A 42634-nucleotide genomic window follows, 5' to 3' on the forward strand; every position below is an offset into this window, starting at 1 on the left:
GCACGACGAAGATGCCGCTGCCCAGCGTCGCCCCGATGCTGAGCATCGTGAGCTGCCCGAGGCCGAGCGACCGCTTCAACGTGCCATGATCACCTTCGGCGACGAGGTCGGCGACCGGTTTCCGCCGCACCGTCGCGGCTCGCAAAGTCATGCCGACGACCGTATCCGCCGTTTCCGGCGGGCAAAACAGGGAAACATTGCGCGTACAGATGAATCACAGGTGATTCATTGCACAGGATGCGCAGATCATGGCGATTCGTTCTGCTCGGCGGCGGGCAGGAGCAGGGTGAAGGTGGGCGGGGCGGGACGGCTCAGGCGGAGCCGGCCGCCTTCGGCCTCGGCGAGGCTGCGAGCCAGCGGCAGGCCGATCCCGTGGTCGCTCGGCGCGGTCGCGAACGGATCGGTCTCGCCCAGGTCCGGGCCTTCGTCGGCCACGTCGATGGCCAGCGCGTCGCCGGCGTCGCGGGCCACCACGGTGACCGTGCCGCGGCCGTGCGTCGCCGCGTTGTCCAGCAGGACGCCGAGCACCTGGCGGACCGCCGCGGCCGCCACCCGGGCCGGCGGCGGCTCCTCGCGGATGATCCGCAGCGCCCGGCCGTGCGGGGCGAGCAGGGCCTCGCCGGCCTGGCGGACTTCGTCGAGGAGCGCGTCGAGGTCGAGCTCGGCGCGCGGGGCCCGGCGTTCGCGGCCCAGGGCCAGGAGGTCCTCGATGGTGCGTTCCAGCCGGTCGGCGGACGCGATGCCGGCGCGGATCGCCTCGTGCGGGTCGGCGCCCGGGGTGTGCAGCGCGGCCTCGAGCTGCAGGCGCAGCCCGGTCAGCGGGGTTCGCAGCTGGTGCGACGCCTGCGCGGAGAAGGCGCGCTCGCGTTCGAGTGTTTCGCCGATCCGGGCGGCCGTGGTGTCGAGCGTCTCGCCGACCTGGTCGATCTCGGCGATGCCCGCGCGCGGTGACCGGGCGGTGAAGTCGCCGTCGCCGAGCCGTTCGGCCGCGGCGGCGAGCTCCTCCATGGGGCGCACCAGCCGCTTGGTGAACCGCCGGGCCATCAGCCAGCTCATCCCGGTCGTCGCGACCGCGAGCCCGGCCATGCCGAGCCAGGTCAGCACGATCTGCAGCCGCAGCTCGGACAGCGGGAGCGCGGCGCGGACCACGCCGGTCACCCGGGGGCCGCTGACGACCGGCACGGCCAGCGCCATTTCGTCGCCTTCGCGGCCGACGACGACGTCGACCGTCGCCTTGGCCGCCTGCCGCTCGACCGGGCCGGCGACGGCGGGCCCGCGCCCGGCGAGCAGCCGCCCGTCCGGGGCGTAGACCCCGACCTCGCCGCCGGCTTCGTCGTCCTCCGCGTCGAGCGGGGGCACGGTCGGCTGCCGTCCGGCGCTCAGGTCCACCGACACGGCGAGCGCGGTGGTGTCCGCGGCCCGCTCCAGGTCGCTCTTCGCGTCGTCGTGGTAGTACTGCCACACGGCGATGCCCAGCGGCAGCGCGAACAGCACGGTCGCCACGAGTGCGGCCAGCACCGTCAGCGCGGTGATCCGGCGGCGCACGGCTAGCCTTCGGCCGCGGACCGGGCCGGGTCCTCCAGGCGGTAGCCGTGGCCGCGCAGGGTGGCGATCCGGGGCACCTCCGCGTCCGGGCCGGCGACCGAGGCGAGCTTGCGGCGCACCGCCGCGATGTGCACGTCGAGGGTCTTCGTCGAGCCGTACCAGTGCGCGTCCCAGACCTCGGCCATCAGCGTGTCGCGGCTGACCGCGACGCCGGGCTGCTCGGCCAGCCGCGCCAGCAGGTCGAACTCCTTCGCGCGCAGCACGACTTCACGGCCGTGCAGGGTGGCGCGGCGGCCGGCGATGTCCACGGTCAGCCCGCCGACGGTCACCGGCGGCCGGGCCCCGGCGGGCGCGCCGCGGCGTAGGTGCGCGCGCACCCTGGCCAGCAGCTCGCCCAGCCGGATCGGCTTGGTGAGGTAGTCGTCGGCCCCGGCGTCGAGGCCGACGACGACGTCCATCTCCTCCTGCCGGGCGGTCAGGATGACCAGCACGGCGGCGGGCAGCGCGCTCCGCAGCCGGCGGCAGACCTCGACGCCGTCCAGGTCGGGCAGGCCGAGATCGAGCAGCACGAGGTCGAACTCGCCGGCCTCGGCGGCCTGCAGGGCGGTCCGCCCGTCACGGCGCCAGCACACCTGGTAGCCGTGCAGTCGCAGGGTCGATTCGAGCACGCTGCCGATCGCCGCGTCGTCTTCCACCACCAGCAGGTTCGGCATGCCGGGCAGCCTAACCAACGACTCACCGGATTTCGGACGACTGTGGCCTATTCCGTCCGGGTGCCGAGGCCGATCTGCGATATCCGCTGCGAACCGGCCGCCACGGCTTCGGTAAACGCAGCGACTTCGCCGGGCCCGAACCGGCTGGTGGGACCGGTGACGGCGAGCGCCGCCAGCACCCGCCCGTCCCCGTCGTGCACCGGCACGGCAACGCTGGAAGCGCCGGTTTCCGGCTCACCGTGGCTGACGGCGGCCCCCTCGGCCCCGTCGAGCACCTTCCCGGCGGCCCCGAACCCGAGCGGCAGCTCGTCCCCGACCCGCCCGACATGCCGGATCGCGAGCGGCCCCTCCTGCTGGGCCACGCAGACCACGACGGAGGTGCTGCGGACGTAGAGGTTGACAGTCTCCCGGCATTCGCGCGCGAGGTCCCGCAGTACCTGCCGGACCGGTTCGGGCAGCTGCCACGCGGTGTTCGCCAGCTGCGCCCACCGCAGCATCCCGGGCCCGACGGTGATCCGCCCGTCCGGCCGCGTCCAGAGCAGACCGCGCTGTTCGCAGGTGGCGACGAGCCGTAGGACGGTGGTTTTCGCGAGGCCGCTGGCGGCGGTGAGGTCCTTGACGGCCCAGGTGCGGCGGTGTTCGGTGAAGAGGGCGAGCAGGTCGAAAGCGCGAAGGACGCTGCGGACGGCGCCTTCTTCGGTGGTGTGGTGTTCCGTCGTCATCGCGCGACCTCCCCAAGTCCGCTGGACGGACCGATTGTACCGCGGTGTGGACCGGGTGGGTCGTTTGTCGCCCGAATGCCACAGGGGTCCGCGTCGTGCGCCCGCCCGCTCAAGCTATGTGGCGCTCGAGTGCCGCGGTGCTTCGTGTCTTGAATGAGTCATTCAGGACCTCGGAAGACCTGAATGAGTCATTCAGGACCCTGCGCGGCGGCCGCCGGGGCTGGTTCGGGTGTCGTGAACGACTCGTTCATGTCGCTGGGTGCGATGAAAGGGTCGTTCACGACGTTCGGGGCCGGGCTCAAGCTATGTGGCGCTCGAGGGCTGCGGTGCTTCGTGTCTTGAATGAGTCATTCAGGACCTCGGAAGACCTGAATGAGTCATTCAGGACCCTGCGCGGCGGCCGCCGGGGCTGGTTCGGGTGTCGTGAACGACTCGTTCATGTCGCTGGGTGCGATGAAAGGGTCGTTCACGACGTTCGGGGCCGCGGGCGGGGTCAGGCCACGTGGTGCTCGAAGGCCGCGATCGTCTCCGCCAGTACCTCCGCGCCCGGGCGGGACCACAGCTCCGCGTTGAACACCTCGACCTCGATCGGCCCGTCGTACCCCGCCGCCTCGACGCACGACCGCAAGTGGCGGTGGTCGATGGGCCCGTCGCCCGGCAGCGCGCGGCCCAGCAGCGGATCGGGCAGCGGCACCAGCACGTCGCACACGTGGAACCCGGCGATCCGTCCGGCCGCCGCGGCGATCGACTCCTCGATCCGCGGGTCCCACCAGACGTGGAACTCGTCCACGATCACCCCGACCTGCCCGGCCGGGTGCTCGGCCGCGATCGCCAGCGCCTGGTCCACAGTGGACAGCACCGACCGGTCCGCGCACTGCATCGGGTGCAGTGGCTCCAGGCCGAGCCGTACCCCGCGCTCGCCCGCGTACGGGGCCAGCTCACCGACGGCGTCCGCGACGCGCTGCCGGGACGCGGCCAGATCGTTGCCCGCGATCCCGCCGACCACCAGCACCAGTACGCCGGCGCCGAGCGCGGCCGCCTCGTCGATCGCCTCGCGGGTCCGCGCCACACCGTCCACAGGGGACCCTTCCGGGGTCACGCCGGTGAAGAAACCGCCGCGGCACAGCGACGAAACCCGGACGTCGTGCTCCTTGAGCAGCCGCGCGGCTTCGGCGACGCCGACTTCCGCCACCTTGTCCCGCCACAGCCCGATCCAGCCGACGCCCGCCGCCGCGCAGCCCGCGACCGCGTCGGGCAGGGACCAGGACTTGGTGGTGATCTGGTTGAGGCTGAGCCGCTCGTCCATCACGCCACCCCGGCGGCCAGCAGCAGCGGCCGCATCCGGGCGACGGCCAGGTCGGGGTCGGCCAGCGCGCCCGCGTCGTCGGCGAGCCGCAGCAGTGTCGCGAGGTGGGTGATCGTGCGCGCCGACTCCTGGCCCGCGATCATCCGGAAGTGCCGCTGGTGCCCGTTCAAGTACGCCAGGAAGACGACGCCGGTCTTGTAGTGCCGGGTCGGCGCGCGGAAGATCTCGCGCGACAGCGGCGCGGTGGGGTCGAGCCGGGCGTGGAACCCGGCGAGGTCGCCGTCGTCCAGCCGGCGCAGCCCTGCCGCGGCCACCGGGGCGATCGCGTCGAAGATGCCGAGCAGGGCTTCGCTGTGGCCGTGGTCGTCGCCCGCGATGAGGCCGGGGTAGTTGAAGTCGTCACCGGTGTAGCAGGCGACGCCCGCGGGCAGCGCGCGCCGGAACTCGGTCTCCACCGCGGCGTCCAGCACCGAGACCTTCACCCCGGCGATCGTTCCGGCGTGCTCGGTGCAGAGCGCCACCAGCTCGCGGGCGGCCGCGCGCACGTCGTCGTGGCCCCAGTAGCCGGCCAGCGCCGGGTCGAACTGCTCGCCCAGCCAGTGCAGCAGCACCGGCCCGCCCGCCTCGGACAGCAGCTTCCCGTACGCCGCGTGGTACTCGGCCGGTCCGGTGGCCGCTGCGGCGAGCGCCCGGCTGGCCATCACGACCGGGATCGCGCCCGCGCCGCCGACCAGGTCCAGCTGCTCGCGCCAGGCGTCCACAATGGACGCCATGGTCGCCGGCCCCGGCGGCAGCTGGTCGGTGCCGACGCCGGCGCACCACCGCCGGCCGGCCGCGGCCGCGCCGGTGCGCGTCACGAGTTCTTGGGTGGTCGGCCAATCGAGGCCCATGCCGCGCTGCGCGGTGTCCATCGCCTCCGCGACGCCGAGGCCGCACGACCAGAGGTGCTCGCGGAAGGCGAGCGTCGTGTCCCAGTCGACGGTGTCCGGTTCGCCGGCCAGCGCGTCCGCCACGACGTGCGCGGCGGCGTAGACGACCCGCGACTTCGGCGGCGCTCCGGCCGGCTCGGGGCACGGCGGTCCGGACGGTGTCCAGTCCAGCAACCCGCCACCGGGCACCGGGAGCACGAGCATCGGAGACCTCCGAGGACGTCAGAAAGCGCTTTCCCAAATCCACGGTAGGGCCTGTGCCGAAGCACGACAAGGCCCGACCGGGTCAGCGCTTGGGGCGTCCGGTGCTTTCGCGCAGGACGACTTCGCCGGAGAGCCGGACCGTCCGGGGCCGGGTGCCCGCGGACCCCTTGATCGCCAGGTCCATCGCGCGCTCGCCGAGCTCTTCCAGCGGCAGCCGCACGGTGGTCAGCGCCGGGGCGAGGTCGCGGACGACCGGGATGTCGTCGAAGCCGGCCACCGAGATGTCGCCCGGCACGGAAAGGCCTTCTTCCCGCAACGCCGTCAGCGCGCCGATCGCCATCACGTCCGTGACGGCGAAGACGCAGGTCGGCAGCTTGCGCTTGCGGCCGGCGAGCAGCTGCTTCGTCGCCTCGTAGCCGCCGTCGCGGGTGAAGGCGCCCTCGATGACGTCGTCCTCGCGCAGGGTGATGCCGTGCGCGGCCAGCGCGTCGGTGAACCCGGCCAACCGGTCGATGACGGTGCTCAGCCGCCGCGGGCCGGCGAGCACCGCGAACCGCTTGTGGCCGAGGCCGACCAGCGCGTCGGCCAGCGCCGCGGCGCCGCCCTTGTTGTCCGGCTGCACGGTGTCGATCTTGAGCCCGCGGTGGCGGCTGACCGCCGCGACCTGCCCGCCGCCGCGGCGGTAGGGCTCCAGCTCGGCGGCCATCGCGCGTTCCCACGTCCGGTCTTCGAACGCCGAGCCGATCAGCAGGATCGCCGCGGCCCGCTGCGCGCGCAGCGTCGAGACGTAGGCGACCTCGCGATCGGGGTCGCGGAACGTGCCGGCCAGCATGACGAGCAGCCCGTTGTCGGTCGCCACCCGCATCACGCCGCCGGCGATCGCGGCGAAGTACGGGTCGCTGACGTCGTGGCAGATCACGCCGACCGTGCGGTGCGTGCCGCCGGCGAGGGCCTGCGCGTGCGCATTCGGGGCGTAGGCCAGTTCGGCCGCGGCGGCGGACACCCGCTCCCGCAGGTCGGCGCGGACGGACGCGGTGCCGTTGAGCACCCGCGACGCCGTCGCGAGCGAGACGTTCGCGCTGCGTGCCACGTCTTCGAGTGTCACGTGCGGCCGGGCCTTCATGGCTGGCTCCTCCAAGATCGGTTTCGGGTGTCTCCGCGTGCTCGGTCGGTGCAATCTACTGGGAGGAGGGTGTCTCCGGAGAAGCCGCTGCTCGGGGGACCTGACCCGTTCGAGTGAAACCGGCGGGAAGATCGGCCGCGGTGCGTGTGTTGCAAACAAGGAGAACCTTCAAGCAGTGAGTACGCCACTGCTTGATCGACCGCGAAAGGAACCACGCATGCTGTTCGGTGACGAGCACGTCCGCCGCTACGAGGAGACCGACGGCGAGGTCGGGCACGAGTGGAAGGAAGGCGTCCCGACGCTCGTGCTGACCACCAAGGGCCGCAAGACCGGCCAGGAGCGCAAGTTCGCCCTGATCTACCAGGAAGTCGACGGCAACCCGGTGATCGTGGCCTCCAAGGGCGGCGCGCCGAACCACCCCGGCTGGTACTTCAACCTCCTCGAGACCCCCGAGGTCGGTGTGCAGGTCAAGGCGGACAAGTTCAAGGCCGTCGCCCGCACGGCCGAAGGCGAGGAGCGCGCGAAGCTGTGGGAGAAGCTGGCCGCCGTCTGGCCGGACTACAACGAGTACGCCAAGAAGACCGACCGTGAGATTCCCGTGGTGGTTCTCGAGCGGCAGTGAAATTCGCACTGTGATCTGCGCCGCGTTCGGCGCGCGCCGGGGCCGAACCGGCCGGTCGTCGGCTACGAATGACACTCATGACCGACCGCTGGACCGCCCTGGACCTCGAGGGTGAGCTGCTCACCCGACGCCAGATGATCGCCTACGGCCGGCGCTTCGCCCGCGCCGGCCGTGGCGCCTGGTACAGCTTCGCGATCGAAGTGGTCTGGCAGTTCCTCGCGCAGACCACCCGGTTCCGCGTCCGGGGCGCGCGCCACATCCCGAAGACCGGCGGGGTGCTGGTCGCGTCGAACCACCTCTCCTTCGCCGACCCGACGACGCTCACCGCGTTCTGCCTCGCCGCCGGCCGCGTGCCGCGCTACCTGGCCAAGGCCTCGCTGTGGAAGCTGCCGGTGGTCGGCCGCGTGATGCGCTCGGGCCGCCACATCCCGGTCTACCGCGGCGCGGCGACGGCCGCGGAGGCCTACCGCGACCTGGTGGCGTCGGTGCGGGCGGGCGAGTGCGTCGCGGTCTTCCCGGAAGGCACCTTCTCGAAGGACCCGGACGGCTGGCCGATGCGCGGCAAGACCGGCCTCGTCCGCGCTGCCCTGGAGACCGGCGCGCCGGTGATCCCGGTGGCCAACTGGGGCACCCATCACCTGCTGCCCTCGACCGCGAAGTTCCCCCGCGTGCTGCCGCGCAAGACCGTCGAGCTGGTCGCCGGGCCGCCGGTCGACCTGTCCGACCTGCGTGACCGCCCGCTCACCCGCGAGGTGCTGGAGGAGGCGACGGCCCGCATCATGGGCGAGGTGACGACGCTTTTGGAGTCGATCCGCGGCGAGCGCAGGCCCCTCGCGGCCTGAGTTCCGCGTCACCCCGCCCGCACCTGCCCGAAGGGGTAGTTTCTGGCGTATGAGTGCACAACACTTTGATGTCGTCGTCCTGGGGGCGGGAGTCGGCGGTTACGTCGCGGGGATCCGCGCGTCGCAGCTGGGGCTCAGTGTCGCGGTGGTGGAAGAGAAGTACTGGGGCGGTGTCTGCCTGAACGTCGGGTGCATCCCGTCGAAGGCGCTGCTGCGCAACGCCGAGCTGGCGCACGTCGTGACGCAGGAGGCGAAGGCGTTCGGCATCTCGTCCGACAGCCCGATCCGCGTCGACTACACGGCCGCGTACGAGCGCAGCCGGAAGGTCGCCGACGGGCGCGTCAAGGGCGTGCACTTCCTGATGAAGAAGAACAAGATCACCGAGTTCGACGGGCACGGCACGTTCCTCGACGACCACACGCTCGAGGTGAACGGCTCGCAGATCACGTTCGGCCACTGCATCATCGCGACCGGCGCGACCACCCGGCTGCTGCCGGGGACGTCCCGCAGTTCGCGCGTCGTCACCTACGAAGAGCAGATCCTGTCCAGCGAGCTGCCGTCGAGCATCGTGATCGCCGGCGCGGGCGCGATCGGCGTCGAGTTCGCCTACGTGCTGCACAACTACGGCGTCGACGTCACGATCGTCGAGTTCCTCGACCGGATGGTGCCGCTGGAGGACGCCGAGGTGTCGGCGGAGCTGGCCCGGCGCTACCGGAAGCTCGGGATCAAGGTGCTGACCTCGACCCGCGTGGAGTCGATCGACGACTCGGGCGACGCGGTCCGGGTGACGGTTTCGTCCAAGAAGGACGGCGAGCAGGTGCTCACCGCGGACAAGGTGCTGCAGGCGATCGGGTTCCAGCCGCGGGTCGAGGGCTACGGGCTGGAGAAGACCGGCGTCGCGCTCACCGAGCGGGGCGCGATCGCGATCGACGGCCGCGGGCGCACGAACGTCCCGCACCTCTTCGCGATCGGCGACGTGACGGCGAAGCTGATGCTGGCGCACGCGTCGGAGTCGATGGGCGTGGTCGCGGCGGAGACGATCGCCGGTGCGGAGACGATGGAACTCGACTTCCCGATGATCCCGCGGGCGACCTACTGCCAGCCGCAGATCGCCAGCTTCGGGTGGACCGAGGAGCAGGCGCGGGAGAAGGGGTTCGACGTCCGGGTCGCGAAGTTCCCCTTCACGGCCAACGGGAAGGCCCAGGGGCTGGGCGACGCGGGCGGGTTCGTGAAGCTGATCAGCGACGGCACGCACGGTGAGCTGATCGGCGGGCACCTGATCGGGCCGGACGTCACGGAGCTGCTGCCGGAGCTGACGTTGGCGCAGCAGTGGGATCTGACGGTGCACGAGGTGGCCCGGAACGTGCACGCGCACCCGACGCTGGGTGAAGCGGTGAAGGAAGCCGTGCACGGGCTGGCCGGGCACATGATCAACATGTAGGGACGTCGAAGCGGAGTTCCGGCCGTTCCCAGCGGACCTTGGGCGGGTTCGGCGGGACCGTGCCGGTGCGCCGCGCGCCCATGCGGAGGTAGAAGTCGAGTGCGGGCGGGTGCGCGACGACGCGGACGCCTTGCAGCCCCCGGGCTCGCGCTTCACTCCGCATGTGGTCGATCAACCGGCGGCCGACGCCGAGGCCCTGGGCGGCGTCGGCCACGAAGAGCAGGTCGAGTTCCGCTTCCACCAGCGCGTAGAAGCCGATGATGCGGCCGTCGTTCGTGGCGGTGAACGTGGGGTTGGTTTCGACGTAGGCGGGGGTGACTTCGTAGCCGTCGAGGATGGTGGCGTAGTCGCCTCGGTACGCCGAGGACGCGTGCACGAGGGCGGTCAGGGCGGGGGCTTGGTCCGGGGCGGCGCGGACGATCTCGACCATGGGCGCAGCCTACGATGGCGGTATGACGGACTCCGGTCGGCTCCGCGACGTCCTGGGGCGCAACGAAGTCCTCGCCGAAGTCTTCGACCGGGCGCGGGGGCTCGGCCTGCCGGAGTGGTACCTCGCCGCCGGGTGCATCTCTGGTACGAAGCCAAGTTCGGAGTCTTTTGCCCGCCCTTCGCGAGCACCGAGGCCGCGATCGATGCCTTCCCCGCCGTCTGCTCGTGTGTCGGGGTTCGGCTCGGAGCCGACGGGAGCTGGCACTCCTACACGCCCCACGGGCTCGATGATCTCTTCGCGATGATCGTCCGGCCGAATCCCGTGTCTTGACCTCCAGCTAGCTCGAAGTATCAGACTGGCGCCATGAAAGCTGTGGCGTTCACCGAATTCGGCGGTCCCGAAGTCCTCCGCGTCCTCGATCTCCCCGAACCGCACGCCGGGCCCGGCGAAGTGCGGGTGCGGGTCAAAGCCGCCGGGGTGCAGCCGTACGACGCGGCCGTTCGGGCCGGGTGGGAGCCGCCCGGGCTCGAACTCGGGTGGCCTCGCGTGCCCGGGAACGAGTTCGCCGGGGTCGTCGACGAAGGCGAACTCGAGGCGGGTACCGAAGTTCTCGGCTTCACCGCCGTCCGGGCCGCCGCCGAGTACATCGTCGTGCCCGCCTCCGATGTCACCCCGAAGCCGCCCGAAATGCCGTGGGAGGTGGCCGGAGGATTCACCGCCGGGACGCAGACCGCCTCGATCGCCTTGGAAGCGCTGAAATTGCAAGCGGGGGAGACGCTGCTCGTGCACGGCGCCGCCGGTTCGGTCGGGACCGCCGCCGTTCAGCTCGCGAAGCTCAAGGGTGCCGCCGTGATCGGTACCGCGAGTGCGTCCAATCAGGACTACGTCCGTTCGCTGGGCGCCACCGCCGTCGTGTACGGCGAAGGGCTCAAGGCACGGGTGGCGCCGCTGGGGGTCGACGTCGTGCTCGACGGTGCCGGCGGTGCAGCACTCGACCTCTCACTCGAACTGGTGAAGGACCGGACACGGATCCTCACGCTGGTCGACCACGGGCGAGCGGCGGAACTCGGCGTGCTCGTCTCGAAGTCCGGACGCTCCGCCGCGCGCCTCGCCGAGCTGGCTGCGCTGTACGCCAAGGGGGATCTGCGCTTCCACGTGCGCCGTGCTTACCCGTACACCGAGGCCGCCGCCGCGCATCGGGAAATCGAGACCGGGCACGGGCGGGGAAAAATAGTTCTCACGTTTCCCTGATCGTTCCAGGATGTGGACGGTCGCGCGATCCAGACTTTGGTCGGTGGTTCCCCGTCTCGTCACTCCTTAGATTCTCCCCATTACACCCGGTCGAGTGACCGAGGATCACAGGGAGACATCGATGGTGAGATTCAGCCGGGTTGCCGCGCACGCGGTTCCGCTGACGGTCGGCGCGCTGCTGCTGTCCACGGGCGTCTCCGCGGCGCAGCCGTCCACGGTGGACGCGGCGACCGCGCGCACCGAGGCCGGGATCAGCGCCCTGCAGAGCATCAAGAAGAGCCTGAGCCCCGCGGAACGCAAGCAATCGAGCCAGCTGGTCGTCGAGAAGCGGTTGCGGGCCGACCGGTCGCTCGCCGCGAAGCTGCCCGACTACCGCTCCGGGGTGGGCGTCAGCGGCGCCGGCACCGTCGCGGTCGACATCGCCGCGTCCGGCAAGGCCGTCGCGAACGCCGTGCGGGCCGCCGGCGGCACCGTCCGCTACACCGCGCCGGACGGGGCCGTCCGCGCCGACCTGCCGCTGTCCGCGGTGGACGCGATCGCCGGCCGCGCCGACGTCGCCGAAGTGAAGCCCGCGGCGCAGGCCACCACCTGGAGCGAGCCGGGCAACCGGGACCTGCGCCGGGACGTGGCCGCGCAGGCCGCCGCCGCGACGCAGGTGTCCGAAGGGGACAAGGCGCACGGCGCCGACACCGCCCGCACGACCTACGGCGTCAGCGGCTCCGGCGTCAAGGTGTGCGTGCTCTCCGACGGCGTCGACTCGCTCGCGAAGTCGCAGAGCGCCGGCGAACTGCCCGCGGTCGACGTGCTGTCCGGCCAGAAGGGCAGCGGCGACGAGGGCACCGCGATGCTCGAGATCATCCACGACCTCGCGCCGAACGCGACCCTCGGCTTCGCCACCGCGTTCACCAGTGAGGCCAGCTTCGCCGCGAACATCCGCGCGCTGCGCACCACCGGCAAGTGCCAGATCATCGTCGACGACGTCGCCTACTTCGACGAGTCGCCGTTCCAGGACACGCAGGTCGCGCAGGCGGTCAACGACGTGACCGCGGCCGGCGCCCTGTACTTCTCCTCGGCCGGCAACTCGGGCAACGCGACCGACGGCACCAGCGGGTACTACGAAGGCGACTTCCGCGCCTCCTCGACGAAGATCAGCGGCGTCACCGGTACCCCGCACGACTTCGACCCGAGCAGCACCACGCAGAACTTCGACGCGCTCTCGGCCGGCTCGCTCGGCAAGCCGGTGACGCTGTTCTGGTCCGACCCGTGGGGCAAGTCCGCCAACGACTACGACCTGTTCATCCTGAACTCCTCGGGCAGCGTCGTGGCCTCCAGCGAGAACGGCCAGTCCGGCTCGCAGAACCCGTACGAGATCGCGAGCGTGCCGACCACCGGCTCGGGCTACAAGGTCGCGGTCGTCAAGTACAGCGGTGCCGACCGGTTCATCGCGCTGAACGTCATCCGCGGCCGCTTCGTGGCTTCGGGTTCGCTGAAGGCGTTCAGCACCAACGGTGTCACGAACGGCCACTCGGCGGCGGCGAACGCGTTCAGCGTCGCGGCGGCCCCGGCGGCGGCCGCGTTCAGCCGTCCGCTGGAGACCGGTGACCCGGCCAACCCGACCGGCCCGTACCCGGGTCTCTACACCGCGTCGAGCAAATGGGAGCGCTTCTCCTCCGACGGCAAGCGCAAGCTGTTCTACAACGCCGACGGCACGGCGATCACCCCGGGCAACGTCTCCTCGACCGGCGGCACGACCCGCAACAAGCCGGACATCACGGCGGCGGACGGCGTGGCGACCTCGGTGACCGGCTTCCAGCCGTTCTTCGGGACGTCGGCGGCGGCCCCGCACGCGGGGGCGATCGCGGCCCTGCTGCTCTCGGGCAAGCCGACGGCGACCCCGGCCGAGATCCGCTCGGCACTGGTGTCCTCGGCCATCGACCTGGGCACGCCCGGCTTCGACACGGTGACCGGCACCGGCGTGATCATGGCCGGCCCGGCGCTGGCCGCGCTGGGTGTCCAGCCGAAGTAAGGTCCGTTTCGTGAAGAGGGCCCGGCACGCGCCGGGCCCTCTTTCGTCATTTCGCGGTGCTCAGCAGGTGGAAGCCGAGCCCGCCGTGGGTGAACCGCTCGTGCTTGCGCAAGCTCAGCCCCGCCGTGCCCAGCGCGGTTTCGAGGTCGGCGACCGGCCGGATGCGGAAGCCGTTTTCGGTCAGCATCGGCGACCGGGCCATCAGGTCCGGGTCGCCGACGCCGAGCACGAACCGCCCGCCGGGGGCGAGCACCCGCGCGACCTCGGCGAGCGCGGCGTCGAGGTCTGCCACGAAGTAGACGGTGTTCGTCGACACGATCGCGTCGACCGAACCGTCCGCGAGGGGCAGCGCCGTCATCGAGCCTTCATCGAGCACGAGCCGCCCGGCCGTGATCTCCTCGCGGAAGGTGCCCCGGGCCCGGTCGAGCATCGTCACCGAGATGTCCACCCCGTGCACGCGGGCGGCGGACCCCAGCAACAGCCGGAGGCCGAGGCCGCCGCCGAACCCGATGTCCAGTGCCGTTTCGCCGCCGGTCAGCTCGAGCGCGGCGACGGCTTTCACCACGGCCTCGCGGTTCCGGCGGTTGAGCATCGCGCCGACGACCCGGCCCCGCAGGCCGCTAGGGTGGCCGAGCTGCCGGGCGAGCCCGGCTCGGAAACTCTCGCGAAGTCCCATACGAGCAGTCTAGGAGGCGGGATGGCGAAAACGGCGGTGGTCACCGGGGCCGGATCGGGGATCGGGCGGGCGGTGGCGCGGGCCCTGCTCGAGGACGGCTGGTCCGTCGCGCTGGCCGGACGCCGAGCTGCCGCACTCGAAGAAACCGCCGAGGGCTTCGAGAGTGCCGTCGTCGTGCCCACCGACGTCGCCGACGAAGCTTCCGTCGCCGCGCTCTTCGAGGCTGTTCGCGACGCTTGGGGGCGGCTCGACCTGCTCGTCAACAACGCCGGCATCGGCGCGGCCGGGACGATCGCCGACCTGTCCGTCGAGGACTGGAAGCGGACCGTCGACGTCAACCTGACCGGGATGTTCCTCTGCGCCCGCGAAGCCGTGCGGCTGATGAAGGACCAGGCCCCCCGCGGCGGCCGGATCGTCAACAACGGCTCGATCTCCGCCCACGCGCCGCGGCCCGCGAGCGTCGCCTACACGGCCACCAAGCACGCGGTCACCGGCCTGACCCGGTCGATTTCGCTGGACGGCCGGGCCTGGAACGTCGCCTGCGGCCAGATCGACATCGGCAACGCGGCGACGGAGATGACCGAACGCATGGCGGCGGGAATTCCCCAGGCGGACGGCCGGATCCTCGCGGAGCCGACGTTCGACGTCCGGCACGTCGCCGACGCGGTGCGGTACATGGCGGGGCTGCCGCTGGACGCGAACGTCCAGTTCCTCACCGTCACGGCGACGACCATGCCGTTCATCGGCCGCGGCTAAGGGATCACGCGCGCCTTCCGGAACTCGTCGAACAGCCGGTAGAACATCTGCTCCGTCTCGACGTACTCGTGGAACCCCGCCCGCCGCGACTTCGACGTGTCCGCGAACATGTCGTAGTCCCAGCCGAACACGAAGTCGGCGAACGCCCACGACGAGGAAACGTCCGCGTAGGACGGGGAAAGCCCGTGGCGGGCCGCCATCGACGTCCACAGTGGAGCCTTGTCGGCCATGACGTCCGCCAGGGACATCCGCAGCGGCGGGGCGGCTTCCAGGCCGAAGTAGGCCGCCAGCTTCGGCCACAGTTCGCGCCAGCGGAACAGGTCGCCGTTGGCGATGTTGAACGGGCCCTGGCGGTCGCTCGCCCAGACCGTGGCCGAGGCCAGGAGGCCCGCGTCCGTCATCTCCAGGAGGCTGTCGTACGCGCCGGGCTTGCCCGGGAACCGCAGCGGCAGGCCCAGTTCCTTCGAGATCGACGCGTACACCGCGATCGCCAGCGCCAGGTTCATCGGGTTGCCCAGCGCGGTGCCGCCGACCACCGAGGGGCGGATCGCCGACCACGTCCACGAGCCCGCGCGGCGTTCGAGGAACTGCTGCTGGTCGACGTTGAACTCCGGCGGCATGTGCCCGGCGTCGGTCTCGCGCGCCGGGGTCTTGAACGGGCCGAGGTGGGCGCCGTAGACCTTGTAGCCCTGCATCAGGCTGACGTGCTCGAGGCCGGGCGCGGCGGCTTCCGCGGCGTCGACGAGGTTGGTCAGCATCGCCAGGTTCGGCGGGACCAGCTCCGCCCACGTCGGTTTGTCCTGGTAGGCGGCGTAGAAGAGGTGCGTCGTGTCCGTCAGCCCGCGGAGCTTCGCCCGGGTGTCGGCCGGGTCAAGAAGGTCGACGGCGATCGTGCCCGGGCCGCCGCGGCGGGAGAGGCCGGTGACGTCCCAGCCGCCGTCCGCTCGCAGGTGTTCGACGAGGGTGCGGCCGATGATCCCGTTGGCTCCGGCGACGAGTGCTGTCTTGCGCTTCATGACACCAGGCTCGCCGGACGCGGTGGATAAGTCCAAGGCATCCTTGTCACCATGTCGATAAGCTGAGTTCATGACAAGCCTGCGGCAGCTGGAGTACCTGGTCACGGTGGTCGACACCGGCTCGTTCACCCGCGCCGCCGAGCAGCTGCACGTGACGCAGCCGGCGTTGTCGCACCAGATGCGGGCGCTCGAACGCGGCCTCGGCGGGCCGCTGCTCGAACGGCTGCCCCGCGCCGTCCGGCTCACGCCGATGGGCCGGGCGATGCTCCCGCACGCGCGGGCGGCGCTGGCCGACGCCGAACGCGCGCGCTGCGCCGCCCGGCTCGCCTCCGGGACGACGGCGGGCGAGTTGCAGGTCGCGACGGTGTACTCGGTGAGCCTCGGCGTGCTGCCGCCCGCGTTGCGCGTGTGGCGGCGCGACCGGCCCGAGGTCGACGTCCGGCTGATCGAGTTCCGGCACGCCGACGAACTGCGCGAAGCGATGGCCGCGGGGGAGGCCGACGTCGCGCTCGGGCCGCGGCCGGGGGACTGGACCGGGCCGGTGCGGGAGCTGGGCGTCGAGGAGTTCGTCGTCGTGCTGCCCGCCGACGGCGCTTCGGAGGACGACGAGACGGGCGTGGTCGATCTGGCGACGCTCGCGGACTGCGCGTGGGTGCACTACGCGCCGGGCAACGGCCTGGCGGAGCTGGTCGACGCGACCTGCGCGGCGGCGGGCTTCCGCCCCCGCGCGGCGGTCCGCACCGAGCAGACGGCGGCGGCCCCGATCCTGGCGGCGGCCGGCCTCGGCCCGGCACTGGTCCCGGCGAACGTCCTGCCCGCGCGCTTCGACGGCCGGGTGCTGCGCCCGAGCGTGCCGGTCCGCCGGACGCTGGCCGCCTACACGCGCGCGGCGCCGGACCCGCTGACCAGCGCGTTCATCGAGACCCTCACGGACCACGCGACGGTCTAGAGGCGGTCACGCCACGGGTGGTCCGGCGGCAGGGCGTCCGCCAGCCAGCGCCGTTGAGCGGTGTCGAGCACCGGCAACGCCGCGGCGAAGTCCTGCTCGTCCTTCGGTCGGGTCCCCCGGGACTTCGCGAACAACTGCACTTCCGGGGCCAGGTACGGGATTCCGCCCGCGGTGACGGCGCCCAGCCCGGTGACGGCCCGCCGCACCGCGGGGTCGCGGCGGGAGACCCACTCGTCGCCCTCGGTCTCGTCGAGCATGATCTGGATCCGCCACGGCGCCGACGGGCCCGGGCGGCACCAGACGTCGTCGATCCCGCGCGGCAGGACCTCGCCGGGGTGCCACGGCCGGAGCGTGCCGGGCGGGTCGGCCGCCCACCACTCCCACGACGGCAGCGCCGCCTGCACCGCCGCCTGGTCGCGCCGGAGGAACAGGACGTCGACGTCGGCGTGCTCGCGAAAAGCCTGCCCCACGGCGAATTCGATCGCGTAGCCGCCCGCGATCCACCACGGTGCGGTGACCCGCGAGAACAGCGCCGCCACTTCGGCCGGGGTGGCCGGGTCCCAGGTCACGAGACCGTGATGCCGGTCAGGACTGGGCCGGTGAACGGCGTCGTCGCCACGTCGTGCACGCGCTCCGACCAGACCGCGTGGCCGTGGCCCGACCACAGCGGGGCCACCGGCAGGTCCCGCAGCAGCTGGTTTTCCGCCAGCCGGTACAGCTCGCCCGCCTCCTCCGGGGTCGCCGCGGCGTCGGCCAGCGCCAGGTTCTGGGTGAAGACCTGGTCGGTGTAACCCGACTCCGAAGCCAGCGCCGACAGCAGCTCGTACGGGCTCGCCGTCGCCAGCTTGACGTCCACTGTGGACGGTCCGTCGAGCGGGCTGGTGTTCGGGGAGGCCTGCGCCGTCACGGAAACGTCCAGTGCTTTGTGGAGCCCGACGACCAGCGTCCGGGTCCACGCCTCCGCGCCGGGTCCGAAGTAGACGGTTGCGCCGCCCGGGAAGGCCGCCTGCTTCAGGAGCGCCTTGCCCGCCGCCGCGTCGAAACTGCACGGGCGGCACGTGCCGGTGCGCTCGCCCGGGGCGTCCGCCGGGGGCAGCAGGGCCTTGGCCGGGTCGACCTGGTGGGCGAGCGGGCCCGCTTCCAGCGCCGCGCGGTCCACGCCCAGCGCGAAGCCGTGGCGGACCGTCGCGTCGGAGAACCGCGGGTTCGCCACCGGGAACGCCAGGTAGCCCGCCTGCGGCAGCGCCCACGACGCGTGGCGGTCGGCGGCGAAGTCGGTGTGCATGGCTTCGTGCTGCTCACCGGGCACCTCGGTCGCGAGGTCGAGGGTGCCCGCCTTGACCGCGTCGTACTGTGCGCCCGGTTCGCCGACGCGCAGCTCGATCTCCTCGGCCTTCCCGGCCCCGACGCGCTTGAGCGTGCCGCCTGAGCCCGGGTGCCAGCCGCCGTCCAGGCGGTACGGGCCGTTGCCGACCGGAGCCTTGGCGAAGCCGTTCCAGTCACGGGACGTGAGCACCGACGCCGGCAGCGGCACCAGTCCCGGCGCCGAAAGCAGGGCGGGGACCTGGCCGGACGGGCGGTCGAGCGTCAGCGCGATGGTGTCCGGGGCCGGCGCGGTGATCTCGCGGGCGCGCAGGAGCTTCGTCAGCACGGGGGAGGAAACCCAGTGCGACGCGGCGATCGCCGCCCAGGTGTCCACGTAGGACCGGGCGGTCACCGGGGTGCCGTCGTGGAAGGTCGCGGGCCGCAGCTTGACCGTCCAGTGCACCCGGTCGGTGCTCTCGATCGACTCGGCCGCGCGCGGCGTGACCTTGCCGGACGCGGCGTCGTAGTCGGCGAGCGGGGTCCACAGCGCGCCGGTCACCAGCCGGCCCGCCTGGTCGGCGAGGTCGGCGGGCAGCAGCGTCGCGGGCTCCCGGATGCCGACGGACAGCACGCCGGGCCGGGCCGGGTCCGAACCGGAACAGCCCGTGACGGCGAGGGTGAGGACGGCGAGCACGACGAGCAAGCGCATGCGCCAGTCCTACCAGTCAAGAGCCAACAAAAGACGGTTGTGTCCGGTTGATCTCTGTCGTACCGTTCCCGTGGTCACGCTCCGAGCGTTCTGGGAGGTTTCGCGTGCGCACCTGGTTGCGGTCGTGCTTCGCCGCCGTCACCGTCAGCGCCACGCTGGTCGCGACCGGGCTCCCGGCCGCCGCCTGCGGCGAGGACGACAAACCCGCCACCCCCGCCGCCCGCACGCTGGGCGACCCGGGCGCGATCAAGAACGTCAAGGCGGTCGGCAGCGTGCCCGACGCCGCCGGCGCCATCTCGATCAACTTCCTGGACTACGGCCGCCGCGACGTCATGGTCGTGTCCGGCGAGTTCGGGCTGAAGGTCTACGACCTGACGAAGAACCCGGCCGCGCCCAAGCTGGTCGGCCAGGTCAGCCTGCCGGGCCTGTGGGAGACCGAGGACACCGAGGTCGACCAGAACCGCAAGCTGGTGTTCCTCTCCCGCGACCCGCGCGCGTACGGCGGCACCACGCACACCGGCGAGTCCGGCATCTACGTCGTCGACGTCTCGAAGCCCGAGGCCCCGGCGATCCTCAGCTACGTCAAGGTGCCCGCCGGCCACACCACCAGCTGCGTCGACGGCTGCCGCTACCTCTGGACCGGCGGCCCGGCGAAGGCCGACGACCAGCCCGCCGACTGGGGCGGCCGCCCGATCTGGGTCACCGACATCCGCGACCCGCGGCACCCGAAGGTGAACCCGCAGCCCATCGAGCTGGCCCGCAACGACGGCAAGACCGACTACGTGCACGACGTCCAGGTGGACGACGCCGGCGTGGCCTGGGTGTCCGGCCGCGGCGGCGTGCGCGGCTACTGGACGAACGGCGTGCACCGCGACCCGCTGTCCGGGAAGATCCGCCGCGCCACCGCGCACGAGCCGATCCCGTACGCCGGCGGCGGCATCGCCGAGACGGCGGCGCCGTCCCGGTTCATGCACAACAGCTTCCACCCGGCCGGCCACCGCGTCGGCGACGGCGCCTGGCGCGGCCAGGACCTGATCTACGCGACGGAGGAGAACTTCGTCGACGGCTGCGCGGGCGACGGCGTCCTGACCATCTCGTCGCTGAAGGGCTCCTACAACGGCGAAGGCTGGCGCTCGACGCCGGCGCAACCGTTCCGCCTGGAGAGCGTCGGCACCTGGAGCGTCAACGGCCAGGAGGGCAGCGACCCGGCGTCGGACGACTGCTCCGCGCACTACTTCGACGTCCGCGGCAAGATCCTGGTGCAGTCGTTCTACGCGCAGGGCACCCGGTTCCTCGACGTCAGCGACCCGACGAACCCGCGGCAGATCGCGTACTACCGGCCGGGCGACGCGAGCGCGTGGGCCCCGTACTGGCACGGCAAGTACGTCTACGTCGCGGACAACACCCGCGGCGTAGACGTACTGCAGCTGACCAGGTAGCAATTCCGTGAAGGCCTCCTTACCGGTCATAAGAGCCGGTAAGGAGGCCTTCACGGCTTTTCAGGAGCGGAGCCAGACAGCGGTGTCGGTCGGCAGGTCGCTGTCGACAGGGTTGCTGGCCAGCAGGATTTCCCCGGCGGGGAGCGGGATCGGGGTGTCCGAGAAGTTCAGCGCGAACGTGAACCCCGTCCCGATCCGGAACGCCAGCACCCCTTCGCCGAGGTCGAGCCACTCCAGCGCACCGGTGGGCAGATCCCGTCGGAGCCGCAAGCCGTTGCGGTACAGCGAAAGCATCGACGCCGGATCCGCTGCCTCCGCCTCGGCCGTGTAGTCCTGCCACGCCTCCGGCTGAGGCAGCCACGCACCGCCCGGACCGAACCCGAACGGCGGCTCGTCGCCCGACCACGGGATCGGGACGCGGCAGCCGTCGCGGCCGGGGTCGGCGCCGTTCGTGCGGGCCCACACCGGGTCCTGGCGCAGCTCGTCGGGGATGTCCAGGACCTCCCAGAGGCCCAGCTCCTCGCCCTGGTAGACGTACAGCCCGCCGGGCAGGGCCAGCGTCAGCAGCGCTGCCGCCCGGGCCCGCCGGGTGCCCAGCTCGCGGTCCACCGGCAGCTCGTGCAGCCGGTTCGCGAACGAGAAACCCGTGTCGCCCTCGCGGCCGTAGCGCGTGACGTGCCGCGTGACGTCGTGGTTCGACAGCACCCACGCCGCCGGCGCGCCGACCTCGTCGTGCGCCTTCAGCGTCCGCTCGATGACGTCGCGGAAGCGCTTGCTGTCCCACGGGCAGACCAGGAAGTCGAAGTTGAACGCCGAGTGCAGCTCGTCGCGGCGCAGGTAGCGCGCGGCGCGGGACATGTCCGGCAGCCACATCTCGCCGACCAGCACCCGCTCGCCCGGGTAGCTGTCGACGATCTTGCGCCACGAGCGGTAGATCTCGTGCAGGCCCTCCTGGTCGGAGAACGGCGTCTCGTCGCCCTCTTCGACGTCGGGCAGGCGCGGGTCCTTGACCAGCCCGTCGGCGACGTCGATGCGGAAGCCGTCGACCCCGCGGTCGAACCAGAACCGCAGCACGTCCTCGAACTCCGCGCGGATTTCCGGGTTGTCCCAGTTGAAGTCGGGCTGGCGCGAGCTGTAGAGGTGCAGGTACCACTCGCCGTCCGGGACCCGCGTCCACGCGGACCCGCCGAAGCGCGACTTCCAGTTGTTCGGCGGTTCGGACCCGTCCGGGCCGCGGCCGGGCCGGAACCAGAACCGTTGCCGCTCCGGCGATCCCGGGCCCGCCGCCAGCGCGGCCTGGAACCACCGGTGCTCGTCGGAAGCGTGATTGGGCACGATGTCGATGATCACCCGGATGCCGCGGGCGTGCGCCTCGGCGATCAGCTCTTCGGCCTCGCCGAGCGTGCCGAACAACGGCTCGATGTCGCGGAAGTCGGCGACGTCGTAGCCGCCGTCGTCCATCGGCGACGGGTACCAGGGGGTGAACCAGATCGCGTCGATCCCCAGGTCGGCCAGGTGGTCCAGCCGGGCGCGGACGCCGGCGAGGTCGCCGATGCCGTCGCCGTTGCCGTCCGCGAAGCTGCGGATGTAGATCTGGTAGATGGCCGCGCTCCGCCACCAGCCGGTCTTGTCGGTCACGAAAGTGCCCCTCCTGTTTGTTGTGGAAAGGTCAGCCCTTGATGCTGCCGGCGGTCAGCCCGGCGAGGATCTGCCGCTGGAACGCCAGGAACAGCGCCACCATGGGCAGGCTGGCCAGCACCATCCCGGCGACGAGCACGTTGAGCGGCATGTCGATCGCCACCCGTTGCAGCATCACCGAGAGCGTCTGCTTTTCGGTGTCCGGGAACACCAGCAGCGGCCAGATGAAGTCCTTCCACGCGGTGACGACCGCGAGGATCGAAACCACGGCCAGGATCGGCCGCGAGATCGGCAGGATGATCCGCCAGAGCGTGCGCACCGGCCCGGCGCCGTCGATGCGCGCCGCTTCGATGAGCTCGTCGGGGATCTGGTCGAAGAACCGCTTCAGCAGGTAGATGTTGAACGCGTTCGCCGCCGCGGGCAGCCAGACCGCCGTCGGCGAATTGATCAGGTTGAGGTGCAGCAGCGGCAGGTCCGTCACCGTCACGTACGTCGGGACGAGCAGCGCCGTGGCCGGCAGCATCAGGGTCGCCAGCATCAGCCCGAGCACGACGTTGCCGAACTTCGGGCGCAGCTTCGACAGCGCGAACGCGGCCGGGACGTCGATGGCCAGCTGCGCCAGCCACGCGCCGCCGGCGACGACGAGGGTGTTGAGGAAGTACTTGCCCAGGTTGAGCTGGCTCCACGCGTCGCCGAAGGTTTCCGGGTGCCACTCGTGCGGGATGAGTGTCGCCGGCGTCGCGGCCAGTTCCTGCGGCGACTTCATCGCGCCGGTCACCGCCCAGTAGAGCGGGAACATGAAGGCCAGGACGAAGATCGCGAGCGTGCACGCGAAGACGACGCCGTAGACGAGCTTGCCGCGCGGGCTGCGCAGCGCGCCGGGCGAAATGAGGGTTCTCATGACTGGTCCGCCTTCCGCGTCAGCCGGACGTACCACGCCGAGAACACGCCCAGCGCCACGAACAGCAGCAGGCTCATCGCGCTCGCCGCGCCGAAGTCGTTGTAGACGAAGGCGTAGCGATAGAGCAGCAGGAGCACGGTGACCGTCGAGTCGTCCGGCCCGCCGCCGGTCATCACGTACGGCTCGGTGAACACCTGCATGGTCGCGACGATCTGCAGCAGCAGGAGCACCAGCAGGACGAACCGCGTCTGCGGGAAAGTCACGTGCCGCAAGCGTTTCCACAGCCCGGCGCCGTCCAGTTCCGCGGCTTCGTAGAGCTCGCCGGGGATCGTGCCGAGCGCGGCCAGGTAGATCAGCGTGGTGCTGCCCATGTTGGCCCACGTCGAGACGAAGACCAGCGACAGCATCGCCGTGCCGGACGAGTCGAGCCACTGGCCGCCGGGCAGGCCGACCGCGCCGAGCGCGGAGTTGAACAGGCCGGGACCCGGGTCGTAGAACCACTTCCACATCAGCGCCGTGACCACCGGCGGCAGCATCACCGGCAGGTAGACGGCGAGCCGGAAGAACGCCTTCGCGTGCCGGATCTCGTTGAGCAGCACCGCGGTCAGGAACGGCACCGCGAACCCGAAGACCAGCGCGAGCCCGGTGAACAGCAGCGTGTTGCGCCAGGCGACGCCGAACAGCGGGTCTTCGAACAGCTTCGCGAAGTTGTCGAACCCGACCCACGTCGGCGCGTTGACGAAGTCCACCTGCTGGAAGCTCAGCAGCACGCCGCGCACGATCGGGTACCAGGAAAAGAGCGCGAACACCACGAGGGCGGCGCACAACAGGCCGTACGCGGTGAGGTTTTCCCTGATCTTGCGCTTGAGCCTGGTGCGGCGGCGGTCTTCTTGCGAGACGGCCGGGCGCCCGGCCCGCGACGAAGCCGTCGCGGGCCAGGCGAGGAGGCTACTTGACCTGGGCGAGGACACTGTTGACCTTCGACTCGGCCGACGAGAGCTGCTGGTCGATGTTCGCGTTCTGGTCGGTGAGCACGGCCTGCATCACGCTGTCGAGCGCGGCGTAGATCTGCTGCGCGTTCGGCGGCTCGATGCTGCCCTTGATCTTGCTCGTGGTGTCCACGTAGGACTGGAAGTTCTGCGCGGGAACGTTGGCGTACTTGGCCTTCAGTGCCAGCTGTTGCTCGCGGACCGCGCCGGTCCAGACGTCGGGGGTCGGCTCGGCGGGCAGGCCGACCGGCTGCTTGCCGTCGACGTACTGCTGGATGTGCTTCTCGAAGCGGTCCGGGTTCAGGTACTTCCACTGGATCCACTCGAGGCCGGCCTTGATCTTCTCCGGCGACGCCTTCGGGTTGATCATGTAGCCCTCGCCGCCGAGGAGGGTGCCCTCGCCGCCGGGCATGCCCGCGATGCCGTAGTCCTCGTACTTGCCGTTGAACTGCTTGACCAGCACCGGGACGTTGTCCGGGGCGGCCATGTACATGCCGAGCTGGCCGGAGCCCATCATCCGCTGCACGTCGGTGGCTTCGAGGAGCTGCTTGGCGCCCATCGAGTTGTCGGTCCAGCGCATGTCGTGCAGGTACTGGAGGGCCTTCTTGCCCTTGTCGTTGTTGAAGTCGGCGACCCACTTGTCGCCGTCCTTGCGGGCGATGTCGCCGCCCATCGAGTACAGCCAGCCGGTCAGGTGCCAGCCGCCCTGGTTGTTCTTGCTGTAGTCGGCGTATCCGACGACCCCGTTGCCCAGCGCGGAGATCTTCTTGGCGGCGTCCCGCACCTCATCCCAGGTCTGCGGCGGCTTGTTCGGGTCGAGACCGGCCTTCTGGAACAGCGGCTTGCTGTAGACGAGGCCCATCGTGTAGTTCATCGTCGGCAGGCCGTAGAGCTTGCCGTTCGCGTCGCGGAAGTTGTCGAGCAGTTCCGGCTTGATGTCGTTGACGTGCGGGACGTTCTTCGCGGCTTCCGTGATGTCGGCGGCCTGGTGGCGCGCGATGATCTGCGCGGGGTCGGTGAAGTACACGTAGTAGACGTCTTCGAGCTGCCCGCCGGCGAGCTTCGCGGAGAAGGTCTTCGGGTCCATGAAGCCTTCGTGCGGATCGATGTCGATGTTCGGGTGCGCCGCCTCGAACTCCTTGACGTCGGCGTCGAACACACCGCGCTCGAACGGCTGGCTGGTCGGCGGCTGCCCGGTGACCGTGATCTTCACCTTCCCACCGCTCTGCGCGGCGGTGTCGCCGTCACCGCAGGCGGCCAGGGTGAGCGCCAGGCCGCCCGCGGTGAGCAGGCACAACATCCGGCGGGAGACGGTTCGGGACCAGGGACTGCTCATCTCAAGCCTCTTCTCGGGGTCGCGACGGCTGTCACGTGATTGCGGTCACCATAAAGGGGTGGACCAGATCGACGCAATAACCCGACGAGAAGTTGCAAGTTACGAACAGGCTGCGAGCCGCTGGCGTTCGGCAGGGTGCCGGGCCGTGCCGCGGGCACGAAAAAGTGAGCGACGGGTTCAGAACCCGCCGCTCAGTCGAGTGGGACCCGAGCACCCCAATGTGGCGTTCGGTGCGTCCAGCGCACCCAATGTGGCGTTCGGTGCGTCAGATGCACCCAACGCCACATTGGGGCGCTTCGGGTGGGGTCAGGCGGTGCGGCGGGCCGTGGAGCCGCGGACCACCAGTTCCGGCGCGAACAACAACTCCTCCGCCGCCACCTCACCACCGTTGATGCGCTTCACCAGCAGCTCCACCACCGCGCGCCCCATCGCCTCGATCGGCTGGCGGGTGGTCGTCAACGGCGGATCGGTGCAGTTCATCAACGCCGAGTCGTCATAACCCACCACCGAAATGTCCTCCGGCACCGACAGCCCCTGCCGCCGTGCCGCGCGGACCGCGCCCAACGCCAGCAGGTCGCTCGCGCACAACACCGCCGTCGCGCCGCGGGGGTACAGCCGGGCCGCAGCCGCGTGGCCACCCTCGATCGAGAACATCCCGTGCTCGACCAGTTCGTCCAGCACCGGCAACCCCAGCTTCGCCGCGTACGCCTGGAACGCCGCGAGCTTGCGCTGCGAGGGCACGTGGTCCGACGGCCCCAGCACCAGCCCGATCTTCTCGTGCCCGAGTGAACTCAGGTGCCCGACGACCTGCTCGACGGCCACGGCGTCGTCGCACGAGACCTGTGGCAGGCCGAGGTGCTCGACCGCCGCGTTGATCAGGACCGTCGGGAGCCGGCGCTCGACGAGGTGGTGGTAGTGCGAGTGGACCGCGTCCGCCTGCGCGTACAGCCCGCCGGCGAACACCACGCCCGACACCTGTTGCTGCAGGAGCAGCTCGACGTACTCCGCCTCGGACACCCCGCCCGCGGTCCGCGTGCAGAGCACCGGCGTGAACCCCTGCTGGGCGAGTGCGTTGCCCATGATCTCGGCCAGCGCGGGGAAGATCGGGTTCTGCAGCTCGGGCAGCACCAGCCCGACCAGGCGGGCGCGCTCGCCGCGCAGCTGGGTGGGCCGCTCGTACCCCATCACGTCCAGCGCGGTGAGCACGGCGGCGCGGGTGCTGGCGGACACCCCGGACCGGCCGTTGAGCACCCGGCTGACCGTGGCTTCGCTGACCCCGACCTGGCGGGCGACTTCGGCAAGACGACGCGTCATAGCCGAAACTTTACAGCAACCGGGCGCAAAAGTGGGACAAGCCCGTACCGGTTTCGACACCGGTACGGGCTTGCGACCGCCGAGCTACGAAGCCGCCACTTCGAACTCGGCCACCTGACCCGCGGGCCAGCCGGTGTTGCCGGTGAACGTCAGGCGCACGAAGCGCTGGGACGTCGCCGTGAAGGACGCCGACGCGGTGTTGCCGGAAGCCGGGTCGAACGCGTAGCCGCGCGAACCCACCAGCGTCGTGTACGCACTGCCGTCGGTGCTGCCGGAGATCGTCACCGTCTCCGTCCGCGCACCCCACGCCGACGACGGCGGGAGGCGAAGCGTCACCTTGTTGATCGACGCCGCCGTGCCCAGGTCCACCGTCAGCGTCTGCGGGAACGCGTTGTTCGCGCTCTCCCAGTACGAGTTGGCGTCCCCGTCCACCGCGTTCGACGGCGGGAACCCGCCCTGCGACCCCGACGCGCTGATCGCCTTGCCCTTCGCGAGGTTCGTGCCGGACTGCGGCGGCTGCGGCGGGCCCGAGTTCGGCGCCGGCCAGGTCGAGCAGTCGCTCCAAGTCCCGCTCCAGCCGCTGTTGCCGGAGCCACTGAAGGTCATGCGAGGGATCGACGCCGGGTAGGGGCAGTTGTACGTCCCGGTCACGCCGACGCCGGAGGCGGTCAGGTTGCTGATCGTCACCGACCCCTGCGTCTGCGACTGCGCCACGAACGTGCCCACGCCCTGCACCGACACGCCGTCGATCGTGATGCCCTGGATCTGCTTGCCCGCGCCGTTGCCATCGATGAACTGGATGGCCTCGTACGGGCTTTGGATCGCGGTGAACCCGGTGACGCGGATGGTCACGCCGGTGATCGCCTGGTCACGCGCGTCGAACCACAGCGCGCCGACGCCGAACTGCCAGTTCGGGTCGAGCGCCCCGGCCCGCAGCGCCGTGTTGTTCGACAGCGTCACCGTGCCGCCGAGCGGGACCGAGTTGAACCGGTTCGCCACCAGGTAGCCACCGCCGAGGGCGTTGGTGTCCTGGACGAGGTTGCCGCTCACGGTGTTGTTCGAGCCGCCGTACAACGCGATGCCGTTGGCCAGGTTCGGCTGCACGACCGTGTTGTTCACCAGCGAGTTGCCGGAGTCGGCCTGGCCGTTGGACCAGAGCGCGAGCCCGTCGTCGCCGTTGTTGCGCAGGTAGTTGTTGCGCAACGTCGAGTTCGTGACGGCGCCGTCGAAGTTCACGCCGTCGGCCTGGGTGTCGAGGATGCGGTTGTTTGTTCTCGATGGTCAGGTTCGAGGACGCGCCGTTCATCAGCCACAGCCCGCACTTCGTGTCCTGGATCCACAGGCCGCTGACGACCGAGCCGTTCCCGAGGACGCCGTGGAAAGCGTTGTCCGGGCTGCCGTCGTTCCGCTCGGTGACATCGCCGAACACCGCGAAGTCGTACAGCTTGATGTTGCCGGACGCGCTGCCGTTGTTGAAGATGTTGTTGCCGTGCAACACGGTGTACCACGGTCCCGCGCCGCGGACGGTGGTCTGGTCGATCTGCAGCGCGGACCCGATTTCGAACCGCCCGGACGGGACCCAGACCTCGCGGCCCTGCGAACGCGCCGCCGAAAGCGCGTTGCGGAACGCCTGGGTGTCGTCCGAGGAGTCGTTGGCCGTGGCGCCGTAGTCGGTCACCGAAAGGGCGTCGGCTGGTTTCGAGCCCGCGCCGCCGACCTGCTCGAAGTCGGCGAGGTCGATGGTCGCCTGCCCGACGTCACCGGAACCGGCCTGCACCCGGACCTTCGTGCCCGCCGCCAGGTTCTGCCCGAGCAGCAGGCGCGCGTCGTCGAAGAAGTGGTGCGTCTTCGAGCCCGTGATGAAGCCGGTGTCCACATAGGTGTAACGCGACGTCACGGGCAGCGCGAGCGTGGACCCGTTGACGGACACCGAAAGCCGCCCGGACGAACCGTCGGGCAGGTTGTAGTGGACGTTGATCGAGTTCGCCGCGACGGGCAGCGTGAACTCGACGTACTGACCGGTCGTGATCCTGACCGCCTGCCGCCCGGAGGCTTCCGAGGCGATGCTGCCCTGCGTGTAATCGGGGCCGACCGCCGAGCCGTTCGTCGCCGAGCACTCGGCTTCGACGGTCCGGAACGGCACGCTCGCGCCGCCGGACGCCGTCGTCGGGCAGGTGGCCGCCGCGGCGGGCGCGGCGCCGGAGAGCACGGTCAGGCCGGACGCGGCGAGCGCGGCGGCGAGCAAAGCCGGTATGCGGGACATCGTCAGCACCTCTCAGGACGAATAGGCTTCGAGTTCGGACAGCTGCCCGGCGGGCCAGCCGGTGTTGCCGGTGAAAGTCAGGCGCAGCGTGCGCTGCGAGGTCGCTGGGAAGCTGACGGTCGCGGTGTTCCCGGACGCCGGGTCGAACGTGTAGGTCGTGGCCGCCTTGACGCCGTCGACCGAGATCGTCTGCGTCCGCGCGCCCCACGAGGCGGGCAGCTTCAGCACGAGCCGCGAAACGCTGACCGTGGCACCGAAGTCGACCGTCAGCGACTGCGGGAACGCGTTGTTCGTGCTCTCCCAATAGGAGTTCGCGTCCCCGTCGACGGCGTTGGCCGGCGGGAAGCCACCCTGCGAGCCGGACGCGCTGACGCTCTTGCGCAAGGCGAGGTTCCCGGTCGGGGTCGTGGTGGTCGGCGGCGGCGTGGTGGTCGTGCCGCCGTTGTCCGAGCCGTACACCGGCGACGGCCACGAGCCGCAGAACGTCGTCGTCCAGCCCGAGTTGCCGCCCTGGTCGGCCAGGCCGCTCATCGCGTCCGGGCCCAGGCAGTTGTAGACGCCGGCCCGCCCGATCCCGGTCGCGACGACGTTCTTCACCGACCCGGCCGGCTTCGACTGCAGCTGCCAGGCGAACGTGCCGGCGCCGCTGATCCGGACGTTCGTGAAGTGCACGTCCGTGGTGGCGCCGTCGATGAACTGGATGGCTTCGTAGTTGTTGTCCTGCAGGTCGAGGTCGGTGACGTCGACGCGGCCGGTGATCGCCGAGTCGCGGCCGTCGAACCACAGCGCGCCGACGCCGAACTGCCAGTTCGAATCGAGCACGCCGGTGCGGATCGCGGTGTTGCGCGCGACCGTCGTGGTGCCCGACAGCGGCACCGCGCTGAACCGGTTCGCGATGTGCAGGCCGCCGCCCTGGTCCTGGTTGTCGGCCACGACGTTGTCGGACACGGTGTTGTCGTGCCCGCCGTAGATCGCGATGTTGTTGGCGAGGATCGGCAGCAGCACGGTGTTGAAGGAGAACGTGTTGTGGTGGTCGGCGGCGTGCTCGGACCACATCGCCAGGCCGTCGTCGCCGGTGTTGCGCAGGAAGTTGTTCGTCACCGTCACGTTGCTGATGCCCTGGTGCAGGTTCAGCCCGTCGGCGGTCTGGTCGAGGATCCGGTTGCCGGACACGGTGAGCCCGTCGAAGGGCCCGTCGAGCCACAGCCCGACTTTCGTGTGCTGCAGCCACAGGTTCTGCACGACCGAGCCGCCGCCGAGGGCGCCACCGATGGCGTTGGACTGGTCGCAGTCGACGCGGGCGTCGACCTGGCCGATGATCGCGAAGTCGTAGAGCTTCACCGCGCTGCTGGTGCCGGGCACGGCCGGGTTGCCGGGGTAGGTAGGCGTTCCGCAGCTTTCCGGCTCGCCCTTGCCGAAGATGCCGGCGCGCGGGCCGGTGAGCACCGAGTACCACGGCCCGGCGCCGCGGATGGTCACCTGGTCGACGGTGATGTGGTGGCCGAGGGTGAAGGTGCCGGACGGGATCCAGACTTCCTTGCCCTGGCTCTTCGCAGCCGCCACGGCGGAGTCGAACGCGCCGGCGTCGTCGCTCGTGTCGCCCGCGGTGGCGCCGTAGTCGGTGACGGACACGGAGTTCGACGGCCGCGTGGTGGCGGCGCCGACCTGCTCGAAGTCCGCGAGGTCGATCGTCGCGGGGACGTCGCCCGCGTCGACCTGCAGCTTGATCTTGGTGCCCGCCGGGTACGACGTGCCGAGCAGCGCGCGGGTCTCGTCGTAGAAGTGGTGTGCGTGGCCGTCGGCGGGGTTGTTCGTGAAGGGGTACGAGCCGTAGTACCAGGCCCACTTCGACGTCAGCGCCAGGTCCCGGTTGTGCGTCCCGCCGACGTACAGCGAGATCGTGCCGGTCACCGAATCCGGGACGCTGTAGCGGAAATCGATCGAGTTCGCCGGTGCGGTGAGCGTGAACTCGACGTACTGGCCCTGGCCGGAGAGTGTCACCGCCTTCCGGCCGGAGGCTTCGCCGGCGAGGGTGCCCGCGGCGCGGTCCGGGCCGATGACCGACCCGGTGGTGGCGGCGGTTTCGGCTTCCTGTTCCACGAAGGGGACGGTGGCGCCGCGGCCGGCCGCGAGCGCCGTGCTTTCCGCGGGAGCGGCGGCGATCGTGAGTCCGGCGGCGGCGAGCACGGCGGCGGCTAACGCCCCGAACCGCGCAGCGCGGGCGCTTTTGGGCGCGCTGAAGACAGAGCTGGGAGACATGGGCGGCACTGGCCTTTCCGCAGCAGGTGGGGACCTCTGTGACCGGGATCATACGAATCCTGGACAAGAAACCGCAATAGATGAACGAACTTACGCAAGTTTGCGACAGGAAGTGACGGCTGCGCCGGATGCCCGACGTCCGCTTACACCCCGCGGAGCAGCACCGGCGCCGACCGGGCGCGCTGATAGTTTCTGGGCATGAGCCAGCGACGTGCTGACGGCAGCGCCGGGGACGCGGATTACGGCGCGATCGGTGGCGTGTACACCGATTACCGCAAGCCGGACCCGCGCATCGGCCGGTACCTCCTCGACGCGCTGGGCGACGCGCGGACCGTGCTCAACGTCGGCGCGGGCGCCGGGGCGTACGAGCCCGAAGACCGGGAAGTGACCGCGGTCGAGCCGTCGGCGTCGATGCGCGCGCAGCGGCCGCCGGGCCTGCCGCCCGCGGTGGACGCCGTCGCCGAGAAGCTGCCGTTCGGGGACCGCGCGTTCGAGGGCGCGATGAGCACGTTCAGCGTGCACCAGTGGAACGACCTCTGGGCCGGGCTGAAGGAGATGCGCCGCGTGACCCGCGGCCCGGTCGCGATCCTCACCTGCGACCCGGCGCTGCTGCGCCGGTTCTGGCTGCTCGACTACGCGCCCGAGGTGATCGAAACCGAGGCCCGGCGCTACCCGTCGGTCGACGACATCGCCGACGGCCTGGGCGGGCACACGTCGGTCATCGGCGTGCCCATCCCCAGCGACTGCACCGACGGCTTCAACGAGGCCTACTACGCGCGGCCCGAGCGGCTGCTGGACCCGGGCGCGCGGCTGTCGTGCTCGGCGTGGAGCTTCGTCGACGACCGCGTGCACCACCGCTTCGCCGCGGAACTGCAGCACGACCTCGACGACGGCACGTGGGACCGCCGCTACGGCAAGCTTCGTGAGCAGCCGACGTTCGACGGCTCGCTGGTGCTCGTGGTCTCGGACCCCACGGCGTGATGCCGCCGCCGTTCGACCCGGAGCTGGCGCCGGTCGTCGAAGAACTCCGGGCACTGCGTCCGCCACTGGCGTCGCTGGCCGACATCCCCGGCCGCCGCGAGCTGAACGCCGCGGAGCACAAGACGGTCGAGGAGCTGGCCGCCGCGTACCCGGCGTACCGGGTCTCGGAGGAGCACGCCGGGGACGTCCCGCTGCTGGTGCTGGCACCGGCGTCGAGCGCGGGCGTCCTGTACTACGTCCACGGCGGCGGCACGATCGTCGGCAGCCACCTCGGCGCGGACGTGCCGAACCTGCTGGACTGGGCGGGCGAGCTGAACCTGACGATCGTCTCGCCGGGCTACCGGCTGGCGCCCGAGCACCCGTACCCGGCGCCGGTCGAGGACTGCTACGCCGGTCTCCGGTGGACCGCCGAGCACGTCCCGGGCCGGCTGCTGATCGGCGGGATCAGCGCGGGCGGCGGCCTCGCGGCGGCCACGGCGCTGCTGGCCCGCGACCGCGGCGGCCCGGCCCTCGCGGGCCAGCTGCTGCTCTGCCCGATGCTGGACGACCGCAACGACACCCCGTCGGCGCTCGACCTCGACGGTCGCGGCCTGTGGGACCGCACGGCCAACAACGTCGGCTGGACCGCTTACCTCGGCGACCTTCGCGGCACCGCCGACGTCCCGCCGTACGCGGCCGCGGCCCGCGCGGCGGACCTTTCCGGCCTGCCACCGGCGTTCCTGGACGTCGGCACGGCGGAGACGTTCCGCGACGAGGTGGTGGCGTACGCGTCCCGGCTCTGGCAGGCGGGCGGCGAGGCCGAGTTGCACGTGTGGCCGGGCGGCTTCCACGGCTTCGACTCGCTGGTCCCGAAAGCGCGCATCAGCCGGGCGGCGCGGGCCGCCCGGCTGACGTGGTTGCGCCGCCTACTCGGCCAGTAGCTCCTGCAGCTCCCGCACCGCGACCGACTCAAACGCCCCAATGTGGCGTTCGGTGCGTCAGATGCACCCAACGCCACATTGGGGCGCTCGGCTGCTCGGCCAGTTGTTCCTGCAGTTCGCGCACCACGATCGCCCCTGGCTCGTGGCGCGACCTCGGCTCGTGCGCCCCAATGTGGCCTTCGGTGCGTCTCGCGCACCCAAGGCGGCCTTCGGTGCGTCGGACGCAACCAAGGCCGCCTTGGGGCGCTCGGCTACTCGGCCAGTAGCTCCTGCAGCTCCCGCACCGCGACCGCCAGTTCGTCGGCGAAGCGGTGCATCTCCGCCGAGACGTGCTTCGGCGTGCTCAGGTAGATGTTCCAGCGGTCCGGCAGCAGCACGTACGCGATGCCGATGCACTGCGGGCTCGTCGAGCCGAACCCGAAGTACTGGATGTTGACCGACGGCGCCGAGCTGGTGCTCAGGTAGTCGTCGCGCATCTTGAGCCAGCCCGGCGACGAATAGAGCGCCGGCTCCGAAGTGTCCCCGCGGCGTTTCCCGATCAGCTGCAGCTCCCACAGGTGCTGCTCGGGCGCGTCCCCGGCCTGGCACTCCTTCGCGCGGGCCACGTGCTTCGCCGCCGCCGCGCGGAACGCGGTGCGCTTCTCCTCGGCGGACGCCGCCGGGTCGGTCATGACGTCGGCGAAGCGCACGACCTCCGGAGTGACGACCCGCATGGCTTCGGTGCGGCCGTTCTGGAACTGCCGGGTGGCGATCGACTCGTACGTCGCCCCCGTCAGGCCCTTCGCGCGGCGGTGCGCCAGCTGGTAGGACATCTGCGCGAACGCGTCCGGCGACATCCCGAGCTCCTTGGCCCGGTTCGCCCCGAAGCCGAACGACACCGTCTGCGTCGCGGTCGCGTCCGCGTACGCCCGGAAGGCGATCCCGGCCGCCAGCGCGTCTTCGCGGAGGGAATCGGTCAGCGTGAAGTCGACCGGCTCGTAGCCCGGGATCCCCGAGGCCGGCTCGCGCTCCGCCCGCGAACCGCTCAGCAGCGCGTCGGTGAAGCCGAGGATCGTGGTGCCGTCGAGTTCGCAGTGCTCGACGTTGATCCCCGCGGTGCCGTCTTCGAACACGATCAGCGACACGGCCTTGTCGTACCAGCGGTTGTCGCCGTACAGCAGCCGGTCGGCCGCCTCGAGCGTGTCCGACGGGGCGAAGTCGTCCAGGCACAGGCAGAACAGCGCGGTCTCGATCGTCTCCAGGGAGGCCGCGTTGCCCGCGTCGATCAGCGCGGTCCGCGAAACCGCCCACTCCGCACGCGCCTTCGTCGTGAAGTGCCCGGCCGGGACTTCGGCGACGCGATCGTCCTTGAGGATCGCGCGCAGTCCTTCCGCCAGCTGCGCCGGCGAGTACGGCCGGCCGTCACCGGCGATGACGTCCATCCGGAACGGGGTGTCGTGGTGGAACACGACGATGTGCCGCTCCCGCGACGGCCCTTCCCAGCCTTCGCGGTACGGCGTGCGCGCGGTGTCCAGCACCTGGCCCGGGATGCGCGTCGCCGAGAACAGGTACTTGTGCTGCACCATCGACTGCGGCGCGCCGCGCAGCAGCACCGGCGGCACCTGCTCCTCGTCGAGCTTCAGCTTGTAGTCCACGGCGGACGCGGTCAGCTCGGCCGCGCGTTCCACCTGGCCCAGCGGAGAGTCCTGGAACAGGAAGAAGAAGTTGGCGTTGAGCGCGATCCGGTCGCGGCGGCCGAGGTAGCGGTACGGCCAGAACGTGTCGAGCCAGCTGCGCACCCCGGGCGACCGGTCGTACTCCTCGAGCGCGGCCTGCAGCCCGTGCGCGGGGCTGTCCGGCGAAAGGAACTCCGCCACGGCCGCTTCGGTTTCGGCCAGCTCGTCCGGGGTCAGCAGCGGGGCGCACCACTCGAGGAAGCGGCGGCCGCTGTCCTCCAGCGTGGGAACGGGGACGCGGGGGAGCCGCTCCTCGTTGCCGAAGGTGCGGGTGGACCATTCCGGACTGCTCACGATCATCCTTCTCAGCGGGTTTCGAGCGCGGTGGCCAAGGCGTCCGCGCCTTCGGGACGGGAAACGAACAACCGGGCGTAGAGCCATCCTTCGGACTCGAGCCCGGTGGGGTCGACGCCGGCGGCGCCGAGGGTGTCGAGGATCTGCGTCTGCTCCTCGGCGGAGGCGAACCGCCGCTGCCGGAACACCCCGCCGACTTCGGCGGTCTCGTAGCCCAGCCCGGCCAGGCTGTCGGCGACCGGGTCGTAGGAGAACATCCGCAGCACGAAGTGCGCCATCCACGGCCGCGCGCCGCGCGCGATCCGGGCGAGCGTCTTCTCGGTGACGTAGCCGACGCAGCCGGTGGAGACGACGAGGTCGACGTCGTCGAGGAGCTTCCGCTGGGTGCTGTCCGGGTCTTCGCGCTCGAGGTCGGCGTGGATCGCCTCGTCGAGGAACCCGGCGGAAAGCGCGTACTCGAGCGCGGGCGCCGACGCGTCGAGGCCGTAGAAGCGCGGGCCGCCGTCGTCGACGATCTTCGCCCGGTCCGCCTCGATCAGCGACGCGTGGTCCAGCGCGGTCACCGCCGGATCGGTGTAGTGGGCGTACAGGTCGTCCATCGTGGCGTCGCACCGCACGAGCGCCGCGTTGACCCCGTAGGAGCAGCCGACGTCGAGCACGGTCGGCTGCTGGGCGGGGTGTTCGGCGATCAGCTTCGCGAAGTAGGGCTTCGCGAGCTGCGGGATGTGGTAGTCCACGCGCCGCAGCGTGCCGAAGAACGGGCGCGGGTCGGGTGCGGTGTAGATGTGGTCGAAGGAGATCTTGCCGGTCGAGTCGAAAGGCACGGGCCAGGCTCCTGATCTCTTAGTCGAGCAGTTCGTCGCTGCGGACGGTGCGTCCGGTGACGTGTGCGGGCAGGGTCCGGCCGAACAGCTGCCTGGTCCGCTCCGCGCTGCCGATCACCCCCGGGCGCTCGCTGTAGGCGAAGATCGCGGAATGCCGCGCGATCGCGCCCTCCACCGTACTCACCCGGTGCAAGGCGAAGCGACCCTGGAAGAGCTGAAGATCGCCCGGACGTAGGTCGAGGCGCTGGACCGGATGGGTGCCGTCCTCCCGGAGCACGGCGCGGACCGCGGGGAAGTTCTCGTCCGTGGTGGACCGGATGTTGGGGCAGTATTCGAAGGTGCCGCCCGCTTCCGCGGCCTGCGTCAACATGCTGACGGTGTAGGCGTTGGTGTCGAAGTGCCACGGGTGCGCGCGGCCGGGCGCGATCACGTTGAGCGTCAGCCCGGCGAGCGGGTCGGCCAGCTCGTGCAGTTCCGGCAGGCCGAAGCAGTCGGCGACGAACCGCTGGAACAGCGGGCTGGTGTAGAGCCGGTCGATGATCGACGACGCGGGGATGCGGTCGCGGGCGACGAAGGCGTTGCCGCGTTCCATGATCGTCCGGCCGGGGTGGTCACGGGGCAGCGGCTCGTCGATCGCGGTGTTGTAGGCGTTGACCTTTTCGATCTTCGTGTAGGCGTGCGGTTCGAGTTCGGCGCACTCGGTGCGCAGGACCTCCCGCAGTTCCGGCCGGATGAAGTCGGCGAGGACGCTGCAGCCGACTTCGGCCAGGTCCGCGCGCGTGCGGTCGACGGCTGCCCGCCAGGCAGCGCTTCCCGGCTCGGTGAGCGGGTAGCGCTCGGTGTCGACCATGCCCAAGGTATCCACGGAGGTGCTCAACGAAGTCCCTTTCGGCAGGTGAAGCTTCGGTGCTTGCCCTGGTCGTGAAAGGAAAGAGTTAGCACAGATCGTCACCGCTCACCCGTGCGTTTGTGAGCGGTGACACAAGGTCATCAGTTGCCGATTTCGGTGGCCCACGAACTGAGCGTGACGGTGTCCGTGGTGCCCAGGTCGGTGTCGAGAGGCTGCTTTTGCTCATGTTCGCCGGGAACCGGCACCACCGAAATCGCCGCGCCCGTGCGCGTGTCGCCGGAGGTGACGGTGGCCGACCAGGCGAGCACGGCCACGACCTTCGCGCCCGGTTGGACGGTCAGGTCCTGCGGGCCGAGGTCCCGCGCGAAGTACGAAGTCCCGTGCTCGACCTTGACATCCAGCGGCGTTCCGTCGCCCGCCAGGACTTTCAGGTCCGGGTAGCCGGTGACCTTTCGCGGCCGGGTGTCCAGGTTGGTCAGCGTCAGCACGCTGGCGCGGTGGCCGAGCCCGGCTTCCACCGGTCCGACCGAAAGGGACAGCCCGCTCGACGGCGGCGGCGCGTAGGTCGGGCTCGGCGTCACCGTGGGCACGGGCGGCGGTGGTGGTGCCGGACTGTCACAGCCCGCCAAGAGCGCGACGAGCAAAAGCGGCACGATGCGAGAAACCCCCATGGGGCCGAAGGTTAGCGCGGCGGGGGCGGCTGGTCGCGGGAGCGTCGCGAATGACTCATTCGCGGCTCCGGCGGTCTCGAATGAGTCATTCGCGACCTGGTGCGGTCCGACCGAGCCGGCGGCGGCCCGCGCCCCACCGGCTCCGCGGTGTCTTGAATGAGTCATTCAGGACCTCCGGTGACCTGAATGACTCATTCAAGACGTCGGCAGACCTACCTCACGGGGTCAGCAGCGGCAGCAGCGGCTTGCGCACCGCCGTCGCGACGCCGTCCGAAGCCGCCGCCGCGGCGAGCCGCTCGGCCGACGGCCGTCCGTAGCCCGTCGTGCGCTGCACGAGGGGGCGGCCCAGTGGTTCGACCATCGCGCGCATGTCGCTGATCGTCTTGTACGACCCGTTCGACGCACCCGCCATCCGGCTGATCGTCTCCTCCATCAGCGTGCCGCCGATGTCGTTGACGCCGCCCTGCAGCACCGCGCGGCTGCCCTCTTCGCCCAGCTTCACCCAGGAGCTCTGGATGTTGTCGATCATGCCGTGCAGCAGGAGCCGGGACAGCGCGTGCACCGCGCGGTTCTCGCGCAGCGTCGTGCCGGGACGGGCGAGGCCGGCCAGGTAGATCGGCGCGCTCTGGTGGATGAACGGCAGCAGCACGAACTCGCTGAACCCGCGCCGGCCGTGCTTCTCCAGGCCTTCGCGCTGCAGCCGCGCGAGCAGCTTCAGGTGCGCGACCCAGTGCGCGGGCGTGTCGACGTGGCCGTACATCATCGTCGACGTCGTCGGCAGCCCGACCTCGTGCGCGGTCGTGACGACCTTGATCCACTCCGACGTCGGCAGCTTGCCCTTGGTGAGCACCCAGCGGACGTCGTCGTCGAGGATCTCCGCGGCCGTGCCCGGCAGGGAGTCCACACCGGCCTCTTTCGCCTTGATCAGCCAATCGCGAAGCGACAGGTTGGTCCGCGAAGCGCCGTTCACGACCTCCATCGGGCTGTAGGAGTGCAGGTGGATCTCCGGCTGACGCCGCTTGACCTCGGCCGCGAGGTCGAAGTACGCGGTGCCCGGCAGGTCCGGGTGGATGCCGCCCTGCATGCAGATCTCGGTCGCGCCCGCGGCCCACGCCTCGTCGACGCGGTCGCCGACCTGCTCCAGGGAAAGCGTGTACGCGTCGGCGTCGGTGCGACGCTGCGCGAAGGCGCAGAAGCGGCAACCCGTGTAGCAGACGTTGGTGAAGTTGATGTTCCGCGTGACGACGAACGTGATGTCGTCCCCGACGGTCTCGCGGCGCAGGTCATCAGCCAGCCGCGTGAACGCGTCCAGCTCCTTGCCGTCGGCGTGCAGGAGCGCCAGTGCGGCGTCGTCGGACAGCCCGGCCGGGTCCTTTTCCGCGCTGCGCAACGCTTCCAGGATGTCCGTGTCGAACTTCTGCGGCCCGGTCTTGATCCGGTCGCCGATCTCCTTCCAGTCCCCGTAGACGGAGTCGAAGTCGCTGCGGCGGTCCTCGGTGCGGCCGCTGGTGTCGATCTCGGTGTGCAGGTCGGTGCGGCCGGACTCCTGCCAGCCGCCGTCCGGCTCCTGCCACGGGATGCCCACCGGCATCGCGCCTTCGCGGGCCATCCCGGTGTCGTAGTCGACGAGCGCGGCGACGTGCCGGGTGATCCGCGGGTCCAGCCACGGCTCGCCGGCCTTGACGTACTCCGGGTAGATGGTGAGCCGTTCCTTGAGCTCGAAGCCGGCCTTCTCGGTGCGGCGGGCGAGCTCGTCGATCTGCGGCCACGCGCGTTCCGGGTTCACGTGGTCCGGGGTCAGCGGCGAGACGCCACCCCAGTCGTCGATGCCGGCACGGATCATCAGGTCGTACTGGCTGCCGATCAGGTTCGGCGGCGCCTGGATACGCATCTTCGGGCCGAGCACCAGCCGCGCGACGGCGATGTTCGCGGCGAGTTCTTCGAGGTCGGCGTCCGGCGTCGCGCGCATCTTCGTGTCCGGCTTGGCCCGGAAGTTCTGGACGATGACTTCCTGGATGCCGCCGTAGGTCTTGGCGATCTTGCGGATCTCGAACAGCGCGTCCGCGCGCTCCTCGAACGTCTCGCCGATGCCGATCAGGACACCGGTGGTGAACGGCACGCTGCTGCGTCCGGCGTCTTCGAGCACCCGCAACCGGACCGCTGGATCCTTGTCGGGCGAGCCGTAGTGCGGGCCGCCCTTTTCGCTCCACAGCCGGGTCGCCGTGGTCTCCAGCATCATGCCCATCGACGGCGCGACCGGCTTGAGCCGCTGGAAGTCCTGCCAGGTCAGCACGCCCGGGTTGAGGTGGGGCAGCAGGCCGGTCTCTTCGAGGACGCGGATCGCCATCGCGCGGACGTAGGAGAGCGTGTCGTCGTAGCCGTGCGCGTCCAGCCACTCGCGCGCGGCTTTCCAGCGGTCCTCGGGCCGGTCGCCGAGCGTGAAGAGGGCTTCCTTGCAGCCCATCTCCGCGCCCTTGCGGGCGATGTCGAGGACCTCGTCCGGCGAGAGGAACGGCGATTCGAGCCGGCCCGGCACCGTGACGAACGTGCAGTAGCCGCAGCGGTCGCGGCACAGCCGGGTCAGCGGGATGAACACCTTGCGGCTGTAGGTGATGATGCCGGCGCGCCCGGCCTCGGCCAGGCCCGCGTCGCGGATGCGCGACGCGTACTCGGAAAGCTTCCCCAGGTCTTCGCCGCGGGCGTGCAGCAGGACGGCCGCCTCGGCTACGTCGAGTGTCTTCCCGTCACGCGCCCGGGCGAGCGCGCGGCGCATCGCGGAGGCGGTCGGGGTGGTGGCGTCGGGTTCGGGTCCCATTCCACCCACGCTAGGACCGTCCTCGCGCGACCAGCCAGTGTGCGTTGCGCACCTGGCTGCGGTTGTACCCGGACGTGATCGTCGTCGCAGGTCAGCGCGCTCGGCGGGTTGTCGATCACCGGTGCGAGGTGTATTACCTAAAGGGTGGCATCTGTGGTCGGCAAGAAGATCGGCGGCCGGACGTACTACTACCTGGCGGAGTCCGCCCGGGTCGACGGCAAGCCCCGGGTGGTGACCCAGCGTTATCTCGGCACGGCCGACGAGATCGCCCGGGCGGTCCCGGGCGGCGAACCGGCCGCGGCGTCGCACCGGACGTACGGCGACGTCGCGGCGGTGTGGGCGACGCTGTCCCGGCTGGACTTCGTCCGCCGCGTCGACGACGTCGTGCGTTCGAAGCCGTCGCTGGGACTGATCCTGGCCGTGGCGGTGCTGCACCGCGCGACCGCGCCGGAGACGCCGATCGGCGAGTGGTGGGAAACGAGCGCGGCCGCGGACCTGGTCCGGCTGTCCACAGTGGATGGTCTGTGGCGGGCGCTGGAACGCTTGACGCCGGAGCGGATCGCGGGCATCGAGGAGACCGTTTCCACCGCCGTCCTCGAGACGCTCGACGACCACGAGGCCCTCGCCGTCGACGTCCCGCAGTTCGCCGTGTTCGCCCCCGCGGACTGCACACTGCCCTCGGCCTGCCGGGAGGTGCTCGCCGGTGTGGGGCTGCGCGTCACCCGTGACGGCGCCATCCCGCTGGCCTCGCGGCTGTACCGCCGCGACAACGCCCCGACGTTCGCCGCGCTGACCGGCGAGCTGGGCCCGGCGACGCTGGTCTTCCACGCCGGGCAGGCCGCGCAGCTCGACCTCGGTTCCCGCAGCGGGTTCGTCGGCTCGCTGCCGCTGACCGACCACCCGGAGCTGCTGACGCAGCCCGCGTCCGCCCGCAAGCGCGTCGACCCCGAGCGGTTCGCCGGGCTCACCGCGCTGGACACGCACGCGGTGGTCGACGGTGTCCGCCGCCGGGTGATCCTGACCCACTCGGCGACCCTGCACGCGGCCCAGTCCCGGGCGTTCGCCGACGAGCTGGCCACCACCACCCGCGAGCTGGACGGCCTGGCCGCGGCGCTGGCCGCCGGCACCCACCGCGGCGACCGCGCGCAGGTGCACGCCGAAATCGGCCGGGTCACGCGGGGCCGGCGCATCGAACGCGTCCTCACCGCCGTGCTCAGCGGCACCCGGCCCGGCGAGATCCGGGTGGAACGGCGGATCGACGCCGCCGCCCTGGCCCGGCTGGACGACGAGTTCTTCGGCAAGCAGGTGCTGGTCACCGACCGGGACTGGCCGGTCGGCGACGTCGTCACGGCCTACCGCGCCCGCACTCACCTCGAGTCGACGTTCCGCTGGCTGACCGGGCCCGCGCTCACCGGCCCGACCCCGCGCTGGGAGTGGACGCGCGCGCGGATCGCGGCCCACGGCCTGGTGTCGGTGCTGGCGGCGACGGTGACCCACCTGATGCGCCGCGAGGCGGACCGGGCGGGCATGAACCTGTCGGTCCGGGAGCTGCTGGACCGGCTCGCGGGCATCGGCGAGCTGGTACTGACGTACCCGTCGACCGGCGGGCGGCCGCGGACCAAGCGCCTGCTGACCGGGTCGGACCCGGAGCAGCAGGCGCTCCTCTCCTTGTTTCAGGACTCCCGGTAGATCTGCAGCGGTGAGAAGCTCTGCACCACCGGCATCAGCTCGATGACGTTGATGTTCACGTGCTTCGGCTGACTCGCTGCCCAGTAGACGGACTCGGCGACGTCGTCCGCGGTCAGCGGCGTGGTGCCCTCGTAGACCTTGTCGGCCTTGGCCGCGTCGCCGTCGAAGCGGACCTTCGAGAAGTCCGTGCCGCCGACCATGCCGGGCTCGACGTTCGTCACGCGGACGCCGGTGCCGTGCAGGTCGCTGCGCAGGTTGAGGCTGAACTGGTGGACGAACGCCTTGGTCGCGCCGTAGACGTTGCCACCGGGGTAGGGGTAGGTGCCGGCGATCGAGCCGATGTTGATGACGTGCCCGCGGCCGCGCTCGACCATGCCGGGCAGCAGCGCGCGCGTGACGTGCGCGAGGCCGCGGACGTTGGTCGCGATCATCTGGTCCCAGTCGTCGAGGTGGGCCTGGTGGGCGGGCTCGAGGCCCTTGGCCAGGCCGGCGTTGTTGACCAGGACGTCGACGTTCTTCCAGTCCTCCGGGAGGGCTTCGACGGTGGTTTTGACCGCTTCGGGGTCGCTGACGTCGAGCTTGACCGCGAGGACGGCGTCGCCGAGCTCGCCGGCCAGCTTCTCGAGCTTGTCCTCGCTGCGGGCGACGGCGATCACGCGGGCGCCCTCGGCGACGAACCGGCGCGCGATGGCGTCACCGAAGCCGGCGCTCGCGCCGGTCACGAACACGGTCTGCTGGGTCATGGGGTGAACCTTTTTCCGGTCAGGAACGCACTGAGGGCGTCGTCGAACTCGGTCTCGCGCTCCAGGTTAGGGAGGTGGCCCGCGCCCTCGACCACCACCAGGGTCGAACCGGCGATCTCCCGGTGGATCAGCTCGGCGTCGGCGACCGGCGTGAACTCGTCCTCGCTGCCGACGACGACCAGGGTCGGGACCGCGATGTGCTTCAGGGTGGGCGTGTAGTCGGGCCGCTCGGCGCGGCCCCGCAGCGCGGCCGCGGCTCCTTCCTTCGGCGCGTTGCGCATCATCTTCCGGACGTGCGCTTCGACGTCCGGCCTGGTCACGCGGGTCTGCTTCGAGATCATCCGGGGGAGCAGTTCGTCGGCGTAACGCTCCATGCCCTCTTCGGTGATCGTCGCGGCGGTGTCGTAGCGGGCTTGCCTCGCCTCCGG

38 protein-coding genes and 2 pseudogenes (2 of these 40 only partly in view) are annotated in these 42634 nt (G+C 71.0%); 12 read left to right on the top strand and 28 right to left on the bottom strand.

The annotated features are described in order from the left end of the window. The 7 genes from H4696_RS45530 to H4696_RS45560 form a co-directional block, all read right to left on the bottom strand. A protein-coding gene (locus H4696_RS45530) for an amino acid permease (protein ID WP_086858785.1) crosses the window boundary here: on the bottom strand, positions 1-151 show its start. The gene continues 1241 nt to the left of window position 1, outside the view; 151 of the gene's 1392 nt are visible here — the first part of the coding sequence; its start codon is at positions 149-151; its stop codon lies beyond the left edge, outside the window. A gap of 95 nt (positions 152-246) precedes the next feature. After that, positions 247-1545, bottom strand: coding sequence for a sensor histidine kinase (locus H4696_RS45535; RefSeq protein WP_086858786.1), 1299 nt, complete (start codon positions 1543-1545; stop codon positions 247-249). 2 nt (positions 1546-1547) lie between these two features. Then, complete coding sequence (locus H4696_RS45540; protein WP_086858787.1) at positions 1548-2258, bottom strand: response regulator transcription factor; 711 nt, start codon at positions 2256-2258, stop codon at positions 1548-1550. 47 nt (positions 2259-2305) lie between these two features. After that, positions 2306-2980, bottom strand: a complete 675-nt coding sequence (locus H4696_RS45545; protein WP_086858788.1) for an IclR family transcriptional regulator — start codon at positions 2978-2980, stop codon at positions 2306-2308. Positions 2981-3473: 493 nt separating this feature from the next. Beyond that, on the bottom strand, positions 3474-4286 hold the full coding sequence (locus H4696_RS45550; RefSeq protein ID WP_086858789.1) for a sugar phosphate isomerase/epimerase family protein: 813 nt from the start codon (positions 4284-4286) through the stop codon (positions 3474-3476). Further along, on the bottom strand, positions 4286-5419 hold the full coding sequence (locus tag H4696_RS45555; protein ID WP_086858790.1) for a DUF993 family protein: 1134 nt from the start codon (positions 5417-5419) through the stop codon (positions 4286-4288). Before H4696_RS45555 ends, H4696_RS45550 begins: the two co-directional genes overlap by 1 nt. A gap of 82 nt (positions 5420-5501) precedes the next feature. Continuing rightward, positions 5502-6542, bottom strand: coding sequence for a LacI family DNA-binding transcriptional regulator (locus H4696_RS45560; RefSeq protein WP_086858791.1), 1041 nt, complete (start codon positions 6540-6542; stop codon positions 5502-5504). A 217-nt stretch (positions 6543-6759) separates the two neighbouring features. On the opposite strand from H4696_RS45560, the gene H4696_RS45565 reads away from it, so the two are divergent. The 3 genes from H4696_RS45565 to lpdA all read left to right on the top strand — a co-directional run bounded on the left by H4696_RS45565 (position 6760) and on the right by lpdA (position 9447). Then, positions 6760-7164, top strand: a complete 405-nt coding sequence (locus H4696_RS45565) for a nitroreductase family deazaflavin-dependent oxidoreductase (protein WP_086858792.1) — start codon at positions 6760-6762, stop codon at positions 7162-7164. A gap of 77 nt (positions 7165-7241) precedes the next feature. Then, complete coding sequence (locus H4696_RS45570; protein WP_086858793.1) at positions 7242-8006, top strand: lysophospholipid acyltransferase family protein; 765 nt, start codon at positions 7242-7244, stop codon at positions 8004-8006. Positions 8007-8055: 49 nt separating this feature from the next. Continuing rightward, complete coding sequence (gene lpdA / locus H4696_RS45575; RefSeq protein ID WP_086858794.1) at positions 8056-9447, top strand: dihydrolipoyl dehydrogenase; 1392 nt, start codon at positions 8056-8058, stop codon at positions 9445-9447. Here the strand turns inward: lpdA and H4696_RS45580 are convergent. Beyond that, a complete protein-coding gene (locus H4696_RS45580; RefSeq protein WP_086858795.1) occupies positions 9437-9877 on the bottom strand; it encodes a GNAT family N-acetyltransferase in 441 nt (146 codons plus the stop codon). The two genes, lpdA and H4696_RS45580, sit on opposite strands and share 11 nt — an antisense overlap. A 132-nt stretch (positions 9878-10009) precedes the next feature. Between H4696_RS45580 and H4696_RS51390 the strand changes: the two genes are divergently transcribed. The 3 genes from H4696_RS51390 to H4696_RS45595 all read left to right on the top strand — a co-directional run bounded on the left by H4696_RS51390 (position 10010) and on the right by H4696_RS45595 (position 13154). Beyond that, a complete protein-coding gene (locus tag H4696_RS51390) occupies positions 10010-10207 on the top strand; it encodes a nucleotidyltransferase family protein (RefSeq protein ID WP_249026960.1) in 198 nt (65 codons plus the stop codon). Between the two features lie 33 nt (positions 10208-10240). Further along, positions 10241-11128 carry an NADP-dependent oxidoreductase gene (locus H4696_RS45590; protein ID WP_086858796.1) on the top strand — a complete coding sequence of 296 codons (888 nt, stop codon included), beginning with the start codon at positions 10241-10243 and terminating at the stop codon, positions 11126-11128. Between the two features lie 121 nt (positions 11129-11249). Beyond that, entirely contained in the window at positions 11250-13154 is a 1905-nt protein-coding gene (locus H4696_RS45595) for a S8 family peptidase (protein ID WP_192782898.1), read from the top strand. Positions 13155-13200: 46 nt separating this feature from the next. Here the strand turns inward: H4696_RS45595 and H4696_RS45600 are convergent, their stop codons facing one another. Continuing rightward, positions 13201-13830: a class I SAM-dependent methyltransferase gene (locus tag H4696_RS45600; protein WP_169735055.1), complete on the bottom strand. Its 630-nt coding sequence runs from the start codon at positions 13828-13830 to the stop codon at positions 13201-13203. Positions 13831-13851: 21 nt separating this feature from the next. Here H4696_RS45600 and H4696_RS45605 point away from each other — a divergent pair, with 21 nt between their 5' ends. Further along, entirely contained in the window at positions 13852-14586 is a 735-nt protein-coding gene (locus tag H4696_RS45605; protein WP_086862210.1) for an SDR family oxidoreductase, read from the top strand. On the opposite strand, the gene H4696_RS45610 is transcribed toward H4696_RS45605, so the two are convergent. After that, a complete protein-coding gene (locus H4696_RS45610; RefSeq protein ID WP_086862211.1) occupies positions 14583-15602 on the bottom strand; it encodes an SDR family oxidoreductase in 1020 nt (339 codons plus the stop codon). The two genes, H4696_RS45605 and H4696_RS45610, sit on opposite strands and share 4 nt — an antisense overlap. A gap of 70 nt (positions 15603-15672) precedes the next feature. Between H4696_RS45610 and H4696_RS45615 the strand changes: the two genes are divergently transcribed. Further along, the gene (locus H4696_RS45615) at positions 15673-16551 is read left to right on the top strand and encodes a LysR family transcriptional regulator (RefSeq protein ID WP_086862212.1); all 879 of its coding nucleotides are present in this window, start codon (positions 15673-15675) and stop codon (positions 16549-16551) included. Here the strand turns inward: H4696_RS45615 and H4696_RS45620 are convergent. After that, positions 16548-17120 (bottom strand): nucleotidyltransferase domain-containing protein, encoded by a 573-nt coding sequence (locus H4696_RS45620; protein ID WP_086862213.1) that lies wholly within the window; start codon positions 17118-17120, stop codon positions 16548-16550. The two genes, H4696_RS45615 and H4696_RS45620, sit on opposite strands and share 4 nt — an antisense overlap. Next, positions 17117-18565, bottom strand: a complete 1449-nt coding sequence (locus H4696_RS45625) for a peptide ABC transporter substrate-binding protein (protein ID WP_086862214.1) — start codon at positions 18563-18565, stop codon at positions 17117-17119. Before H4696_RS45625 ends, H4696_RS45620 begins: the two co-directional genes overlap by 4 nt. Before the next feature lie 104 nt (positions 18566-18669). Between H4696_RS45625 and H4696_RS45630 the strand changes: the two genes are divergently transcribed. Further along, the gene (locus H4696_RS45630) at positions 18670-20004 is read left to right on the top strand and encodes an LVIVD repeat-containing protein (RefSeq protein ID WP_086862215.1); all 1335 of its coding nucleotides are present in this window, start codon (positions 18670-18672) and stop codon (positions 20002-20004) included. A 60-nt stretch (positions 20005-20064) separates the two neighbouring features. Here the strand turns inward: H4696_RS45630 and H4696_RS45635 are convergent, their stop codons facing one another. The 9 genes and pseudogenes from H4696_RS45635 to H4696_RS45665 all read right to left on the bottom strand — a co-directional run bounded on the left by H4696_RS45635 (position 20065) and on the right by H4696_RS45665 (position 30704). Continuing rightward, positions 20065-21642 (bottom strand): glycoside hydrolase family 13 protein, encoded by a 1578-nt coding sequence (locus H4696_RS45635; RefSeq protein WP_086862216.1) that lies wholly within the window; start codon positions 21640-21642, stop codon positions 20065-20067. Between the two features lie 31 nt (positions 21643-21673). Next, the gene (locus H4696_RS45640; protein ID WP_086862217.1) at positions 21674-22543 is read right to left on the bottom strand and encodes a carbohydrate ABC transporter permease; all 870 of its coding nucleotides are present in this window, start codon (positions 22541-22543) and stop codon (positions 21674-21676) included. Further along, a complete protein-coding gene (locus H4696_RS45645) occupies positions 22540-23514 on the bottom strand; it encodes a carbohydrate ABC transporter permease (protein ID WP_086862218.1) in 975 nt (324 codons plus the stop codon). Before H4696_RS45645 ends, H4696_RS45640 begins: the two co-directional genes overlap by 4 nt. Then, positions 23492-24868 (bottom strand): ABC transporter substrate-binding protein, encoded by a 1377-nt coding sequence (locus tag H4696_RS45650; protein WP_086862219.1) that lies wholly within the window; start codon positions 24866-24868, stop codon positions 23492-23494. Before H4696_RS45650 ends, H4696_RS45645 begins: the two co-directional genes overlap by 23 nt. A 306-nt stretch (positions 24869-25174) precedes the next feature. Further along, the gene (locus H4696_RS45655; protein ID WP_086856081.1) at positions 25175-26182 is read right to left on the bottom strand and encodes a LacI family DNA-binding transcriptional regulator; all 1008 of its coding nucleotides are present in this window, start codon (positions 26180-26182) and stop codon (positions 25175-25177) included. An 84-nt stretch (positions 26183-26266) separates the two neighbouring features. Further along, positions 26267-27181 (bottom strand): discoidin domain-containing protein, encoded by a 915-nt coding sequence (locus H4696_RS51395; protein WP_338078739.1) that lies wholly within the window; start codon positions 27179-27181, stop codon positions 26267-26269. Further along, positions 27182-27418 (bottom strand): annotated as a pseudogene (locus tag H4696_RS50995) (right-handed parallel beta-helix repeat-containing protein); the annotation flags it as partial. It lies immediately after the preceding gene. A gap of 289 nt (positions 27419-27707) precedes the next feature. After that, a pseudogene (locus H4696_RS50510) lies at positions 27708-28445 on the bottom strand (glycosyl hydrolase family 28-related protein); the annotation flags it as partial. Between the two features lie 12 nt (positions 28446-28457). Continuing rightward, on the bottom strand, positions 28458-30704 hold the full coding sequence (locus tag H4696_RS45665) for a discoidin domain-containing protein (RefSeq protein ID WP_086856080.1): 2247 nt from the start codon (positions 30702-30704) through the stop codon (positions 28458-28460). A gap of 198 nt (positions 30705-30902) precedes the next feature. Here H4696_RS45665 and H4696_RS45670 point away from each other — a divergent pair, with 198 nt between their 5' ends. Continuing rightward, positions 30903-31685: a class I SAM-dependent methyltransferase gene (locus H4696_RS45670; RefSeq protein WP_086856079.1), complete on the top strand. Its 783-nt coding sequence runs from the start codon at positions 30903-30905 to the stop codon at positions 31683-31685. Beyond that, on the top strand, positions 31682-32605 hold the full coding sequence (locus H4696_RS45675; RefSeq protein ID WP_086856078.1) for an alpha/beta hydrolase fold domain-containing protein: 924 nt from the start codon (positions 31682-31684) through the stop codon (positions 32603-32605). The genes H4696_RS45670 and H4696_RS45675 overlap by 4 nt, the downstream gene beginning before the upstream one ends. 251 nt (positions 32606-32856) lie before the next feature. On the opposite strand, the gene H4696_RS45680 is transcribed toward H4696_RS45675, so the two are convergent. From H4696_RS45680 to H4696_RS45700, 5 genes are all read right to left on the bottom strand, one after another. Next, positions 32857-34620, bottom strand: coding sequence for a choline/carnitine O-acyltransferase (locus H4696_RS45680; RefSeq protein ID WP_169734794.1), 1764 nt, complete (start codon positions 34618-34620; stop codon positions 32857-32859). Between the two features lie 5 nt (positions 34621-34625). Beyond that, entirely contained in the window at positions 34626-35438 is an 813-nt protein-coding gene (locus H4696_RS45685) for a class I SAM-dependent methyltransferase (protein ID WP_086856077.1), read from the bottom strand. 19 nt (positions 35439-35457) lie between these two features. Next, positions 35458-36288 (bottom strand): HalD/BesD family halogenase, encoded by an 831-nt coding sequence (locus tag H4696_RS45690; RefSeq protein ID WP_169734793.1) that lies wholly within the window; start codon positions 36286-36288, stop codon positions 35458-35460. Between the two features lie 140 nt (positions 36289-36428). Continuing rightward, entirely contained in the window at positions 36429-36959 is a 531-nt protein-coding gene (locus tag H4696_RS45695) for a DUF4232 domain-containing protein (RefSeq protein ID WP_225955996.1), read from the bottom strand. Between the two features lie 217 nt (positions 36960-37176). Continuing rightward, a complete protein-coding gene (locus tag H4696_RS45700; protein ID WP_169734792.1) occupies positions 37177-39774 on the bottom strand; it encodes a bifunctional FO biosynthesis protein CofGH in 2598 nt (865 codons plus the stop codon). Between the two features lie 153 nt (positions 39775-39927). Between H4696_RS45700 and H4696_RS45705 the strand changes: the two genes are divergently transcribed. Further along, positions 39928-41463, top strand: a complete 1536-nt coding sequence (locus H4696_RS45705) for an IS1634 family transposase (RefSeq protein WP_086856073.1) — start codon at positions 39928-39930, stop codon at positions 41461-41463. Here H4696_RS45705 and H4696_RS45710 read toward each other — a convergent pair. Together H4696_RS45710 and H4696_RS45715 are read right to left on the bottom strand one after the other, a co-directional pair. Further along, entirely contained in the window at positions 41448-42206 is a 759-nt protein-coding gene (locus H4696_RS45710) for an SDR family oxidoreductase (RefSeq protein WP_086856072.1), read from the bottom strand. The two genes, H4696_RS45705 and H4696_RS45710, sit on opposite strands and share 16 nt — an antisense overlap. After that, positions 42203-42634, bottom strand: the 3' portion of a protein-coding gene (locus H4696_RS45715; RefSeq protein ID WP_086856071.1) for an alpha/beta fold hydrolase. Its footprint extends 357 nt past the window's final position; the window shows 432 of its 789 coding nt (coding positions 358-789); the start codon falls outside the window, past its right edge — the gene reads right to left on this strand; the stop codon is at positions 42203-42205. The genes H4696_RS45710 and H4696_RS45715 overlap by 4 nt, the downstream gene beginning before the upstream one ends.

Source organism: Amycolatopsis lexingtonensis, assembly GCF_014873755.1.
GTDB classification, from domain to species: Bacteria; Actinomycetota; Actinomycetes; order Mycobacteriales; family Pseudonocardiaceae; genus Amycolatopsis; species Amycolatopsis lexingtonensis.

Bases quoted from the DNA above. Each gene is read 5' to 3' on its own strand.
- H4696_RS45650 (WP_086862219.1), bottom strand. From the start codon at position 24,868: ATGAGCAGTCCCTGGTCCCGAACCGTCTCCCGCCGGATGTTGTGCCTG.
- H4696_RS45625 (WP_086862214.1), bottom strand. From the start codon at position 18,565: ATGCGCTTGCTCGTCGTGCTCGCCGTCCTCACCCTCGCCGTCACGGGC.
- H4696_RS45560 (WP_086858791.1), bottom strand. From the start codon at position 6,542: ATGAAGGCCCGGCCGCACGTGACACTCGAAGACGTGGCACGCAGCGCG.
- H4696_RS45640 (WP_086862217.1), bottom strand. From the start codon at position 22,543: ATGAGAACCCTCATTTCGCCCGGCGCGCTGCGCAGCCCGCGCGGCAAG.
- H4696_RS45600 (WP_169735055.1), bottom strand. From the start codon at position 13,830: ATGGGACTTCGCGAGAGTTTCCGAGCCGGGCTCGCCCGGCAGCTCGGC.
- H4696_RS45690 (WP_169734793.1), bottom strand. From the start codon at position 36,288: ATGGTCGACACCGAGCGCTACCCGCTCACCGAGCCGGGAAGCGCTGCC.
- H4696_RS45550 (WP_086858789.1), bottom strand. From the start codon at position 4,286: ATGGACGAGCGGCTCAGCCTCAACCAGATCACCACCAAGTCCTGGTCC.
- H4696_RS45700 (WP_169734792.1), bottom strand. From the start codon at position 39,774: ATGGGACCCGAACCCGACGCCACCACCCCGACCGCCTCCGCGATGCGC.
- H4696_RS45615 (WP_086862212.1), top strand. From the start codon at position 15,673: ATGACAAGCCTGCGGCAGCTGGAGTACCTGGTCACGGTGGTCGACACC.
- H4696_RS45580 (WP_086858795.1), bottom strand. From the start codon at position 9,877: ATGGTCGAGATCGTCCGCGCCGCCCCGGACCAAGCCCCCGCCCTGACC.
- H4696_RS45670 (WP_086856079.1), top strand. From the start codon at position 30,903: ATGAGCCAGCGACGTGCTGACGGCAGCGCCGGGGACGCGGATTACGGC.
- H4696_RS45590 (WP_086858796.1), top strand. From the start codon at position 10,241: ATGAAAGCTGTGGCGTTCACCGAATTCGGCGGTCCCGAAGTCCTCCGC.
- H4696_RS45680 (WP_169734794.1), bottom strand. From the start codon at position 34,620: ATGATCGTGAGCAGTCCGGAATGGTCCACCCGCACCTTCGGCAACGAG.
- H4696_RS45710 (WP_086856072.1), bottom strand. From the start codon at position 42,206: ATGACCCAGCAGACCGTGTTCGTGACCGGCGCGAGCGCCGGCTTCGGT.
- lpdA (WP_086858794.1), top strand. From the start codon at position 8,056: ATGAGTGCACAACACTTTGATGTCGTCGTCCTGGGGGCGGGAGTCGGC.
- H4696_RS45555 (WP_086858790.1), bottom strand. From the start codon at position 5,419: ATGCTCGTGCTCCCGGTGCCCGGTGGCGGGTTGCTGGACTGGACACCG.
- H4696_RS45540 (WP_086858787.1), bottom strand. From the start codon at position 2,258: ATGCCGAACCTGCTGGTGGTGGAAGACGACGCGGCGATCGGCAGCGTG.
- H4696_RS45545 (WP_086858788.1), bottom strand. From the start codon at position 2,980: ATGACGACGGAACACCACACCACCGAAGAAGGCGCCGTCCGCAGCGTC.
- H4696_RS45570 (WP_086858793.1), top strand. From the start codon at position 7,242: ATGACCGACCGCTGGACCGCCCTGGACCTCGAGGGTGAGCTGCTCACC.
- H4696_RS45595 (WP_192782898.1), top strand. From the start codon at position 11,250: ATGGTGAGATTCAGCCGGGTTGCCGCGCACGCGGTTCCGCTGACGGTC.
- H4696_RS45565 (WP_086858792.1), top strand. From the start codon at position 6,760: ATGCTGTTCGGTGACGAGCACGTCCGCCGCTACGAGGAGACCGACGGC.
- H4696_RS45695 (WP_225955996.1), bottom strand. From the start codon at position 36,959: ATGGGGGTTTCTCGCATCGTGCCGCTTTTGCTCGTCGCGCTCTTGGCG.
- H4696_RS45605 (WP_086862210.1), top strand. From the start codon at position 13,852: ATGGCGAAAACGGCGGTGGTCACCGGGGCCGGATCGGGGATCGGGCGG.
- H4696_RS45665 (WP_086856080.1), bottom strand. From the start codon at position 30,704: ATGTCTCCCAGCTCTGTCTTCAGCGCGCCCAAAAGCGCCCGCGCTGCG.
- H4696_RS45655 (WP_086856081.1), bottom strand. From the start codon at position 26,182: ATGACGCGTCGTCTTGCCGAAGTCGCCCGCCAGGTCGGGGTCAGCGAA.
- H4696_RS45610 (WP_086862211.1), bottom strand. From the start codon at position 15,602: ATGAAGCGCAAGACAGCACTCGTCGCCGGAGCCAACGGGATCATCGGC.